Genomic DNA, 56077 nt, shown 5'->3' on the forward strand with positions numbered 1-56077 from the left:
CCGCGCGGATCTCCGGGCGGGTCACCGCGCAGGACCAGGACGTCCCGCACGCCGGCGTCCGCGTACTGGCCGACGATGCGCCGCAGTTCGGCGACCGAGTGCCCGACGGCCGTCAGATGCGCGACCGGCCGCAGCGTGGTCTCGGCGGCGATCCGCCCCGTGACCTCGACGGTCCGTCGGCGGGACGAGCCGCCGGCGCCGTAGGTGACGGAGACGAACGCCGGCGACAGCGCCTCGACGCGGCGGATCGCCTCCCACAGGGTGCGGGCGCCCGCTTCTGTCTTCGGAGGGAAGAACTCGAAGGAGAAGCTGGGCCGTTCGCGGTCGGCCGGGGCACCCGGGAGACGCGGGCCCGCTGTCCCGCTCCTCTCCAGGGTGCCCACCGCGGGCCGCGTCGCGCCGGTCATCGCGCGGGGAGGGCGTGGCGCCGGAGTTCGGCGGCCCGGTCGGTGCGTTCCCAGGTGAAGTCCGGGTGCGTACGGCCGAAGTGCCCGTACGTCGCCGTCCTCGAGTAGATCGGGCGCAGCAGGTCGAGGTCACGGACGAGGGCCGCCGGGCGGAGGTCGAAGACCTCGGTGATGGCGTGTTCGATGAGTTCGGTGTCGACGGTGTGGGTGCCGAAGGTCTCCACGAACAGACCGACCGGCCGGGCCTTGCCGATGGCGTAGGCGACCTGGACCTCGCAACGACGCGCCAGACCGGCCGCGACGACGTTCTTCGCCACCCAGCGCATCGCGTACGCCGCCGAACGGTCCACCTTGGAGGGGTCCTTGCCGGAGAAGGCGCCGCCGCCGTGGCGGGCCATGCCCCCGTACGTGTCGATGATGATCTTCCGCCCGGTCAGCCCCGCGTCCCCCATGGGACCGCCGATCTCGAAACGGCCGGTCGGGTTCACCAGCAGCCGGTAGCCCTCGGTGTCCAGCTTGACGCCGTCGTCGGCGAGGCCGGCGAGGACGTGTTCCACGACGTGCTCCCGCAGGTCGGGGGCGAGCAGGGTGTCCAGGTCGATGTCGCGCGCGTGCTGTGAGGAGACGACGACGGTGTCGAGGCGGACCGGCCGGTCCCCGTCGTACTCGACGGTGACCTGGGTCTTGCCGTCCGGACGGAGGAAGGGCATCGTCCCGTCCTTCCTGACGTCGGCCAGCCGCCGCGACAGCCGGTGCGCGAGATGGATCGGCAGCGGCATCGACTCGGGGGTCTCGTCGGTCGCGTAGCCGAACATCAGGCCCTGGTCGCCGGCGCCCTGCGCGTCGAGCAGGCCGTCGTCGTCCGCGCCTCCGGCGCTTCCGACGCGTTTCTCGTACGCGGTGTCCACGCCCCGGGCGATGTCCGGCGACTGCGAACCGATCGACACCGACACCCCGCACGAGGCCCCGTCGAAGCCCTTCGCCGACGAGTCGTAGCCGATCTGGAGGATCTTCTCGCGCACGATCGCGGCGATCGGGGCGTACGCCCGGGTGGTCACCTCACCCGCCACATGGACGTGACCCGTGGTGATCAGTGTCTCCACGGCGACGCGCGACAGGGGGTCCTCGCGCAGCAGCGCGTCCAGGACGGCGTCGCTGATCTGGTCGGCGATCTTGTCGGGGTGGCCTTCGGTGACCGACTCCGACGTGAACAGACGGCGGGACATGGGCTCTCCTTCGGCAGCTGGGTGCGGGAGTCGCGCAGGGGGTCGGGCGGAGCTTCAGACGGGCTGGTTCTCCTCGCTCGGGTCGCGGGGCGGCCTGTCGTACGGCGCACTCGACCGCGACAGCGACAGGCCGCTGGTCTCCGGCGCCCAGGCAACCGACACCAGCGCACCCACCAGGGACAGGGCGCAGCCGCAGAGCACCACGGCGCTCACTCCCCACTTCTCCAGCCCGAGGGGGACGAGGAAGGTGCCGACCGCGCCGCCGATGCGGCTGGTGGCGGCGGCGAAACCGATGCCGGTGGCCCGGATCTCGGTGGGGAAGACCTCGCTGGGGTAGACCGCCTGGAGCGTGCTGGACGCCGCGTGGAAGAGCGCGAAGACGGCGAAGCAGCCGGCGATCGCCCACTGCGGGCCGTGCGGCCACAGGCCCAGCGCCAGCAGGGCCGCGGCGGTCACGAGGAACGGGTGGACGAGCAGCGGCCTGCGGCCGACGCGGTCCATCAGCAGGACGCCGCTCACGCAGCCGAGCAGCAGGAAGAGGTTGAGCGCGACCTCGCCGGTGCCGTCGTCCCCCGCGCCGAGAGAGGCCAGCACCTGTGGGGCGAAGGTGGAGATGGCGAAGAACGGGGTGATCTGGCAGAGCCAGAAGAGGCTGGTGAACGCGGTCATCCGCCGGTACGGGCGGGCGAACAGCGCCGCGAGGCCGGTGAGCGCGGCCGAGGTCCGGTCGGCCCCGGCCGGGGCCGCCTGCGGCTGATCGGCCGGCGTCCGGTGCGCCCCTTTCCCGTCGTGGTCCGTCCCGCTGTGGTCCGTCCCATGACGGCCCGTGCCGTCGTGGCCTCTGCTGTCGTGGCGCGTGCCGTCGTGCGGCGTTCCGAGCCATCGCCGGCTGATCGCGTCGGCCTCGGCGTACCGGCCCCTGCTCGCCAGCCAGTGCGGTGACTCGGGGGTCCCCAGCCGTGCGACCAGCACGACGAGCGAAGGTACGGCGCTGCTGGCGAGGATCCAGCGCCAGACGGTCGGATCGGTGCTCCAGGACGCGAGGGTCATGCCGACGGCCGCCGCGAGCGTGTAGCCGACGTACCAGAACGCGATGAGCGAGGCCAGCAGCCGGCCCCGCCGCTCGGGTGGGGCGAACTCCGCGACGAGCGCCCCGGCGATGGCGTAGTCGGCGCCCACGGCGACACCCATGAGCAGCCGGACGGCGAAAAGCTGGAGGGCGTCGTCGACGGCGAGTTGGAGCACCGAGCCCACGAGGAAGACCAGCAGGTCGAAGAGGTACATCTTCTGGCGTCCGAACCTGTCGGTGAGCCGGCCGAAGACGATCCCCCCGAAGAAGATGCCGACCAGGGTGGCGGCGCCGATGAGCCCGGTCTGCAACGAGGTGAGCGCGAGGTCGGCACGGGCGAGCGGCAGGGCGGTGCCCACGACACCGAGGATCCACCCGTCGCACACCTCGCCGCCCCCGGCACAGACCGCGACGCGGGTCTGGAAGCGGTGGACGCGGCGTTCCTCGGGGGTGGTCCGGGCGGTGGAGGCACGGGGACGGGCGGCCGGCATCGCTGACTCTTCTCTCGTGGGTGCGTCGGCTCTCTCGTGGGCGGACCGGCTCCTTCGCGGACGCGCGGCGGCTGTGGTGTCAGTGGCCGGCGACGAGATCCAGGGAGAGCCGCAGGTTCTGCGGGGGCCGCACGTCCAGCTCCGCGTTCTCGGTGAGCACGGCGGTCTGCAGCTCGCGCAGTTTGTGCGACGGCCCGATGCCCAACTCGTCGGCGAGATGGCGGCTCAGCAGGTGGAAGACCTCCAGGGCGTGCGCGGTGCGCCCGCACCGGTAGAGGGCGATCATGTACTGGGCGTGCAGGTTCTCGTGCAGCGGATACCGGGAGACGAGCAGCCCCAGTTCGGACAGCACCTGGTGGTGCAGACCGAGCCGCAACTCGGCGTCCAGGCACTGTTCGAGGACCGTCATCCTGACGCCTTCGAGGCGGGCGACCTGTGCCTGGAGGTGCGGGCCGGCCTGGACGTCGGCGAGGGTGCGGCCGCGCCACAGCCCGAGCGCCGAGCGCAGGCAGGTCGCGAGGAGCACGTCGTCGTCGAAGGCCTGGGCGCGGCGGGCCCGCGCCAGATGACTGTCCAGCGCGTGCAGGTCCAGGCAGCCCTGCGGCACGCGCAGCAGATAGCCCTGGTAGCACGTGGCGAGGACGCGCTTGGCGGCCTGCGCGGAACCCACCGACGGCCACGCCGCGAGGGCCCGGCGCAGTTGGAAGACCCGGGTGTGCACGCTCTGCACCGCGCTGCGCGGTGAGTCGTCCCCCCACAGTTCCTGGACGCAGGTGTCGAGCGAGACCTGGTCGCCCGCGTGCAGGAGCAGCAGCGCGAGCAGCTGGCGCGTCTTGGGCGCGGACGGCAACCGGTCCCCGGTGTCGTACGGACCCCCGCCCGACGCGACGCGGGCCGGGGTGCGCACCGTCGAATCGGTCACGGAAAGCGGGCCGAGAACTCCGAACTCCATAGGAATTCCTCTCGTGTCGAAGTCTCCGGTGCTCCCGAACGTAACTCGGACACCACAACGGCTCCACTTTCCGGCTCGAATCACCCAGGACTCTGTCAACCGCGCCCGTTTTCACCCTCTTTGGTCGCCCTGATCTCCGTGATATCCGACGAGGAGTGAATCGTGAGGCGGCCGTGGTGCCCTGGGATTCGTCCGCATCTCGACGAAAGGCCCTGGCCGTGGAAAAGAGTCTGGTCGTCTTCGACTGCGACGGCGTGCTGGTGGACAGCGAGAAGCTCAGCGCACAGGCCGTACTGGAGATGGCGGCGGAGGAGGGCGTCGTGCTCACGCCGGCCGCCGCGCTCGCCTTCATCCGGGGCCGCAAGGTCGCCACCTGGGTCTCCGAACTCGAAGCGCGGCTCGGCAGACCGCTGGCGCCCGATTTCGTGCCCGAGTTCCGTCGGCGGTCGGCCGCCCTGTTCACCGCCGCCCTACGGCCGGTTCCCCATGTGCCGCGGATGCTCGACGAGCTGACTCTGCCGTTCTGCACGGCCTCCAGCGCACCCCGCGACAAGATCGAGCACACGCTCGGACTGACCGGCCTGCTGCCACGGTTCAGGGGCCGCGTCTACAGCGCGTACGAGGTCGGCGTGTGGAAGCCGGACCCCGGCCTGTTCCTGCACGCCGCGCGCGATCTGGGTGTCCCGGCCGACCGGTGCGTCGTCGTCGAGGACAGTCTCGTCGGCGTACGGGCCGCGGTCGCCGCCGGCATGACCGTGTTCGGCTACGCGCCGCCCGAGAACGGCACGGCCGCCGCTCTCGCCGCGGCCGGCGCGATCACCTTCGAGTCGATGGCCGCGCTTCCCGCTCTGCTCACGACGAGGCCCGCGGGGCGGCCCGTGAGCGGTTCGATATCGGCTCGCTAGAACGGCCTGCTTCCGTATGTGTGCCGTCTTTCCCCGGATTCGGGGATCAGACCGGAAGGTACTCCTCACATGCCCATCGTTCTCGAAGAACTGCAGCGCGTCAGCCCGGCCGCCGAAATCTGGTGGGACTCCTCACCCCTCGATTTCCCCCGGTGGCGCAGGCATTTCCTCAACGACGCGCCCGACCAGGAATCGCACCACCGCTGGAGCCGGCAACTCGACCGGTTTCTCTGTCCGGAGAAACCCGACGCCTCGCTGGTCCGCGGAATAACGACCAACCCGTCACTGGTGGCGAAGAGCATTCTCGCCTCGCCCGACACATGGCGGGCGGAGATCCGGGAAACCATCCGGAGCCAGAGTGTCCCCGACGTGGAGAGCACCTTCCGTCTCGTGTACGAGGAGGCGCTGCGCCGAGCGGCGGCGCGGATGCTGCCCATGTGGGAGGCGAGCGGGGGCCGGTTCGGCTGGGTGTCCGGCCAGCTCGATCCCCGGCTGATGTTCAACGCCGACCTCATGCTCGAACAGGCCCTGCGGATCGCCCGGATAGCCCCGAACCTGATGGTGAAGGTGCCCGGTTCCGCGGCCGGGTACGAGGTGATCCGGCAGCTCGTGGCCCGTGGCACGTCCGTCAACAACACGCTCTCGTACACCGTTCCGCAGTTCCTCGCCTGCGCCGAGGCCGTCGAGTCCGGGCTCGCCGAGGCCCGCCGCCGGGGCGTCGCGACCGATCGGTGGCGTGCCGTCTTCACACACATGACCGGGCGGTTCGGCGCCAACACCGATCTGCGCTGCGAGGCCGCCATCCGCGGCATGGACCTCACCCCGAGCGAGATCCGCTGGGCCGAGGTCGCCATCCTCAAGCGCGTCCACCGCCGTATCGCCGAACACGGCCACCCGGTGAAGCTGCTGCTGTCCAGCCTGGAGGTCGAGAATCCGGCAGCGGGGTCCGGGGCGCTGAGCATGCATCTGGAGGAGAGCGCGGGCGGAGCGATCGCCTACACCTGCAAGCCCCGCTTCGTGGCCGATGTGATGCGCCGCGACCACGAGCTGCCGTCCTTCGCCGCCGACGCCATCGAGCGCGAGGTCCCGGCCCGGGTGCTGGAGAAGCTGATGTGGCTCCCCTCCTTCCACCGGGCCTACGACCCCCAGGGCATGGGCGTGGACGAGTTCGCGCACTACGGCTCCTTCATCGAGACCTACGCCGAAGTCCTCGGCAACACACGGAAGTTGCTCGACTTCATCGCCCACCAGCTGCAGACGATGTCCGACTCCGCGCGGCCGCTGCTGCTGTCCGGAAGCACCCGCTGACCACGGCCCGAGGAGAGTGAGGCCCCCATGCACCCGTCCGTCGCGCTGTGGAGTCATCCCAGGTCGATGTCGACGGCGCTCGAACGGTCCTTCATCGAGCGTGGCGACTTCAAGGTCTTCCACGAGGAGTTCGCCTACGTCTTCTTCATGCACGAGGAACGCGCCGCGATCCCCCACAAGAACCCCCAGCCGGGCCACCCGCTCACCTACCCCGACATCAAAAGGGCGATGGAGGAGGCACGGCGACACCAGCCCGTGTTCCACAAGGACTTCCCCTACCACTGCCTGGACCATCTGCTGGCCGACCCCGCGTACCTGCGGGGCCAGATCAACACCTTCCTGATCCGGGACCCGGAGGAAGCGGTCCTCTCGCACGCCACCGTCCACCCCGACGTCACCCGGGACGTACTCGGCTACGAGGAACTCGCCCGGCTCTTCGACCACGTCAGCGAACTGACGGGCACCCCTCCGCTCGTCCTCAACGCCTCGGACCTGGCCGCCCGGCCGACGGAGACCATCGCCGCCTACTGCGAGGCGATCGGCGTGCCCTTCCTGCCCGAGGCCCTCAACTGGTCGGCGGGGGAGCGACCGGAGTGGACGACCTGGAGCGGATGGCACACCGACGTCTCGGCGAGCAGCGGAATCCGGGCCCCGCGGCGCGACTACCGGTTCGGCTACGCCGACATGCCGCACCTGCGGGAGTTCGTGCGCCACTGCGAGCCCTTCTACCGACACCTGGACCAGTTCCGGCTCCGGCCGGCGAAGGAGGTGGCGCTGTGAGCGCCGGCACCGTGATCGTCACCGGCGGAGCCGGTGGGGTGGGCCGGGCCCTGGTGGGCCGCCTGCTCGACGAGGGCAGGACGGTCGTCACCTGCGACATCGACGAGTCCGGACTGAAGTCCCTCGCCGACGAACACCACGGCCGACCACTGGACACACACGTCCGTGACATCGCCTCGCACGAGGACTGCGACGCCTTCATGGACGCGGTCGTCGCGGCACACCCGGACGTCGACGGACTCGTCAACAACGCCGGTCTCTACCTCGGACGACCGGTGCAGGAGTACGACGACGAGACGATCGACCGGGTCATCGGCGTCAACATCAAGGGCCCGGTGTGGCTCTCGCGCCGCTTCGCCGCCCACCTCCTGCCTGCCGAGAGGCGTGGCGCGATCGTGAACCTGGCCTCCGTCGCCGGAGAGGTGGGCAGCTCCGACGCGCTGTACGGAACGGTCAAGGCGGGCGTCATCGGGCTCACCAAGTCCAACGCCATGAACTTCGCCCCGTACATCAGGGTCAACGTGGTCTCGCCCGGGCTGATCGTCCGTACGGCCATCGCGGACCGTATCCCCGACCACCGGTACGCCGAGTACAAGCGGCAGGAGCTGCTCGACGGCGACATCCACCCCGAGTACGTCGCCGATGTCTGCGCCTACCTGCTGAGCGACCGGTCGCGGACCCTGACCGGCGCCCTGCTGCGCGCCGACAACGGCTCCTACCCGCGCTGAGGCGAGAAAGGCGAAGACGGTGAGCCGACACTCCCGCACCCGGGGCGCCACCCGCGGCCCCGCGCAGAAACCCCTCATCATGCTCGTCGGCATGGGGGACCTCTCGGCCAAGGTCCTCGGCATGCTGCTCGCCGACCCGGCGACCGACCGGGTCGTGCTGGCGGGGCGAGACACCGAGACCATCCGCAGGAGGGGCAACCTCGCCCTGTTCACCGCGACGAACCTGGGCCGGCACGGCAGCGTCGACACCGTGCACATGGACCTGAGGAACGTCGACGCCACGGCCGAGACGCTCGCCCGGGTGCGCCCGGACATCGTGTTCATGGGCGGCTCCCTCCAGTCGTGGCGGGTCATCACCCAACTGCCCAGGCAGACCTTCGAGGAGCTGGACGAAGCCCAGTTCGGGCCCTGGCTGCCCATGCATCTGACGCTCAACCACCTGCTGATGCGGGCGGTGCGGGAGTCCGCCGTCGAGACGAGGGTGGTGAACGCCGCCTTCCCGGACGCCGTGGGACCCGTGCTCGACAAGATCGGCCTGGCTCCCACCATCGGCGTGGGGAACGTGGCCAACATCGTGCCCGCCCTCACGCACGGGGCCGCCCATCTCCTGGACGCCCACCCGGCCGACGTGGAGGTACGGCTGGTGGCTCAGCACTACTTCAGCCACTACGTCCCCCGGTTCGGCGACGCGGGCAGGGGCGCCTACCACCTGGAGGTGCGCGTCGACGGCGACACCCCCGCCGGGATCGACCACCACGCGCTGTTCGCCCAGCTCGACCACCGGCTCAAGCGGCTGGGCGGCATCGACGGCCAACTCCTCACCGCGTCCTCCGCCGTACGGGTCCTGCACGGCATGGCGACGGACAGCGGCGCCCTCGCGCACGCCCCTGCACCCGGCGGGCTCCCCGGCGGCTACCCGGTGCGCGTGCACCGGGACGGCGGGACGCTCGATCTGCCCGACGGGCTCACCCGGGAGGAGGCCGTCCGGCTCAACGAGGACTGCCAACGGGCGGACGGCATCGACCGCATCGACGACGACGCGACCGTGCACTTCGCCGAGGCGGAGATGTCCGTCATGAAGCGGCTGCTCGGCTACGACTGTCCCAGCATGAAACTCGGCGACTGCGCCGACTGGGCCGACGAACTGGGCCGCAAGTACGCCGCCTTCGCCGACGGGTTCCGCTGAACCCGCCGCCGGGACGGCGATCGATCCCCTCACACCGACGGACGACCGGGGAGACACGCATGACCACAGACACCGCCCCTTCGGCGGACGACTTCGCGGGCCAGTACGTCCGCACCCTCGTCGACCACTGGGACGACCTGATCGACTGGGACCGCCGCGGGGAGTCCGAACAGGGCTTCTTCGCCGACCTCCTCGCGGAGGCCGGGGCCCGTCGCGTCCTGGACGTCGCGACCGGCACCGGGTACCACGCCGTCACATTCGCGCGGGCCGGCTTCGACGTCACCGCGGTCGACGGCAGCGCGGAGATGATCGAGCGCACCCGGGTCAACGCCGCCCGCCACGGACAGTCCTTCCCCGTCGTCCGTTCGGACTGGCGACGACTGCGGGAGAACATCGACGGCCGCTACGACGCGATCGTGTGTCTCGGGAGCTCCTTCCCCCATCTCTTCCGGGAGTCCGAGCGCCGCGCGGTCCTCGCCGAGTTCCACGAGGCGTTGAACCCCGGCGGGGTGCTCGTCGTCGACCACCGCAACTTCGACGCCATCCGCCGCCACCGGTACCGCAGCAGCGGCGACTACTACTACTGCGGAACGGGTGCCTCGGTCTCTGTCGCGCACGTCGACGACCGACTGTGCCGCTTCCGGTACGAGTTCCCCGGCGGCGACACCCACCATCTGGAGGTGTACCCGATCCTGTCCGCCGAGCTGTCGGACCTGCTCGTCGACTCCGGGTTCGCGGCGGTCGAGGAATTCGGCGACTTCGACCGGAACTACGACGCCGACGCCACCGATTTCATCATCCACGTCGCCAGGAAGCCCTGACACGACCGGCCCGCACCCATGGTCGGACAGGACAGGTAGAGAAAGGCAGCGGTTGTGGCAACCGAGACAGCGCCACCCACACCACGCTCACGACTCGTCGCGGCGTTCGTCATCACGGCGCTCCTGACCAGTTTCGTGGCGGCCACCTACGGATTCGGGTTCTATCTCTTCGCGCAGATCGTCACGGACATGCGCAAGGACCTCGGGTTCGGCTACACCGTGGTCGGCACGGTCACGGCGTCCGGCCAGCTCGGATTCCTGCTGTTCGCGCTGCTCGGCACCTGGCTCTCCACCCGCGTGGGCGGCGGCCAGGTCACCATCGGCTCGGCCGCCCTGTGCGGCCTGTGCCTGGTGCTCATCCCGCTCACGGACAGCATCGTCGTCATCGGCGTCCTGCTGACGATCATGGGCGGTACGGCGGCCTCCGTCTATGTGCCGCTGGTCGAGATCGTCGGCAGGACCATCGACTACGAACACCGCGGCAAGGTGCTGGGCCTGATCTCCAGCGGCACCAGCTACGGCGTCTTCGTCAACAGTCTCCTGGTCCCCTCCTTCGTCGGCGGGGGGAACTGGCGCGGCCTCTGGTACTGCGTCGGGCTCGGCACCCTGACCTCCACCGCGATCGCGGCCTACGCCTTCCACCGGCTGGGGCTGTTCCGGGCCGAACGGGCCGCCGAGCGGGCCGGGGACGGACAGGACCCCGGCACCGGGACCACGGACCGCGACGACAGCGCGCGGGCCGGCTGGCGCATGGTGCTCGTCCGGTGGGTCGTCATCGTCTGGGTGATGAAGTTCCTCAACGGGTTCGCCTGCATGCCGTTCCAGAACTATCTCTCGCCCTACCTGCGCGAGGGACTCGGCTTCGACATCGGGTTCGCGGCACAGGTGTGGGGAGTCATCGGCGTCATCGGCATGTTCGCGGGATTCGCCGTCGGCTGGCTCTCCGACCGGATCGGCGTACGCACCTCACTGGTCCTGTGCTACGGCATGTTCTTCGTCTCGGCGGTCCTGCTCGTGGTGGCGCCGATCGGCTACCTCCCCATGGTCTCCGGAATCCTCTTCGCCCTCGCGTTCTATCCCATCTACGGGCTGGTCCCCGCCTATGTGTCGAAGACCGCCTCGGGAGCCGCCGCGACCGTCATCTTCGGTGTCACGAACGTGACGCAGGGGCTCGGCGGGATCGTCGGGAACTACACGGCGGGCTTCCTCAAGTCATGGACCGGGGACTTCACCTGGTACTACGCCGTGATCGCCGTGACCACCCTGGTCCTGGGCGCGCTGACCCTCCAGCTCCCCCGCGAGGGATCACCCGAGAGCGCCATCGGCCGCACGGGTCCGCCGCCCACCAGCGACAAGGATCTCTCCCATGCCTAGCGGTACGACGAAGACCGACGCCCCGACCACCCCGGAGGTCTACTGCACCTGCCGGCCGGGAGCGACGATCTGGCTGACCGGTCTGCCGAGCGCCGGCAAGACGACGATCGCCCGCGAACTGGCACGGCTGCTGCGCGCCGACAGCCGCCGGGTGGAAGTGCTGGACGGTGACGAGATCCGCCGCTTCCTCTCCGCCGGCCTCGGCTTCTCCCGCGCGGACCGCGACACCAACGTGCAGCGCATCGGCCTGGTCGCCGAGGTCCTCGCCCGCAACGGGGTGGTGGCGCTGGTGCCGGTGATCGCGCCGTACGCCGAAAGCCGCGACGCCGTCCGGCGGCGTCACCGGGCCGGCGGAACACCGTACGTCGAGGTGCATGTGGCGACGCCGGTCGAGGTGTGCTCCGTACGCGATGTGAAGGGACTGTACGCCCGGCAGGCCGCAGGGGAGATCTCCGGGCTCACCGGCGTCGACGACCCGTACGAGGAACCGGAGTCGCCCGATCTCCGGATCGCGTCGCAGCACCAGTCCGTGGGGGAGTCCGCGAAGGCGCTGTACGCGCTGCTCACCGAGAGGGGCCTGGCATGACGACCGTCACCCGAGTCTTCGACACGACCGACAGTCCGTACACGCTGTCGCACCTGGACGCGCTGGAGTCCGAGGCCGTCCACATCTTCCGCGAGGTGGCGGGCGAGTTCGAGCGGCCGGTGATCCTCTTCTCCGGCGGCAAGGACTCCATCGTCATGCTGCACCTGGCGCTGAAGGCCTTCGCGCCCGCCGCGGTCCCCTTCTCCCTGCTGCACGTGGACACCGGACACAACTTCCCCGAGGTACTGGAGTACCGCGACCGCACGGTGGCCCGCCACGGACTGCGGCTGCATGTGGCCTCCGTCCAGGACTACATCGACCGGGGTGTGCTGCGCGAGCGTCCCGACGGGACCCGCAACCCCCTCCAGACAGTGCCGTTGACGGAGACGATCCAGCGCGAGCGCTTCGACGCCGTCTTCGGCGGCGGCCGACGCGACGAGGAGAAGGCCCGCGCCAAGGAGCGGGTGTTCTCGCTGCGGGACGAGTTCTCCCAGTGGGACCCGCGCCGCCAGCGCCCCGAGCTGTGGAACCTCTACAACGGCCGCCACACACCGGGTGAGCACGTGCGGGTCTTCCCGCTCTCCAACTGGACCGAGCTGGACGTGTGGCAGTACATCGCCCGCGAGGGCATCGAGCTGCCGGAGATCTACTTCGCGCACGAGCGCGAGGTGTTCCGGCGGGCCGGGATGTGGCTGACCGCCGGCGAGTGGGGCGGCCCCAAGGACGGCGAGAGCGTCGAGAAGCGCCTCGTCCGCTACCGGACCGTCGGTGACATGTCCTGCACGGGCGCCGTCGACTCCGACGCGACCACGCTGGACGCCGTGATCACCGAGATCGCCGCCTCCCGGCTCACCGAACGGGGCGCGACCCGCGCCGACGACAAAGTGTCCGAGGCCGCCATGGAAGACCGCAAACGGGAGGGGTACTTCTAGCCATGACGACCATCGACACCCTGCGCTTCGCGACGGCCGGTTCGGTCGACGACGGCAAGTCCACCCTCGTGGGACGGCTGTTGCACGACTCCAAGTCGATCCTCTCGGACCAACTGGCGGCCGTCACACGGGCCTCCGCCACGGACGCCCCCGATCTCGCGCTGCTGACCGACGGTCTGCGTGCCGAGCGGGAACAGGGCATCACCATCGACGTGGCCTACCGCTACTTCGCCACGCCCCGCCGCCGCTTCATCCTCGCCGACACCCCCGGCCATGTGCAGTACACCCGCAACATGGTCACCGGCGCCTCCACCGCCGACCTCGCCGTCGTCCTCGTCGACGCCCGCAACGGGGTGGTCGAGCAGACCCGCCGCCACGCCGCGATCGCCGCCCTGCTGCGGGTCCCGCACATCGTGCTCGCCGTCAACAAGATGGACCTCGTCGACCACCGGGAGCCCGTCTTCGCCGCGATCGCCGAGGAGTTCACGGCCTACGCCGCGGCCCTCGGTGCCGACGAGGTGACGGCCGTCCCGATCTCCGCGCTGGCCGGCGACAACGTGGTGGACCCGTCCGCGAACATGGACTGGTACGGCGGTCCCACCATCCTCGAACACCTCGCCTCCGTTCCCGTGGAGCAGGACACGGCACGCGGACCCGCCCGTCTTCCCGTGCAGTACGTGATCCGCCCGCGGACCGACGAGCATCCCGACTACCGCGGCTACGCGGGGCAGCTCGTCCGCGGCACGCTGCGCGTCGGCGACCGCGTGACCGTCCTGCCCGCCGGCCACACCTCGACCGTGAGGGCCATCGACGAACTGGGAGGGCCGACCGACGTCGCCTGGGCACCCCAGTCGGTGACCGTTCTGCTGGAGGACGACATCGACATCGCGCGCGGTGACCTCGTCGTGGCGAGCGACCGGGCGCCCGCTCTCACCCAGGACGTCGAGGCCACGGTCTGCCATGTCGCCGACCAGCCGCTCACCGTCGGCCGACGGGTCCTGCTCAAGCACACCACCCGCACGGTCAGGGCGATCGTCGAGGACATCCCGTCGCGGCTGACCCTCGACACCCTCGCGCAGCACCCGGCCCCCGGCGGCCTGGTCGCCAACGACATCGGCCGCGTCAGGATCCGCACCGCCGAACCGGTCGCCCTCGACTCCTACGCCGACTCCCGCCGCACCGGCTCCTTCCTCCTCATCGACCCTTCCGACGGCACGACCTTCGCGGCAGGCATGGCGGACGCGCGCTGACTCGACCGGCTCGCCGGCCGGCCGCGGCGGCCGCAGCGGTCGGACGGCGGTCAGGTGGCGTGGACCTCGACGGTGCGGCCGTCCGGATCGGTGAGCAGATGGCGTCCCGGGGAGAGCGGTGGGACGGCCCTCGTGCCGTCCACCGCCAGGCCCAGACGGAGCGCGTCGGTCCGCCGGTCCGGGCGGGCCGGATAGAGCTCGAGAACCGTGCCGCCGCCCAGGACGGCGGCATGGTGCTCCGGCCCCTCTCCATGGCGCTCCCGCGTGAAGTCCAGACCGAGGTCCTGGTAGAAGCGCCGGCATTCATCGGGGCGGGGCGAGTACACCACCAGCAGGGTCACGCGGGGCGTGTCCGAGTCGCTCATGAGTTCCTCGCGATCTCGCGGTCCCGGCGGGCGATGTCGTACAAGATGCGTCCCGCCGACAGGTAGAACAGGGCGATCAGCGCTCCGCCGCGCACCTCCGGGTAATGGTGGCTGCCCGGCGCCGACGCGGTCCAGCCCGGCCCCTGCCGGCCGCTCGGGCCCACCAGGGTGGCGCCGGGATCCACGGGGACCACCAGGTTCAGCTCGCCGTACGGGTGGGCGTGGTACTGGCCCTGGTAGCGCTCGACGCTGTTCATGTCAGCCGAGCCAGGTCCCGGTAGAGCTCGCTGTCGGGCCCGTACGTCGTGTTGAGCCAGGCTTCGAGCTCCTTCCCGGGGGTGCGGTTCCTGACCTCGTCCAGGAAGGGGATGCTGCGCTCGATCAACGCGCGCTCGTTGTCCTCGGCCACGGCCTGCACGTCCTCTCGGGTCATCGGCACGACCTGTCCCGGGCGACCTTGCCGCAGAAATTGATTACAGTCAATGACTGTAATGTAATCCCACTCGGCAGGGTCGTCGTGGGTCGCTCGCCGCCACGTCCCGGTGGCGGGTGATCAGTGCGTGGGGTCGGCGTCGGCGTCCGGATCCACGGCGATAGCCGGCCAGACCGTGGCGGCCACCTGCTCGGCGAAGCCCGCGGGTACCTCGCGGCCGGTGCGGAGGTAGTCGGCGAAGTAGCTGCCGAAGCACAGGCTCACGGCCATGTCGAGGTCCGCCGTCCGCCGCACGGCGCCGCGTCGCTGGAGGTCGACGAGGGTGAGCAGCAGTTCCTCGCAGCGGGGCCGCACACCGTGCTCCCGCAGCTGCTCCAGCAGGCCGGGGGCCTGTTCGACCTCGGCCATGAAGTTGCCGTGCAGGGCCATGGCCCGCTCGTTGTGGTGGCGCGGGTCGAGGCGCCGGACCGCTTCGACGAACGCCTCGCGCGGCTCCAACCGCTCCAGGTCCAGCGGCGGGTACGCCTCGCGCTGCGTCCTGAGGCCGTAGCGGATGGCGTCGACGACGAGGTCGTACTTGTTCGCCCAGCGCCGGTACAGGGTGGGGCGGGTGACTCCGGCCTCCGCGACGATGTCGCCGATCGTCATCGAGGAGTAGCCGTCGGTGGCCAGCCGTCTGCGCGTCGCCCGGATGATCGCCTCCTCGATCGCCGGATCCCTGGGACGCCCCGCGGCGGCCGGCGGCACCTCCGCGTCCGCGCGGCTTCCGCGCCCGCGCCCGTGCCTGCCCCCGCGCTCGCCCGACCGGGTGGGGTCCGTACTGGTCATCGCGTGTCCTTCCCGAAACGGGCTCCTGAGGCAGGTGTCCCATCCTGCCTTCCTTCGTCTCGCCGATGTCCATCGCGGCCGTGATGGAGAGCCCCTACAGCCGGCGGTGCCGCGGAAAATCCAGGTGCCGGAACCGGAGCCGCGTCCCTAATCTCGTCCCCATGCGCCACGAATCCGCCCTGCTCAACGTCATCGATGTGGAAGCCACCTGCTGGGACGGACAGCCGCCGCCCGGCTCCGTGAGCGAGATCATCGAGATCGGGCTCACCGTCGTCGACCTGTCGACACGGTGCCGTGTCTCGCGGCACCGTGTCCTGGTCCGCCCCGCGCGGTCGACGGTGAGCGACTTCTGCACGGAACTGACCGGCCTGACACAGGCCGAGGTGGACCGGGGCGTCACCTTCGCCGAGGCGTGCCGGATCCTCGTCGAGGAGTACGGGGCAGGGGAGCGCCCCTGGGCGAGCTGGGGCGAGTACGACCGTCTGCAGTTCGCCCGGCAGAGTCGGGCCGACGGGGTGGCCTACCCCTTCGGCTATCCGACGGAGCGCACCCACACCAACGCCAAGGCCGTGTTCACCGCGGCGTACGGGTTGCGCAAGAAGCCCGGCATGAGTCACGCCCTGCGGATCGCCGGGCTGCCGCTCGAAGGACGCCACCACCGCGGTGAGGACGACGCGTGGAACATCGCGGCACTCGTCCTCGATCTGGTGGACCGCGCGGCATGGCCGGGCACGGCCCCGGCCGTCGTGCAGGGGGCGATCGCGCCGCTCGGAGCGAGCGCGCAGGCCGACTGAGGCCGGGTCAGCGGGTGAGTCGCCGGGCGGCCCACTCGCGTTCGGCGACGGCGAGGCCGCGCTCCAGCGTGTCGACGAGCCCTGCCCGGCTCACCGACACCACCGTCGGCTCGTGCCGTGCCTCGGCGCCCCGGGTGACACCGCCTTCCTCACGTAGGCGACAGGCCAGATGCACCTGGTCCCCGTCGGGGAACGCGAAGGCCGTCACGCCGTCGGTGCACTCTCCCCACTCCAGGAACGCGTACCGGGCGAGCGCCGCACCGGCCGCGGACGGGAACGCGGACCCGGCGGGGGCCTCGTCGTACATCCAGCTCTCCGCCACGCGGAAGGACTCGGACGCGGTGGTGAAGCCCTCCGGCGGCGGGGCCGGTGCGCGGAAGCGGGCCGGCTCGTCCTTGAGCTTCTTGACCAGCAGCGGCGGGTAGAACGCGTTGTCCCACGTGTTCACATGCAGCCCGCCGACGAAGACATCGACGCACAACAGTCCCGGGTCCCGTTCGACATGGAACTCCAGCCCGAACCCGGCCCGCGACCCGCACAGCATGGCAACCTGTCCCATCCTCGGACGACACCCGTCACGGTCCCACCCTACGGAGGGGTGATCCGCGGTCCGCAGGCCCGGCCGTCGCGCATCACGGGGCCACGGCGCCGTCGGGGTGGCCGAGCGCGGTCCGGGCCGGCTCCGTCGTGACACGGGATGCGCGTGGCCGGGGTCGAAGGACGGGTGAGTGGAGCCGCGAGAGGAACAGGCCGAGCACCGCGCCGTAGATGAGATGGCCGAGCAGGCTGAGGACGAAGCTCGTCGGGGTCAGCGTGAAGAGCTGGTCCGCGCCGCCGGGGATGACGACGACGGTGGCGCAGAGGCCGGTCCAGATGAAGATGCCGTAGCCGACGGACAGCAGTGTCGGCCGAGCGGTGATCAGCGTGGGACGGACGGCCGCGACCAGCTTGCAGAACACGAAGTAGGCCATGCCGATCCCGCCGCCGTCGCCGAGATAGCGCCACAGGTAGCCCATGAGTAGATGCGGACGCTCGGTGCCGAGGATCCACCCTCCGAGGGACGGAATGAAATCAGGCCAGATGCCCGCCAGGACCATCGGGACGCGCACCGCGTCATAGGCGGTGACCGCGACCAGACCGGCGATCAGGCCCTTCAGCGCCCACTCCGACTCCGCCGAGCCGTGGGCCAGGAGCATCAGCGTCAGCAGTGACAGCGGGGTGACCAGGAAAAGCGCTGCTTCGGTCATGGACAGCAGTCCCATGACCGACAGGGGGATGGACAGGACCGGCATGGCGCCGGCGAGGATCAGAATCAGGCAGCGCAACAGCGCAACACGCGTCATGGCGGCTCTTCCTTCGGAGAAGACCCCGGTCGTCGTGTCCGGGGGAGGCGTCGCTGGGGTCGATCAGCGTCGTGAGTGCTGCCGCATGGGCGAGGGGCGCGGAGGGGACGTCCGCGCCCTCACGCGCGTGGGGGGAGTACGGAGCATGTCGATGAGAGGCGTCCGGCCGGGGACGGGTCCGGTGCCAGGGGATGCTCGATGCCGGGGGCGGCCCGTCGCGCTGGAGGGACCGCCCGCGTGCCTGCGGGAGTTGAGGGGAGGACCCGCGGGGGGCCCCGGCGGTCGGCGGACCGCGGGGGCCGGGGGACGTCAGCCGTCAGCCGTCGGCCGGCGTCAGCGGCCGGTGAAGCGCGGCTCGCGCTTCTCCAGGAAGGCGCTCATGCCCTCCTTCTGGTCCCGCGTGGCGAACAGGCCGTGGAACACCCGCCGTTCGAAGAGCACACCGTCGTCGAGACCGGTGTTCAGCGCGCGGTCGACGCACTCGCGAGCCGCTGTGACCGCCGCGCGGCCGTAGGAGGCGACGGTCGCGGCCACCCGCTGGGCCTCCTCGGCGACCTGGTCGTCGGCCACCACACGGGAGACGAGCCCGGACCGTTCGGCCTCGTGGGCGTCCATCGTGCGGCCGGTGAGGATCAGGTCCATCGCCTTGGCCCGCCCGACCAGGCGGGTCAGACGCTGGGTGCCGCCGATGCCGGGGATCACCCCGAGCTTGATCTCGGGCTGGCCGAAGACGGCCGACTCACCGGCGACGACGAGGTCGCACATCATCGCCAGCTCGCACCCGCCGCCCAGCGCGTATCCGCTCACCGCGGCGATCTTCGGAGTACGGAAGGCGGCGAACTCCTCCCAGCCGGCGAAGTAGTCCTCAGCCGCCATGTCGGCGGCCGATCTGCCCGCCATCTCCTTGATGTCGGCGCCGGCCGCGAACACGTCCTCCCCGCCGGTCACCACGAAGGCGCCGACCTCGGGGTCCGTGTCGAGCGGACGCAGGGCGTCGAGCAGTTCGGTCAGCAACTCGCCGCTGAGCGCGTTGCGGACGTGCGGACGGTGGAGGCGTACCGTGACCACCCGGCCCAGACGCTCCGTCTTCAGAGTGTTCATCGCGTGTCTTTCGCCTTTCGCGTGTCGCTCAGGAGTCCCAGATCGCGCCGTACGCGGGGACACCCCGCCGCTCCAGGCCCTGGACCACCTGCCAGGTGAGCTTCTTGTTGGAGATGCAGATGACCGCCTCCGCACCGAAGTCCCGGTACGCGGTGTACGCGAGGCGCACCATGTCCGGCTTGCCGTACACGGAGGTGTCCCAGACAAGGGCGTCCGGCTGCACGGCGAGGATCTCGTCGACGAGGGCGTCGCCGTAGGTGGTCCGTGGGGCACGGGTCGCCCAGACCAGACGCGAGGGGACCTCGGCGGCCAGCAGATGCGGCAGACAGGGGCCGATCCCGCTGCCCGTGGCGACATAGACCACCTTCTTGAACAGCACCTCGATGTTGGCGACGCCGGCGGTCGTGATGCCCTTCACCCAGACGTGCTCGGGAGCGTCGTCGATGAATGAGGCGGTCCAGTCACCGGCCCGCGAGATGGTCAGCCGGAAGCCGGGATCGTCCGGGGCGGGTACGTTCGCGAAGGAGTGCCACTCCTTGAGCGGACTGCGGCTGAGCGCGGTCGACGATCCGGCGAAAGGTTTCTCCCCATAGTCGAAGCGGGCCAACGCCACATGCGACGAGGGTCGTTCCACGTGCACCCGCACCTTGCGCAGACGCGTCCAGGGCAGGGCGACACTGAACGTGACGACGGCCAGGACTCCGAACTCCGGCACCCCCGCGCCGCTCAGCGCGGTGTGCGTCCAGAAGAGGGCCAGCGCGGCCCACCCGCCGAAGCGGTGGATCTTCTCGAAGTGGTCGTGGAAGCGGGACCGGAAGGGCGGCAGCGCGGTAGCGACGATGCCGGCGAGCAGAGCGGCCAGCGCCCAGCTCACCAGGGTGAGCCCGGGATCACCGCCCCGTGCCGTGACCGCCACGGTGAGCCCCCCGAACCACAGCGTCCCGGCCAGGGCCCCGCCCACGTGCAGACCGCCGAAGTGATACACCTTCCCGAGCGTCCAGCGCACCTTGAGCGGCCATGAGGTCGGTGCCCAAGTGGCCACCCGGAAGAGGAAGTTGACGACGTACTGCTGACGGACGACGACCGCGAGCGCGAGGTTGGCGAGGCAGGCGTGGCCCAGCGACCTGATGTCCAGCGGCCCGCCGAGGACCAGGTACGCCGCGTTGACCAGCAGTACGAGGGCGGCGAGGCGGTTGTAGTGCATGAGACGGGGGTGTTTGAGGGCCCGTCGGAACCGCGAGGTGAGCGGGGGGAGCGGGTGCGGCGTCGTGGTGTCCACCGCCGGTGGCGTGGTGGCGAGGGGCGAGGTGGTCATCACGCGGCCTCCGCACCGAAGGCCGCCGTGCCGCCCAGGGGCGTCGCCGTCCGTTCCGCCAGCCGGCGCTCCGCGAGCAGCAGGAGAGCGGCCTTGTCGATCTTTCCGCGGGAGGTCTCCGGAAGGGTCGCCAGGGCCAGGACGTGGGAGGGCACGCAGTAGTACGGCAGGGCGTCGGCGACCGCGCCGCGCGCCGCCTCCACGTCGACATCGGCCGGGCAGACGAACGACACCAGGGTCCGCGCGTCCCACTTCAACGTGACCGCACGGCTGCAACCGGGCGTACGTTCCAGCACCGAGGAGACGGAGTCGAGTTCGACCCGGAAGCCGCGCACCTTGACCTGGTCGTCGGTGCGGCCGAGGTGTTCCAGTTCGCCGTCGGGCGTCCAGCGGCCGAGGTCGCGGGTGCGGAACATACGGCGCCCGTCACCGAGGAACGGGTCGGGGGCGTAGCGCTCGGCGGTCAGTTCGTCGTTGCCGAGGTAGCCGGCCGACACACAGTCGCCGCCCGCCCACATCTCGCCGACCTCGCCGATGGGTACCGGCCGCAGGTGCTCGTCGAGGACGTACACGGTGTTGTTGGGCGTGGGGCTGCCGATGGTGAGGAGCAGGCCATCGGGGTCGTGGCGGCGCATCGTGTTCACGATCGTGGTCTCGGTGGGGCCGCAGGAGTTGTAGAAGGTGGCCCGTCTCGCCCACAGGTCCGCCAGCGGGCGGGGGCACGGCTCACCCGCGACGGCCACCGTCCGGACGTCGGGGCACCGCGCCGGGTCGATCCCGGACAGCACGGTCGGGGTCGCGATGATGACATGCGCGGTACGGGCGGCCTCGGCGATGTCCTTGCCCCGTACGACGAGGGTTCCGCCGTGGGCCAGACAGCCGAGTATCTCCCAGGCGGCCATGTCGAAGCCGATGTTGAGGAGCTGGGCCACCCGGTCACCGGGGCGGACGCCCAGGTCGCCGGGGGCGGTGAGCAGGATGTTCGCGACGTTGCGGTGGGTGACCTTCACGCCGTTGGGCTTGCCGGTGGTGCCCGAGGTGAAGAGCACGTAGCAGCCGTCGTCGGGCCCGACGGGGAGGGAGGGGGGCTCCTCGTCGGGGCCGGCGGCGACGCCGGGGGGCCTCTCGTCGGGCAGGGGGCCGTCCAGGGTGAGCAGACGACGTCCGCTCGGCACGGGGACGCGGTCGGCGTGTTCCTCCTGGGTGAGGATGACCCGGATGTCCGCGGTGTCGACGACGTGCTCCAGCTGGGCCCGGGGCACCAGTCCGATGTCCTGCGGGACATAGGCGGCGCCCGCCTTGAGCACGCCGAGCAGGCCGACGACCATCGGGATGGACCGGCGGACGAAGAGGCCCACGTGGTCGCCGGGGCGTACGCCCTCACGGACGAGGCGGGCGGCGAGCGCGTCGGCCCGGCGGTCGAGCTCGCCGTAGGTGATCACGGAGCCTTCGTGCTCGACGGCGACCGCGTCGGCGTCGGCTTCGGCCCATCTCGCGAAGGCGTGGTGCACGAAGGGATCCGGGACCGGAACCGTGGGGCCGTGACCGAACTTCCGGAAGAGATCTCTGTCGTGCGGAGTCAGGTGTTGGAGAGCCATGAGTCTGAGGTCACCTGCCTGTTTCAGGGGACCGTGACGCGTCGGGGAGCACATCATGGTAAATGCGGCTTTGCCGGGCTTTACGGGTCCGAAGCCCGGCCACGAGCACTTTAAGTCTCAAGTAGCGGGATCCACAGGATTCCTGTCGAATGGCATGGATCACATCGCGCAGGCGTGGTGCGGACGTCACTTAATCGTGTAAGTTTCGAGATTTCCCTCCGGGGCCCGCGAGGGGCGTCGGAGGTCGGCGGGACGGGGCGCCCGAGCGGGGGGAGCGGCGCGTGAGGGAGGGGGTGCTGCGGGGTCAAGTCGGCTCGTCTGATGGATTGTTGATGGTTCGTCAGCAGACCCGCCTTGGTGTCACGTTCCTGCATGCGCGAGGCCGCGCCACTCGCTTCCCGTCGACTTCCTCCGCCGGCTTCGCGGCCATCTCCGCACCGCGGTCACCCGGTTGCCGGCGGCCGGGGCAGCGGCATCGTGCTCCGCGAACGGTGACGGAAGCAGCGCTCAACGCCTACGGCTGGACAGGCCCCTGGAAGGACCGCAGAGGCTTCGACACCCTCGTCCGGTTCAGCAGCGGCCTCGCCCACGCGACGACGGCCTGGGCTCTCGCCGACCCGGAGCACAGGACGCCGGTCAACGCCCTCGGCCGGCTGGTCGACTCCGGCCGGCCCCGTCGCCTGCCCGTCGAGGCACTCGACTTCGCCGAGGAACCGGAGATCCGGCTGCCGCTCGACGGGCCGTACGAGGACCGCGTCCACGTCGGCCGGGGCGGCACCCCGGTCAGGCGGCTCCGGTTTCCCGTCACGGTCGAGGAGACCCCGTTGTGCTGGGAGCGGCCGTTCGAGGCGGCGGGCCGCTCCGCGCCGACGTGGTGCACCGTGCGCTGACCGCGGCCCGCTCGTCCGCCGGCCGGGCGGGTGCGTCGCGGAGCGCCTGCCGTCCTGGCCGCGCCCACGGGCCAGGTCGGCCTACCGCGTCACGTGGGGGAAGAGGCGTTCGACGGCGGCGACCACGGCGGCGCGGCGGGCGGCGAGGGACGGGTCCGCCGCCCGTTCCGCCGCTACGGCGCCGATCTCGGTCTGTGCCGCCCATGTGGTGGCGATCTGGTTGACCAGGGCGAGGACGTCGACCGGGTCCCACGCCGGATCGAGCCGACCCGCCCGCTGTGCCTCGCGCAACTGGTCGATCTTGCCGGCGACGGTGTCCCGAACCGTGTCGGCGATGGACGAAGCGGCGGTGCCGGTGAGTTCGAGGCGCCCCCAGGTGATCAGCCGGTGGTGGTCCGGGCGGGTGATCGTGAAGTGGTCGTAGAGGCGGCCCGCGTAGCCCGGCAGATCGTCCGGGTCCATGGGGGTGGCCTGCGCGACCCGGGCCAGTTCCAGCAGGGAGACGTGGGCGTAGAGCGCCTCCTTGCCGCGGAAGTGCGCGTAGACGCGTTCCTTGCTGGTCCTGGCCTGCTTGGCGATGCGGTCCACCCGGGCCCCGGCGATCCCGTGACGGGCGAACTCCTCCGTGGCGGCGGCGACGATCCGCTCGCGGGTGGAGTCGGCGCCTTCCGGAGCGGGGGGCGCGGAGGTCGGGTCGGTCGTCGGGCGAGACATAGGGCCAGGATAAGTGACCGAACTGATTGGTTTGGAATTGCGGAGAGTCGGCGCTAGAGTCAAACCGAACGGTTCGGTTTGGTAGTGGGCCGGGCTCGCCCTCATGTCTGGAGAGAACTCATGCACCAACGCGATCTGGGATCCCAGGGCCTGCGCGTCTCCGCGCTCGGCCTCGGCACCATGGGGATGACCCTCGCCTACGGCTCCTCGAACGACGAGGAGAGCACCGCCACCCTCCGCCGTGCCCATGAACTCGGGGTCGACTTCTTCGACACCGCCGAGCTGTACGGCCTGGGCACCGGCAGCAACGAGATCCTGCTCGGCGAGGCCGTGAAGGACTTCCGCGACGAGGTGGTCCTGGCCACCAAGTTCGGGTTCGACATGACCGCGCAGCAGATCGGGGCCGGGTTCGACAGCCGACCGGAGAACATCCGCAAGGTCGCCGAGAACAGCCTGCGCCACCTGCGGACCGACCGCATCGACCTCTTCTACCAGCACGCCGCCGACCCCGACGTGCCGGCCGAGGAGGTCGCGGGCGTCGTCGGTGAACTGATCGCCGAGGGCAAGGTGAAGTACTTCGGCCTGAGCAACGTCGGCCCCCAGTACATCCGCCGCGCCCACGCCGTCACCCCGGTCACGGCCCTGCAGTCCGAGTACTCGCTCTTCGAGCGGGAGGTGGAGGAGAAGATCCTGCCGGTCGTGCGGGAGCTGGGCATCGGGTTCGTCCCGTACTCTCCGCTCGGCCGCGGCTTCCTGACCGGCGTGGTCAAGCCCGCCGCCGAGTACCCGGCGGACGACATGCGCAGCTGGGACGAGCGGTGGCAGGGCGACAACTACACGTACAACCTCGACGCCACCGAGCAGCTGAAGAAGCTCGCCGCCGCCAAGGGCATCACCGCCGCGCAGCTCGCGCTGGCCTGGCTGCTCGCCCAGGGCGACGACGTGGTCCCGATCCCCGGCACCCGCAACGCCGCCCGCCTGGCGGAGAACACCGCCGCGGTCGACGTCGTCCTCACCGACGCCGACCTCGTGCAGATCAGGCAGATCCTTCCTCAGGGTTCGGCGGGAAGCCGGTACCCGGCCGCGATGCTGGCCACGATGTCGACCGACTGACTCACGGCCGTCGACGGCAGGGGCGGGGCGGGTGCCCGAGGGGCGTTCGGGCGGCGATGTCTCGAACGCCCCCGTCGCATGCACGCGCCTGGAGCCGTCGATGCAGGCCCCGGCCGGATCCGCCTCGTAGAGTTCCGCGGGCCGTCTGAGAGCGCTCTCTGCCAGGATGTGGTGGCATGTACATTTACCCGGCTGGGCGAGGTGCCGAAGCCCGGCCGTGAGCTGCCCCCGCCGGATGGAGAAGCACCTATGGACCAGGATGTGCGTCGGCGGCGTCAGGCGCTGTTCCTGCTCTTCCTGCTGTGCGGGATCGCGATGTCCTCCTGGGTGACACGCACGCCCGCGATCCGGGATCGGCTGGACCTCTCGACCGCCCACATGGGGCTGGTGCTGTTCGGGCTGTCGCTCGGTTCGATGGTGGGTATCTCCTGCTCGGGGCGGCTGGTGTCCAGGTTCGGGACCCGGTCCGTCATCGTCTGGGGGACCTGGCTCCTCATCTCGGGGATGGCCATGATCTGCTGGGGGAGTGCCTCCGCGTCGGCGGCGACGGTGACCGCGGGCCTGTGCGTCTTCGGCATCGGGATGGGTGTCGGTGACGTGGCGGTGAACGTCGACGGCACGGATGTCGAGCGGGTCGGCGGCAGGACCACGCTGCCCGCACTGCACGGCTGCTTCAGCCTGGGCACGGTGCTGGGCGCCGGGGCGGGCATGGCGGCGACGGCGGCCGGTGTACCGGTGCACTGGCATCTCGCCGCGGTCGTCCTGCTCGCCACCGGCCTTCTCCTCCACGCGATGCGCGCCCTCCCGGAGGGCATCGGCCGTGCCACGTCGGAGGAGGCGCACGCACCGGGCGACGGCGGACGTCGCCCGGCGGTCTGGAAGGACGGGCGACTGCTCCTCATCGGCGGGATCGTGCTGGCGATGGCGCTGGCCGAGGGATCGGCCAACGACTGGCTGCCGCTGTTGATGGTCGACGGCCACGGCATGGACGCGACGGCGGGGTCCCTCGTGTACGCCGGTTTCGCCGCCGCGATGACCCTCGGCCGCTTCGCCGGCTCCTTCTTCCTCGACCGCTTCGGCCGCACCGCAGTCGTACGCGCCAGCGCCCTCTCCGGCGCGCTCGGCCTGCTCGTCGTCATCGTCTCCGACAACGCTGTCCTGGCCGGAGCCGCGGTGCTGCTGTGGGGGCTGGGCGCGTCGCTCGGCTTTCCTCTCGCGCTCTCGGCCGCCGGCGAGTCCGGCCCGGACCAGACGGCACGGGTCAGTCTCGTGGCGGTGATCGGCTACGTCGCCTTCCTCGTCGGACCACCCGGACTCGGCCTGCTCGGCGGCCAGTTCGGCCTGCGCCCCGCCATGCTCGTCGTCCTCGCCTGTGTCGTGTGCGCCGCGTTCCTGGCCCCGGCGGTGGAGACCGGGGCCCGCGCCGGGGGCCCCGCCGCGAGGGGTGCCACCGACGTCGACGTGGCCACCACCGCTGACGAGGCGGGCTCGGCGTAGACCGCCCCCGACATCAGCGGCGACGACCGGTGCGGCTCGGCTGCTGCTTGATCAAGGGCTTGCGTCGGCTCGTCGCCGGGCGGTGGTGAAGGCCAGGACCGGGTCGCGGCCGTCGTGTCCCCAGGGGAAGGGGGTGACGAGGCCGGCGATGGCGCGGAAGGCCGGGACGGCGCGGGCCGGCTCTCCGGCGGCGTAGAGGGCGTAGGCCAGCAGGTTGAGGTCGGCGACGGCCGCCGCGTACGGCAGGTGGCCCGCCTCGGGCCAGGCGGCCTGTGCCGGTTCCAGGATCTGGGTGGCTTCGTACCCGCTCCACAGACGGTCGGCCATGAGTGCCTGGACACCGCCTTTGGACCGGGCGGTGTGGTAGCGGTCGATCAACGGCAGCAGCGGGAGGCCGGCTGTCGGTGCAGTGGGCGGTGCCGTGGCCCTGACCTGGTCGACGAAGTCCATGGACTGGGCGAGGGATCCGCATTCCCGGGGTGTAGAGACAGCCGTACATCTGCAGGTGGGCTTCGCGGTGCCAGGATCTCTCGCGACGATCTCCCGCCATACGGGGAAGACCTCCGTGCGTGGCCTGCCCCACCGGCGGAGCAGCCCGAGGCGCACCACCCACGGGTTGGGGTCGTAGGGATCCAGGCGGGCCGCCGCCGTGCAGGCCCGGGCGGCCTGTTCGAACTCGTCGTGGTGCAAGGGCGCGTGGGTGCCGCGCGCCATGACTCCCCAGGCGAACAGGGTGTGCGCGTCGGGGCGGTCGGGACGCAGTTCGGCCCAGGAGCGCTGGATGCCGGGGCGCGTCACGGCGGCCAGGGCGGCAAGTCGATGGGCCACGTGCGCACAGCGGCGGTCGGGGCGGTCCCGTGTTCCGGCCTGCGGCCGGAAGCCGGGACCGCCGCTGTGCGCACGTCAGGCGGCGTCGACGTCGGTGGTGGCCAGCTTGCCGTAGACATCGGGCCGGGTGCGGCGGATGCGTGCGGCGAGAGCCACGCCGGACAGGAACACCGCCGGTGTGAGCGCGACCAGCGACCAGTTGACGGTCGGGCCGGCGCCGGTGAACAAGTCCAGACGCTTGCAGACCAGCACGGTGACGGCGGTGAGGAGGACGCCGGCCGCGGCGGGCGCGAGAAGGGTACGAAGCGGTCCCTCGCCGTGCTCGGCGGAGTTGCGGCGGAAGAACGCGACCACCGCGAAGGCCGCCACTGCCTGCAGCACGAGGATGCCGACCACACCGGGAGTGTTCACCCACAGGAAGAACTTGGTGTAGGGGTCGACGCCGATCACGGCGAAGACGGCGACGACCACGGCCGCCAGGATGCTCTGGGCGACACCGGCCACCCACGGCGAGCCGTGCCTGGGGTGCACCCGGCCCAGGGCCGCGGGGGCGACACTCTCGACGGACAGGGCGTAGACGTAGCGGGTGATGGCGTTGTGGAAGGCGAGCAGGGCGGCGAGCACGCTGGTGACGATCAGGACGCGCTGGACGTCGGTCGCCCAGCCGCCGACGTACTGGGTCATGGCGGTGAAGAACATCTCCGCCGGGTTCTTCGCGGCGGCGCCGACGGCCTGGTCGCTGCCGAACGCCTGCACGATGATCCAGCTGATGAAGGCGTAGAAGAGGCCGAGGAAGCCGATCGCGAGGTAGGTGGCGCGGGGCACGGTGCGGTCGGGGTGACGGGCCTCCTCGCGGTAGATGGCGGTGGCCTCGAAGCCGATGAACGCGGCGACAGCGAGACCGAGCGGTCCGCTCATCCCGGAGACGAAGACGTTCGAGGGGACGAAGGAGTCGAAGGTCAGCCCGCTCGCGCCGCCCTTGACCAGGACCGCGCCGGCGAGCAGCACCAGGATGGCGGTCTCCGCGATCAGCAGGGCGGCCAGGACCTTGGCACCGAGGTTGATGGAGCGGAAGCCCAGGAACCAGACGACGGCGATCCCGGCGAAGGCGTACACCGGCCACGGCAGGTCGACGCCGAGTAGGTCGTTCGCGGTGGTGGCGGCGAAGAAGCCGAAGGCGCCGAACATGCCGATCTGCAGGGAGTTGTACGAGAACACCGCGAGGAACGCCGCCCCCAGCCCCGCCGGACGTCCGAGACCTCGGGCGATGTACGAGTAGAAGGCGCCGGCGTTGCGGATGTACGGCGTCATCGCGGTGAAGCCGACCGCGAAGAGGACCAGCACCACGCCGACGGCGAGATAGGCGACCGGGGCGCCGATGCCGCCGAAGAGGATGGCGAGGGGCGCCACGCCGGCCATCACGGTGAGCGGGGCGGCCGCGGCGACGACGAAGAAGACGATGTCGGCGACGCCGAGGCTGCCGCGCTGGAGGTGGCCCGGATCGGCGCCGACGGCCGGTGGGGACTGCTGGGGAGCGGTGGGGACGAGGGGCTCGGTCATGGAAGTCTCCGCGTGGTGTGTGTCGAGGAGGGGTGGAACGTCCAGGAGACGCAGACCGGTCGTGACGCGACGTAGGTCTATCGTCGCCCGGCACGCGTGCTGCGGGGGGTGGTGGCGTCGTGGGTGCGCCGGCCGGCGAGCCAGGTGCCCAGGACGGGGAGATGCGCGAGGTCAGCGGGGGCGGTCCCGGCCGGGTCGGCGGCGAGATGCACCAGGTCGGCGCGCATTCCGGGACGCAGCGCGCCCCATTCCTTCTCCTCGAACGCCTGGTGGGCGCATCCCGCGGAGTAGGCGGCGAGAGCGGTGTCGATGTCTATCCGCTCCTCGGGGAGCCAGCCGCCCTCGGGAACTCCCTCGGGCGTCTGGCGGGTGACCGCGGTGGCGATGCCCCGCAGTGGTTCATGGGCGGTGACCGGCCAGTCGCTGCCGAACGAGAGCCGGGCGCCGGAGGCGAGCAGGGCGGCGATCTGGTACTGCCGCGCGCCGCGTTCCGGGCCGATCCGCGGCAGGGTCAGCTCGGTCATCAGGGGGTCGGGCTGGGCCCACAGCGGCTGGAGGTTGGCGACCACGCCGAGGGCGGCGAACCGGGCCAGGTCGCCGGGGGCGATCAGCTGGGCGTGGGCGATGACCGGACGGCGGTCGCGAGCGCCGTTGGCGCGGGCGGCCGCCTCGATCGCGTCCAGAGCCATCCGGACCCCGCCGTCGCCGATGGCGTGCAGGTGCGCGCGGAAGCCGAGCGCGTCGACGGCGGTGACGGCCTCGGCCAGCTCCTCGTGGGACCAATTGGCGATGCCGTGCGAGTGCGGGCAGTCGGTGTAGGGCTCGAGGAGGGCGGCGGTGCCCGCCTCGATGACGCCGTCGGCGAAGAACTTCACGCTCCGTGCGGTCAGCAGCCCGGGAGCGGAACTCTCCACCTTGTCCCGGTCCGTGGTGAACCGGAGGACGCGCTCGCGCCAGCTGTCGGGTTCCAGGACGAAGGCGAGGTCGGCGCGCAGGGGAAGCCCTGGTCCGGTGGTCGCGGCGGTGACCCAGACGTCGGCCTGGTGCGGTTCGACCCAGGCGTCCTGCACCCAGGTCACGCCGGCCGCGGCGAACCGGGTGGCGGCTTCGCGCAGGGCCGCCACCTGTGCCTCGTGGGACGCCGTGGGAATGAGGGCGAGCACCGGGCCGAGGGCGCCGAACTCGCGCAGGGTGCCCAGCGGTTCGGCGGATCCGCCGCGGCGCAGGATCTCCCCGCCCGCCGGATCGGGGGTGCCGGCTGTGTAACCGGCCCGGCGCAGGGCCTCGCTGTTCACCCAGGCGGTGTGGTGGTCCATGGTGCGCAGGACGACGGGACGGTCGGGTACGGCGGCGTCCAGCCACCGGGCGTCGAATCTGCCGTCGGGGGCGAGCCACGGGTCGAAGCCGTCACCGGTGATCCACTCCGTCTCCGGGTGTTCGGCGGCCCAGCCTCGTACGGTCTCGACGATCTCCTCGACGCTTCCGCGCTCCCGGACCGGCACGCCCGCCAGACCCAGCCCTCCCATCACCGGGTGCGCATGTCCGTCGCCGAACGCGGGCAGCAGGGCCCCGCCGGCCAGGTCGACGACGGTGGTACGCGGTCCCCGGGCGTCCAGCGCCTGTGCGCCGAGGGCGGTGATCCGGCCGCCTGTGACGGCAAGGGCGCCGTGGACGGAGCCGTCCGGGGCCCCGGTCCGGACGGTCCCTCCGGTGAAGACGATGTCGGCGTGCATGGCGTGTGGCGGTGCCTTTCCTTCGGCCGACCACCTAACTGAAAGGTGTTCGGTTTCCGGTAATGTAGGCGCCGTCCGGGCGACTGGGAAGAGTTTTACTGAATGCCATTCGGTAACGTCTGGGTTACGGCAAACGAAGACAATTTCTCCGAGGAGCCACCGTGGGACGGCCGCGCACACCCCTGCTGGACCGCCGGCGCATCGGTGCCGCGGCACTGCGCCTGGCCGACGAGAAGGGCGCCTTCTCCATCCCGGCCCTGGCCAAAGCGCTGGGTGTCGCCCCGTCCGCGCTCTACCACCACGTCGCCGGCCGCGACGAGATCATCTCGCTGATGCGCGAGGAGCTCGCCCTGGCGACCGGAGACGACCAGGACTGGTCGCAGCCCTGGGAGAAGGTCCTGGAGGGCTGGGCCCGCTCCTATCTGGACGCCTTCGCCGCCCACCCGGGGGCGGTTCCCCTGCTCGCCACCGCCCCGCTGGCCGAACCCTTCATGCACGTGATGTACGAGAAGGTCGCGAAGCTGCTCCTGGACGCGGGCTTCGCCGCGCATCAGGTCATGCCGCTGATCACCGCACTGGAGAGCTTCGTGCTCGGCTCCGCCCTCGATCTGGTGGCGCCGCCCGTGATGGTCTCCGACGTCGCCCGCGACGCGACTCCGCACCTCAGCGCCGTACTCGACCAGACCCCCGCCGACCGCAGCCGCGCCACCCTGGCCTTCGACCTCGGCCTGCGCGCCCTGCTCATCGGCTTCCGCGACCTGCTGGATCACTGAGTCGTGCGCGTCGCCGGGCCTCGACGGGCACTACGCTGAGCGGCTCGACGCGAAGATCCTGACAACGAAGAACCGCACCTGCGGGCGAACGGCAGCAACGAGCTGAACTACCTGGTCACCGACCAGCACGGCACCGGGCCCCTCGCCATCGATGCCACGAACCATGACTACTCACGGCGCTGCACCACCCCGGTCGGCGCACCGAGGGGCAGCGTCGCCGGAGCCGCCTGGGGAATGGCAGGCCGAGGCTCAACACCGCGTCGACTGCCTCCGCACAATCACCGAGCCGGGCCCCTGGCCTCCTTCGCCGCGGATCCCGGATCACTCTGGTAGCCGGCTTCACGGCTGAGGGCGGCGACGAACGGCCACCGGAACGGTTCGACGACGTGGTACTCGTCGACACCGGACCCGCCGGTCCGGAGGCGTTCGTCGTGGCACTGCGCGCGTCGGACGCGGAGCGCCTGCTGGGGTGTGCCGGTTCCGCGACGGTGTACACCATGCTGCCCGCCGCCGAGAGCACGAGTCGTGCCCCCGGCACGCGGCCGGAATAGTCCATGGTGACGCGTGGTCATCGCACCAGCGGCAATGGTGCCGAGGCAGCGGATTGAGACCGTCATCGGACCGTCGGCACCTGTTGTGGCCCCCGTGCCGTCCTTCGGCACGGGAGCATGAGAGACCAGCCGGTGATCAGGTCGGGGGTTCCACGGCGAAGGCTCCGACGGGGCACTCGGTTCGAGTGCCCCGTCCGAGTCGAGGACCCGGCGTGGATCAGGTCGGCTCCGGCAAGGAGCGCGCGGTCCCCTCTGTGCTCGAGCGTCCCACCGGCGCTGCATCGCCAGGAGCGCGGGGAACCAGTCCGATCAGTGCTGCACCGATGAGGCCGGGTACCGCGAGGGCGTAGAAGTTCCACTGGTACGCCAGTCCCGCCCCGATGATGAGTCCGAGCAGTGGTGGTGCGAGCATCGAGCCGAGGCGGCCGAAGCCCAGCGCCCACCCCAGCGCCGTGGCGCCCATCCGTACCGGGTAGTGCTTGGAGACGTAGGCGAGGACGAACGTCTGCGTTCCCATCGCGCCGACACCCCCCAGCGCGACGGCCGCGTACAGCAGCGCCGTGGGCAGTCGCAGGCTGAGGAGGATCAACGCCGCGCCGGCCAGGAGGGACGTCGTGACGATGACCGGCTTCGAGCCGAGTCGGTCGGCGGCCGTGGAGATGAGGAGCTGGCCGACGACAGCTCCGAGGTTGAACATGAGCAGGAAGCCAAGTGCCGACCCGGAGGAGTAGCCGGCCCGGCGCATGATCTCCGGGAGCCAGGTGTTGTACCCGTAGATCATGAACAGGCACAGGCACGACATGGCCAGGAAGCAGAGCGTCGCCACGATGTAGTCGCGCGAGAACAGGGCCTTCACGGGCGACGTGCTGTCCGGGTCGGTCGCGGCCGGCGACTGGGTCGGCGCGGTTGCTTCCTGCGGTGCGTCCTCGAGCCTGATGTTCCAGCGGCGAGCTGTCCTGTCCGCCTCGGCGTATCGGCCCTTCGCCTGGAGGAAGGCGATCGACTCGGGCAGGAACTTCAGGGCCACGGGCACGATGAGGATCAGCGGGAGGAGCCCGAGCAGGAACATCGCCTGCCAGCCGAACCGGGGGATCACCGACATGCCCACCAGAGCGGCGATGATGCCGCCCACGGGAAAGCCGCTGAAGATGATCGCGAATACCAGGTTGCGCGTTTTCGGGTGCGAGTACTCTCCGCTGAGGGCACTGGCGGTCGGCAGTACGCCACCGAGCCCGAGGCCTGCGAGGAACCGGAAGAGCCCGAACAGTTCCGGGGATGTCGCGGTCGCGCACAGGCCTGTCATCACCGAGAACCAGGTCAGACAGGCGATCAGCATCCTGCGTCGGCCCAGTACATCGGTGAGCGTGCCGACCGTCGTGGCCCCGATGAGCATGCCGATCAGAGCGACCGAACCGATCAGCCCGGCACCGGCGGGGGTCAGGCCCCACCCGCCTTCGTGCAGCAGGGACGGGATGACAGCGCCGTAGATCACGACGTCGTATCCGTCGGCGGTGATGGCGAGCCCGCAGATCGCGAGGACCAGCAGGGTCACCGGAGGCCAGACGGCCTGGCCGCGACTTCCTCCGTGACTGTCTTCGAGCATGGCAATCCTTCCACGTGGCGTGCGGGTATGGGTTGTTTCGCCCGTCGGAGACGGCGTGCGTACCCCCTCGGGGGCAGCCTCGGGCCGATCGGAGCGATGTCAGGGCTTGTGCGCGGAGGCTGAAGGCATGCGCAGCCCATCAGCGAGGTTGCTGGAGATGGCCGGACTGTATCGACTGCGGCTCGACTCGTATCGCTAAGTGTGCACACTGATGGGCGGCTGTAAAGGTTCCTTGCGCAGAAAGAGGGGGAGAGTAGAGGCTGTGCGTGTGTATGCCCATGTCTACTGCGGCGCGTCGCGAATCAATGTGTATGCACAATTGATGTGTGTGGAGGTCCTACGGAATAGCGTCGGAACCGCGGTGTCGGCCGGCGGTGCCCGGCCGATGGCGGACGCGTGCGGAGGCGGCCGTCTTCCGGTCGACCGCTCTCGCCTAGGAGATCCGTGCGACGACGAAGGCGTCCGGGACGGTCGAGGACCGCCAGTCACACGTGCCGGCGTGTGGCCTCCAGGACGCGCAGAAACAGTCCGCGCGGGTTCGACGTGCCCAGCTCCCGTGCGGCTGCTGCGCCACGGTGGCCGTAGCGGTTCCTCTCGTCGTGGTGGCGGGCCTTCGGCCGCTGACACACGAGTCCGGGCATGCGCACGAACGCCCCCCCCGCGAGTCGGCGGCGGTCATGGCGCCGCGCACCACACCCGGCGGTCACGATCCGCAGAGGGCGCGAGAGGGCTGGTTGGATCGGCCTCAGGGCGCCTACCGGGCGTGAGTCCGGTGCAGGCGCCCCTCGCCGTGCGGCCCAGCGCTGTTACGCGTCCCAGTCTTCCGGGCGTACGGTGAGCGCCACCCGCCCGAGGCTGTTGTCGTCCTCCATGTAACGGTGGGCGTCGGCTGCGCGAGCGATGGGGAACGTGCGGTCGACCACGGCCCGGAAGCCGTTCTCCACCTGCTTCCACAGTTCCGCCACCGCCGCCGGGTTGCCCGTGCGGACCCCGATGATGCGGTGGCAGTCGGAGTACACGCGCCGCAGATCGATTCCCACCTTGCCGCCGAGGAAGGCGCCCGAGGTGACCACCGCGCCGCCGCGGGCCAGCGAGTCGACGGTGGCGTCCCAGACGTCCGGGTCGCCGAGGTTGTCGACGGCGATGTCGACCCCGCGACCCCCGGTGGCCTCGCGTACGCGCTTTACGAAGTCCGGCGCGTTGGTGTCGAGCACGAGGTCGGCTCCCGCGGCGGCCATGGCCGTGCGCTTGTCGGCGGAACGGGAGGTCGAGATGATCTTCGCGCCCAGATGCTGGGCGTAGGCGGCCGTGGTGGAGCCGAGTGCGGAGGACGCGCCCTGGACGAGCACCCAGTGTCCGGGGCGGAGCCCTGCCTGGGTCATCTGGTTGGCGGCGACGGCTCCGAGGAGTGCGAGGGAGGCGGCCATTGCGGCCGGGATGCCGTCCGGAACCCTGTGGACGTTGCGGGCCGGCACCGCGCAGTACTGCGCGTATGCGCCGGGGCGGTGGTTGCCTATGAGGGTCAGACCGTCGCAGACTTCCTCGCGGCCCTCGGCGCAGTAGGAACACCTGCCGCAGGCGACCGGAGGTATCACCGCCACGCGGTCGCCCACGCGCACCGAGTCCACGCCCTCGCCCAGAGCGGCGACGGTGCCGGCGTGGTCGGCGCCCAGGATGTGGGGCGGATCGATCCTGACGTACGGATGGTTGCCGGCACGGGCCGTCAGGTCGAGCAGTCGTCCGATACCGACCGCGGCGACCTGGACGAGGACCTCTCCGGGGCCGGGGTTCGGGGTCTCCACCGTGGCCTGCTCCAGGACCTCGGGCGGTCCGAACCGGCGGAACAGCATGGCTCGCATCGTCGCGGAGACCGGCAGTGCCTGCGACCAGCCGAGCTCGGAGAGTGGCACCGTGTCGCTCATGACGCCACCACCCTGTTCTCCAGGCGACCGATCCGCTCGATCTCGATGACTATGTCGTCCCCGGGAGCCAGGAACTCCCCGCGTGGTACACCGCAGCCGGCCGGCGTACCGGTGAGGATGACGTCCCCGGGTTCCAGCCGGGTGATACGGCTGGCCGCCGCTATCACCTCGGGGATCTTCACCATCATCTGGGCGGTGGAGGAGTCCTGCTTGAGCACCCCGTTGACGCTGAGCTGGATCCGCAGATCCTGCGGGTCGGCGATCTGCCAGGCCGGCACCAGCCCGGGGCCGAGCGGGCAGAAGCCGTCCTGCCCCTTGTGGCCGACCCAGTCGAACGTGAACGGCTCGGCGACCGGCTTGTCGGACCTGAGCCGGTCCCGGGCGGAGATGTCGTTGGCCACCAGGTAGCCGGCCGCGTGCTCCATGGCCCGCTCGGGCGTGAGGTCACGGCCGCCGCGGCCGACGACCACGCCGAGTTCGGCCTCCCAGTCCACGCGTGCACCCGGGTAGCCGGGCAGCGGCACCGGGTCCCCGGGGCCTGTCACAGTGGTCGTCGGAGGCTTGAGGAAGAAAAACGGCTCGCCCAGCTCGTCGGGGCGTTCGCAGCCCATCTCCGCGATGTGGTCCCAGTAGTTGGCGCCCGCGCAGAGCACCTTGCCGGGATACGTCAGCGGCGGAGCGAGCCTTGCATCCGCGACGGTGTCGGACGTTGTCGGCGTCCAGTCACGGATCAGCGGGGCGAGCGTCTCCCATCGGGCCAGCACCTCCATCAGCGTGAGGCCCTCGGTCACGGGCGGGCCCTGGACCACCACCCCGTCGGTGTACGCACCGACCGTGACTTTCTCCGAGTCGTCGACCCGGTACTGCACCAGTGACCATTCAGACGGTGTCATGTTCCCTCCGGCATGCGGCTCTCTCAAGAAGCTCCTGAACCATAGTGGATACACATTGAGAGAGGAAGGGTGGACTTTCGGATGCATGGTCACCCGTGGCGAGTGCGGGTTCGATGCCAGTTGGGGCGAGGGGTGTGGGCTTGGGAGTTCAATATCCCTGGTCCGGGCCTCGGGGTGGAAAATCTTTCGCTGGATACCTGGACGCCCAGCCGGCTCAGGTGTACACACTTATTGGAGTGCCTGTGCGGGATGCGGGTCACCAGAACAATGAGGAGTGCACATGTTGCGTGTCAAAGGTCTCTTGCACTACGGACTCCAGGTGCCGTCGCTCGACACGGGCGCGGACTTCTACGGCGCGTTCGGACTGGAGGCGGCGGAGCGGGGCAACGCGGTGGTGGTCCGCTGCGACGGCCGGGAGCAGGACCAGACGGTGCTGACGGAGGGGCCGGTCAAGCGGCTGCACCACGTGGCTTTCGCCGTGGAGCCGGGTTCGCTGCGCGAGTGGCAGCGCCACCTGGAGGGCCTGGGCCTGAGGCTCCTGGACGCGCCGGCCGAGGTGCCCGGCGGCCTGTGGTTCCGCGACCATGAGGGGAACCTGGTCAACCTCCGGGACGAGGGGATCGCCCGCTGGCGCGAATTCGGAACCACGGACGTCCGGGACGCCAACGTCGGCGACAGGATCCGTCGGATCGACCAGGCCCGTTGGGTGACCTCGGGTGAGAAGCCCCGTCCGCAGCGGCTCGGACACATGCTGATCTTCAGCTCCGACGTGAGCGCGTCCGAGGCCTTCTACACCCGCGCGCTCGGGCTGCGTCTGTCGGACCGCATCATCAACGGCGGGCCCGTCTTCATGAACTCGGGGCCCGGTGACCACCATGTCTTCGGGTTCGTCCCGGGAACACACCCCGGCCTGCACCACTCCAGCTGGATGGTCGCCGACATCGACCAGATCGCCATGGGCGCGCGGAACATGGCCTCCGTGGGCTATGCGAAGGGCTGGGGTCTGGGCAGGCACACCCTCGGCTCGAACCTCTTCCACTACATCCAGGACCCCTGGGGCAGCTGGATCGAGTACTCCGGGGACATGGACCGCATCACCGAGGACTGGCAGCCGAACGACTGGGACTGCCCGGCCGCGGTCTGGAGCCCCGAGATGCCGGCCGACTTCATCACCAACCAGGAAGAGAAGCCCGCCTGACCTCGGTCGCGTGACCGCCTGGAACCATCCACCCGCCGAGTACGGAGAGTTCTTCATGCTTCCCGCGCCGAGTACGCCGCACCCGCCCGCCCACCCCTCCCGGCAGCTCACCGTGGGCGTCTTCCCCGGAGCCGGCGTCGTGCATCTTCACCACGCCGTCGATTCCGGGTACTTCCGGCAGGCCGGGCTGGAGGTGAACCTCGTGCAGGTGGTCTCCTCCGACCGGCAGCTGACGGGCTGGAACGACGGCGACTACGACCTCATGCACACCTCACCCGACCACCTGCTGCGCGGATTGCTGACGAGGGACCCGGTGGCCGTCCGGGCCGAGGGCATCGGCGAACTCGCCGTCCACCGGCGTCGCGGGGTCCCCCTCGCGACAGGCCGGTGGGCCGTCGACAACGCGCACAGCGCCTTCGCGTTCGTGCTGCGCGCCGTGCTCACCGACATCGCCGCCTCGCCGGTGACCGACGACCGACTCGTCCCCGTGGGCGGTACCGCACAGAGGTTCAAGGCCCTGCTGTCGGACGCCGTGGACGGCACCACACTCCATCCCCCGTTCGACGTCCTCGCCGCCGAGCAGGGCTTTCCCCGCGTCGGCGGCCACCTTCAGGTCGTACCCGACCTCATCACCAACGTGGTGGTGGCCCCACGCGAGACCGCGAAGGCATGGCACACCCGTGCCTACGTCGAGGTCTGCCGCAGGAGCACCGAGGAACTGCTTGCCTCCGGCGCACCAGGTGTCGAGGCGGCCCTGCTGCGGCACGGCATGCTCGCCGCAGCAGCCCGGGCGGCTGTGCCCGGCCTCCTAGGGCCCGCCGGCCTCTCGACCTCACCCGAGGTGACAGTGCGCGGCATGGAAGCGGTGGCCGACCTGCGCCGTCGCTTCACCCCTGGCTGGCGACCCGCCTGCGCGCTCACCTCCCTGATCGGGCCCGGTCAAGAACGCTGACGCAGATCGTGTGGCCGACGGCCCCCTCCAGGTGGATACAGTCGTGTGTTTTCTGAGGCCGACCGGGGACGGGCACGGCGTTTCCACAGTGGAGTTGGGAGGGAGCCCGGTGTCGGCTGCATACACCTGGGTAGTATCTCCGGCGTGAGTAGGAGCAGAAGCGAGTCCCGCCAGGAGCAGCGGCCGGTTGACGACGGGGGCGAGGTGCGGGCCGAGTCCCTGCCGCCGGGCGAGAGCCCCGCGGCCCCCGCGGGCGGCCGCCGACTCGCTCTCGACGTCCACGGCCGCCTGCGCGCCATGATCCTGAGCGGGGAACTGCCACCGGGGTCGGCCCTGCTCCAGGCCGAGATGGCCCGGAAGCTGGGCGTCAGCCGTACCCCCATGCGCGAGGCGTTCCGGCTGCTGCAGGAAGAGGGGCTCATCGACGCGCGGCCCGACCAGCGCGCGCGGGTGCGGTCGGTGGACCCCGAGGACCTGGACGCCGTCTACGGGGCCCGGATCATGCTCGAGACGCTCGCTGTCAGCATGACCGCCAAGTCGTTCACGGCTGTCGACGCGGAGCGCATGAGCGACGCCCTGCAGCGGATGAAGACGTTGACGGTCGACGACCATCCGGACGAGTGGCACGCGGCTCACCACGAGTTCCACAGCATCGCCACCCAGGCGGTGGGACCCCAGCTGCAGCGCATGATCGCCTCGCTCGGAGAACACAGCGAGCGCTACATCCGCCTGGCTCAGCTGGGCGCGCCCGCCTCGTGGGGCAAGGCGTACGCGGAGCACGAGGCGCTTCTCGAGGCGTTGCGCCTGAGCGACCCGGCCGAAGCCGCCCGCGTGGTCGCCCGCCATCTGGCACGCACCGCCCTGAGTGTGCTGGCGGACATCGCCCCCGAGTACGAACCCGCGGCCACTCGCACAGCCCTGGGGCTGGCGGGCAACGGTCAGTCCTGACGCTCCCTCACTCCTCGACGGTCACAGTTCCCCGCTGATGTCCCGCGCCACCGACCGCAGCGGTTGGGCCAGTTCCGTCAGTCGGCTCCTTGGACAGCGGGCGGACGGTGCCGCCACCGCGACGGCGGCCACGGCCGCACCCGTACGGTCGCGGACGCACACACCGACCGCGTTCACACCCCGCTCGCTCTCCTGGAGGTTGAGGGCCCAGCCGGTGCGGCGGATCGTCGTCAGCTCGGCCACCAGGCGCTCGACGCCCTCCGGTGTCCTGGCCCCTTGCTCGGGCAGTCCGTTGGGGTAGAGCGCCCGGAGTCGCTCCGGCGGCAGCTCGGCGAGCAGTGCCTTGCCGCCCGAGGTCACATGGGCGGGCAGGAGCGCGCCCGTGCGGTAGCCGACGCGCAGCGCCTGCGGACCTTCGACTCCGTCCAGGAACCGGGCTCCGTTGCCCTCCAGCACGATCAGGTGGGTGGTCTCGCGGACCGTGTCCGACAGACGCTGCAGGTGGGGGCGGGCAAGGGTGATCAGGTCGGGAGGCGGGGCGGCCCGGCTGCCGCTGATCGCCCGCAGGGCGGGCCCCGGTCGGTAGGCCTTGTGACGGTCCTGTTCCGCGAACCCCTCGAACACGAGCATCGCCAGGATCCGGTGGGCCGTCGACCGCGCGACGCCGAGCCGGTCGGCGACGTCCATGACGCGCAGCTCACCGTGCTCGTGGAGGAGTCGGACGGCACGCAGGGCGTTGCCCGCTGCGCTCACCGGATACGAGGGGGATGAGCCCTGTGAATTCTGCACAGCGGAATCCTATCCGCAAGTCATTCCAACCAGGGGAATGCGTGGGTACTGTCGACGTAATCCATAACTGTGCACACTTTGGACGGGCGCCTTCGTGCGTGCCCTGGAGGTTGCGGTGACCGACACAGCAGACGAGCTGATCCAGCGTAAGGATCTCGATGATCTGTATGCAGATTTCGAGGACGCGGGACTGATACCCCTGTGGAACCAGCGCGACGACCTCATGCCGGCCTCGCCACAGCCGGCCGCGGTCCCGCACCTGTGGCCGTGGGCACGGCTGTTGCCGATCGCGGAGCGCTCCGGGCAACTGGTGCCCGTGGGACGGGGCGGTGAGCGCCGGGCGATGGCGCTGTCCAATCCGGGACTGCCCGGGCTGCCGTACGCGACCCCCACCCTGTGGGCCGCGATCCAGTACCTGGGACCGCGCGAGGTCGCCCCCTCGCACCGGCACAGTCAGGGGGCCTTCCGGTTCGTCGTGGACGGCGAGGGTGTGTGGACGAACGTCGACGGGGACGCGGTGGCGATGCGTCGCGGCGACCTGCTGCTGACCCCGAGCTGGGCCTTCCACGAGCACCAGAACGTCACTGACCGGCCGATGGCCTGGATCGACGGCCTGGACATCCCCCTGGTCTCCCAACTGGACGCCGGATTCTTCGAGTTCGGCCCCGACGACCTGTCCACCCGGGCCACGCCCGAGCGTTCGCGCGGTGAGCGTCTGTGGGCCCACCCGGGCCTGCGTCCCATCAGCCAACCCGACCGGCGCAACTCCCCGTTGGCCGCCTACCGCTGGGAACACACCGACGCCGCGCTCACCGCGCAGCTGGAGCTCGAGTCCGAAGGAGCCGTCGGTGTGATCGAGCCGGGGCACGCCGGTGTCCGTTTCTCCAACCCCACCACCGGCGGGGACGCCCTGGTCACGATCCGCACCGAGATGCGCCGACTGCGGGCGGGGACGCGGACCGCTCCGGTGCGCACGGTCGGCTCGGCGGTCTGGCAGGTCTTCCACGGCGAGGCGACCGCCCGCATCGGCGACCGGGTCTTCGACGTCGCCAAGGGCGACCTGTTCGCCGTCCCGTCCTGGTGCGAGGTCACTCTCACCGCCCACACCCAGGTGGACCTCTTCCGCTTCAGCGACGAGCCCGTCTACGAGGCCCTGGGCCTCGCCCGCACCTACCGAGGAGAACAGAAGTGAAGCTGGCCACCATCAGGATCGACGGCACCACCCGCGCCGTCCGCGTCGACGGGGACACCGCGGTGGACCTGGGCGAGAGCGACCTGGTCGACTTCCTGCGCCGCCCCGACTGGTCCACGGCGGCCGCGAACGCCGACGGCGATCGCTACGAAGGCCCCCTGGACTACGCCCCGGTGGTCGTGAAGCCGGAGAAGGTCGTCTGCGTCGGCCTCAACTACCGCAACCACATCCTGGAGATGGGCCGGGAACTGCCCCGGTACCCCACGCTGTTCTCCAAGTACGCACGGGCGCTGGTCGGCGCCCACGACGAGGTGATCCTGCCCGCCACGGCCACGCAGATGGACTGGGAGGCCGAACTCGCCGTCGTGATCGGGACCGAGGTCCGGCACGCGGACCCGGAGCAGGCGCGCGCCGCGATCGCCGGATACACGGTGCTCAACGACGTCACTGCCCGGGACTGGCAGTTCCGCACCCCCCAGTGGCATCAGGGCAAGACCTTCGAGGACACGACACCCGTCGGGCCGTGGCTGGTCACCGCCGACGATCCCGCCGTGGCCGCCGGGGGACTGGGCCTGGCCTGCGAGGTCGACGGCGACACGGTTCAGAAGGCCGACACGGGTGACCTCGTCTTCGACCCCGCCACCCTGGTCGCCTACGTGTCCGAGATCGTCACCCTCGCCCCCGGCGACGTGATCGCGACGGGCACCCCGGGCGGTGTCGGGCACGCCCGCAAGCCGGCCCGTTACCTGCAGGACGGTTCCGTGCTCGTCACCCGGATCGAGGGAATCGGTGAGTGCCGCAACACCTGCCGCAGGGAAGTGCGGTGAGCGGCCGGCCGGACGCGATGCTGGAGTGGCTGGCGAAGGGTACGGCCGCTTTCGAGGCCGCCGTGCACCTGATGACCGACGCGAGCCTCGTCCGCCCTTCGTACCTGCCGGGCTGGAGCCGGGCGCACATCGTCGCGCACCTGGCCCGCAACGCGGACGCGCTGCTCAATCTCCTGAACTGGGCTCGGACGGGTGTCGAGACGCCGATGTACGCCGGCCCCGACCAGCGTGCCGGCGAGATCGAGGAGGGGGCCCGTCGCCCGGCCGCCGCACTGCGCGCGGACCTGCTCCAGGCCGTCGGCCGATTGGCCTGGGAACTCGACGCGTTGCCCGACACGTGCTGGGAGGCGACGGTCCGGACCGCGAGGGGACGCGAGGTGCCGGTCCGGGAGATCCCGTGGATGCGGGTGCGAGAGGTCTGGGTCCACGCCGTCGACCTGGGCACCGGAACGGGCTTCGACGCCGTCCCCCGTGAGGTGTGCGCGGCACTCCTGGACGATGTCGCCGCCGGCTTCCGGACCCGCACGGACATTCCTCCTGTCGGGCTACGGGGCGAGGACGGCGGTCGTACCTGGCTCCTGGGCGTGCCCGGCACAGCGGAGACGGTCTCGGTGACCGCCGACCTCCCCAGCCTCGCCGCCTACGCCACCGGCCGGCCCGTACCAGGCCCTCTGCACGCCGACGGCGGATCCGTACCGGCACTGCCCGCGTGGCTCTGAACCCGAACCACGAGGCCGCCGGCGCCCCGTGCGTCAGTACTCACGGGCCAGGAACGCGACGATCCGCTGCCCCTCCGGCCGCACGCACTGGTAGGGGGGCGACTCGGTGAGCTGGGTGCGCGGCGGCCCGTCGCTCGCGTGGGTGGAGAGCGGCGGCAAGGCCGACCGGCCCGACGTCGGTCAGCACGGTCTTGGCCCGGCCCCCGTTGGGCGGGAGCCGCCCCTGCCGGCGGCATCGTGCTTCTCGTAGCCGAGGTGATCGCTGAGGCCGAGGAAGTACTCCCTGGTGCTCACCAGCCTGCGCTGGCTGAGGCCACGTACGCCCCGATTATGTGGGAGCCGTGGGAGTCCGTCACGCCTCGTTACTACGCTCCTTCATTCCGGGGTCTCATCGGTCTGCCGGTCGAAACTCCCCAGATTCTCCCCAGGACTGATCGTGGCCGATTCTGCGGCGGTGCGCCGGATGCGTGGGTTGCCGTCGTCGCGGGCCTCGCCCGTCACGGGTGAGGCGGGGGCGGGGCTTCTGGGCTGGGATGGGGGTGGCGGCCGGTCCGTGACGGGCGCTGCTCGGGTGGCGCCCGTCGGCGTCGCGGGCCTACTCGGCGAGGTGGATGCCGTGAAGCGATGGCGGGCTCTGATCGTGCTCGGGACGGCGCAGTTCCTGATGGTGCTGGACACGTCCGTCATGAACGTCTCGATCAGTCAACTGGTCGAGGACTTCGACACCGAGGTCACCGCCATCCAGGCCGTCATCACGCTGTACGCGCTGGTCATGGCCGCCTTCATGATCATCGGAGGCAGGTTCGGCGACATCCTCGGCCGCCGTCGGCTCTTCTTCCTCGGCCTGGTGGTCTACGGCACCGGCTCGGCCCTGACCGCCGCCGCGCCCACCCTCTGGGTCCTCGCCCTCGGCTGGTCGGTCATCGAGGGCCTCGGCGCCGCGATGGTGCTCCCGGCCATGGCCGCCCTCGTCGCCGAGTCCTACCGGGGCCGGGACCGGGCCGTCGCCTACGGCGTCATCGGCGGGCTGGCCGGGGCCGGCATCGCCGTCGGCCCGCTGCTCGGCGGCTGGGTGACGACCTATCTCACCTGGCGGCTCGTCTTCGCCGGCGAGGTCGTGGTCGTCCTGGCCGTGCTGTGCTTCCGCCGCGTGATCACCGAAGCGCCCCGCACCGGGCCCCGGCCCCGGATGGACGGCGTCGGCGCCGTACTGTCGGCGGCGGGCCTGGGCCTGGGCGTGCTCGGTGTGCTGCAGAGCAGCACCTGGGGCTGGGTGCAGCCCCGCAACCCGCCCTTCACCGTCATGGGCTTCGCACCGACCCTCTTCGTCGTCGGCGCCGGAGTGATCGTCCTGGCCGCCTTCGCGCGCTGGGAGCACCGGCGCACGGCCCACGGCACCGACCCCTTGGTCCACCTGCCCCTCCTGCACGTCCCCGCGCTGCGGTCGGGACTGCTGGCCCTGCTCAGCCAGAACCTGATCCTGCTCGGGCTGTTCTTCACCATCCCGCTCTACCTCCAGGTCGTGCAGGGCTTCAACGCCTTCCAGACCGGACTGCGGCTGCTCCCCGTGTCCATCACCATGCTGGTCGCCTCCCTGGTCGCCTCCCGGCTGGGCCGACGGGCCGGACCGCGCCGCGTCGTCCGGCTGGCCCTGGTGACCCTGGCCGGGGCCATCGTGTGGCTGTTGTCCACCATCGACCCCGTCATCGACGACACCCAGTTCGCGCTGGCCATGGCCCTGCTCGGCATCGGCATGGGGCTCCTCGCCTCGCAGCTGGGCAACGTGGTGCAGTCCAGCGTGGGCGAGGAGGAGCGCAGCGAGGTCGGCGGTCTGCAGTTCACAGCCCAGAACCTGGGCTCCGCCCTCGGCACCGCGCTCATCGGATCGCTGCTCATCGGCGCCCTGGCGCAGGCCTTCACCACCCAGGTCGAGGACGACCCCGCGCTCTCGCAGGAGGCCAAGCGGCAGACGAGTGTCGCGCTCCAGGCCGGGATCAGCTTCGTCCCCACCGATCAGGTGCGTACGGCGGCCGAGCGCGCCGGGCTCCCGCCGTCCGAGGTCGACGCCCTCGCCGACTCCTACGCCTCGGCCCAGCTGGACGGCCTGAAGGCGGCGATCCTCGCCACCGGCGGCATCACCCTCGCCGCGTTCCTGGTCACACCACGGCTGCCGGGCGGGCGGACGGACGGCCCGGCGCCCGCCACCGCCGACCGCCCGAAGCCGCCGGGCAAGGGGCGATCCGTGCCACGCGGGACCGGCACCCCGGCCGCCCCGCGCCGCTCGGAACGCTGAGGTGGCGGCGGCCGCCCGGCGGGGTGAGAGGAGGCGTTGAGGATGTCCACGACAGGGGAAACCGCGACCCGGGGCGGGCGCCGTGCGCAGCGTCGGGCCCGTGCCGACTACACCGGCGGCGTCTACGGATCGATGCTCGCCTCCTCCGTGATCATCGGCGCCGGGACCCTGGGGGCCCACCCCCGCGTGGAACTCGCCCTTCTGCTGCTGCTCACCGGCCTGGTGTTCTGGATCGCGCATGTGCACGCCCAGCTCTTCGGGACCCGGCTGGCGCAGCGGTCCCTGGACCGCCGGATCGTGAGCGAGGTCTGCCGCGAGGAGTGGCCGATCGTCGACGCCGCCCTCCCGCCGACCGCCGCCGTCGCGGTCAGCCCGCTCCTCGGCCTCGATGTGCAGGGTGCCCTCTGGCTGGCGCTCGCGGTCGCCGTGGCGGGACAGGTGGGGTGGTCGGTGGCGGCGGCCCGCCGGGCCCACGCCCCGTGGCGTCTGGTCGTCATCACGGCCTCGGTGAACCTGCTGCTCGGCCTCCTGATCATCGGGTTCAAGCTCTATCTGACGCATTGAACCCGGTGCCCCGCCGTTTCCCTCGACTCACCTCCCCGGGGTGAGGCCAGGTCGGCGTCCCAGGACGGACGATCGCAGAGAAGGAGCGCAGTCCACCCGTACCCGGCCATGGGGGCACACCGCTCATGCGCTACGAGATTCGCGTCGACGGAAAGCTGTCGAAGGCGCTGACCGGTGCCTTCCCCGAACTGGACCATGTGGTGATGTCCGGCCACACCGTCCTGTTCGGGCACGTCGTCGACGAGGCGCATCTGTACGGGCTGCTGGCCCGTTGCCAGTCCCTGGGGCTGCGCGTCCTGGAGATGCGTCAACTGCCGGAGTGAGCGGCAGCGGCTGCCCGGGGTGAGCCGGGAGCCGCTGCCGCTGGGAGCTTCGGGAGGGGGATTCAGAGCGTTTCGGCGTGGACCCGGCCCGTGTGCGCGGCCACGCCCAGCGCCTCGAAGTCGCGGTCGTTCCGGTCGGCGTAGGACTGCGCGAACTCGGTGAGCGCACGGTCGAAGCGATCGCTGCCGCCCAGGTACGCCGCGATGGCGACGGGGTCGCCGGAGCGGGCGTGGGCCCGCGCCAGGCTGGCGCCGCACACCCGGGCGAAGAGCCGCAGCAGACCCGGATCCATCGTCTCCGGGCGCGCGATGCCCTTCCAGTCACGCAACTGCCGTACGTAGAAGTCGCGTTCGCGCCCGTCCAGACCGACGACATGGGTCCAGCCCAGGAAGATGTCGCTGGTCGTCTGCATCAGTCGCTGCCCCGACACCACCCGGCGGCCCTGGTTGTCGTAGCTGTCGCCGCCGAGCTGGGCGGAGAGGACCGACTCCTGCGCCTCCTTGGCCTGGAGCAGCAGCGGGTCGGTGTCGTCGCGGCCGAGCAGCAGCACGATCCAGCAGCGCGTGCCGACGCTGCCGACGCCCACGACCTTCCGGGCCATGTCGACGACGTGGTAGCGGCGCAGCAGATGCCGGCGTTCGGACGACAGGGTCCGTACGTACTGCTCCAGCACGTTGTGCAGCTCCTTCTCCTGGCCCTCGCCTGAGGAGTCCGCCAGCAGGTCCCGGAGCGGGGTGATCAGCGGGGGGTCGGGTGCGATCAGCCGACCCTCGGCCGTGACGCGGGTCAGTTTCTCGAAGGCCTGCATATGGGTGCGCGTACGGGCCTTCGCTGCCGCCTCGGCCGTACGGCGCCTGCTCTCCTTGTCCATCGACGAGGCCATCAGCTCCCGCAGTCGGTCGGCGTCGTCCTGGGCGTACCAGATGTCCAGGGTGCGCATGCCGGCGAACTCACGCATGCGGCGCCGGTACGTCTTCACGCACGTCCGCACCGCCCTGTTCTGCTCCTCGGCCGGGAAGCCGTTGGCGCGGGCCGCGATCACGAAGCTGGCCGCCAGCCGTTTCACATCCCATTCGAACGGCCCGGCCAGGGTCTCGTCGAAGTCGTTGATATCGAAGACGAGATGGCGTTCGGGCGAGGCCAGCAGCCGGAAGTTGAGCAGATGGGCGTCACCGCAGAGCTGCACCGTCAGACCGGTGTTGGGGAGCGGGCCGAGATCCGACGCCATGATGGCGGCCGCGCCCCGGTAGAAGCGGAACGGGGATTCGAGCATGCGGCCGTAGCGGATGGGCACCAACTCCGGCAGCCGGGTGACCGACTGACGCTCGATCACCTCGATCGGGTCGGTCCGGTCGGCGTCCGCGTCCGACTCGAACCAGCCGTGGCAGGACCGGGAGGCACGCTTGCGCGCCTCCCGTCCGTGCGCGGCTCTCTCGGCCACGGTCGGTGTCGCCGTGGATGCGCTCGCACTGGTCATGACACATACCTCCTGAACCGCCGACCGGCGTACCGTCCACCCTCCTCGGCCGGGCGGTGCGCGGGGATCACCCGCCGGGGGTGATCCCACGGGCGGGGCGGGGCGGGACGCTGGCCGGGTGAGGTCACCGCGCGCCGCCGTGCGCCAACGGTGCGGAAAGCGGGCCGCGAGGACGCGACGACGCTTGGAGGAACCATGACCGAGTCCCCTGGCCCGGCACCGCGTACCGGGGCGGACGACCACAGGACCGGTGGGGCCGAGCGGGGGCCCGGGCCGGGGGACCGTGCGCCCGGCCGGGAGACCGCAGGCGTGCTGGGTGATCCGGCGGAGGCGCTGGGCAGGGTCGGGCGCTCCTGGAAGTGGATCCTCGGGTCTGCGCTGGCCACGCTCGTGCCGGGCGTCATCGTGCTGGTCTGGCCGGACGGGACGCTGCATGTTCTCGCGGTCCTGCTCGGGCTGTACCTGCTCGCGATCGGGGCGTTCCGCTTCGTCGACGTCTTCGCCCGGGAGGAACCCGGCGAGCGGTTGTCCGGGCTGCTCCTCGCGCTGCTGTACGTCCTGGCCGGCGTCCTGTGCCTGCGGAACCCCCTGCAGACCATCACGGCGCTCTCGCTGATCCTGGGGATCGTCTGGCTGGCGACGGGCATCCTCACACTCCACACCGCCCTCGCCGCCAAGAACCTGCCCCATCGGGGCTTCGTCCTCGGCGTGGCGGTGCTCGGCATCGTCGCGGGGATCGTGGTGCTGGCCCTGCCGACCGAGTCGGCCACGGCACTGACCCGCCTGCTCGGCCTGTGGCTCGTCCTGCTGGGCCTCGCCGAGGCGACGGTCGCCCTCGCCTGGCGGGCCGCCCTACGCCGGGCGGGCCTCACGGGCTCCCGGGCCCGGACCACGGACGCCGTCTGAGTCTCCCCACCACCCGAGGAGGAGCCATGTTCCCGGGCAACGACTCCGTACCACCGAACTCCGACCCGACCGACAGCACGGACCCGAAGGACGAGACCGGCCCGGGCGGCGGCACCGGAGCCGGTGAGGGTGTCGCGTCCGGTGGGCACGTGCTCAGCGCGGAGGAGCGGGACGAGTACGAGCGGTTGCGGCGGCATGCCGGGGTGCGGCACCGGCGGCTGCGCAAGGCGGGGGCCGCCGTACTGCTCGTGGTGACCCTGCTGCTCGCGCCCCTGGCCGTCGTCGCGGCCTGGGTGGAGGACACCGTCGCCGACACCGACCGGTACGTCGAGACGGTCGCTCCGCTGGCGTCCGACCCGGCGGTCCAGAACCTAGTGATCGAGCGGCTGACCGACGAGGTCGTCAAGAACGTGGACGTCAAGGCGGTGACGGACGCCCTCACCAAGGTGCTCGCCGACAACGGCGCGCCGCCGCAGGTCGTGGCGGGCGCCGGCGCGCTGGACGGCCCGCTGCGCTCCGTGGTCAGGACCGTCGTGGACCGCAACGTCACCCGCGTCATCACCAGCGAGTTCTTCCAGCAGGTCTGGGAGGGCTCGAACCGGCGGGCACACGCGGCCGTGGTGCACATGCTCACCGGCGAACGGGAGGGCGCGCTGCGTGCCACCGGAGACACCATCCAGCTCGACGTGGGCGCCGTCGTCGACCAGGTCAAGGAACGCCTCGTGGACGCCGGCTTCGACAAGGCCTCCGCGATCCCCGACAGTGACCGCACGATCACGCTGTTCCACACCGACGAACTGGGCAAGGCCCAGGACGCCATGCGGCTGCTGAACATCCTCGGCACCTGGCTGCCCGTCATCACGATCGCCTTCGCCGCCCTGGCGGTGTGGACCGCGCCCGGCCACCGCGTGATGCTGCTGATCACCTCCCTCGGCATCAGCGTGATGATGGCGGTGCTGCTCGTCGCGCTGGCCGTCGTCCGCCGCGTCTATCTGGACGCCGTCCCTGCCGCGACCCTGCCGCCGGACGCCGCCTCGGCCGTCTTCGACACCTTCCTGCGGTTCCTGCGCGACAGCACGCGCACCCTGCTCGTGCTCTTCCTGGCCACCGCCCTCGCCGCCTATCTCTACGGCCCCGGGCGGGCCGCCCGTTGGGTGCGGGGCACGGCCGGGCGCGGCACCACGGCCGCCGGACGGGCGCTGCGGCACGCCGGTCTGAGCACCGGGCGGGCCGGACGCCTCCTGGCGGAACACCCCCGGTGGACCAACGGCGTCGTCCTGGGCGGGGGCGCGCTCGCGCTCCTGCTCTGGAACCGCCCCACGGTCGGCGCGGTCGTCCTCGTGGCCGTCCTGGTCGTGGCCGTACTGGCGCTCGTGGCGGTCGTCGCCGCGGCGGCGGACCCCGCTCCGGACGAGGCTCCGGCCGACGCCGCTCTCACCCGCCCGGGGTGAGGCCGCGCGGCTGTGGTCGTGGGCACGCTGAGAACGGCGCCGACCGTGGTGCCGCGGGCGAGCCGAGGACGGCAGAACACCTGCCGGGCGAGCGCCCGGAACGGAGGAGAGACATGAGTGGTCCGACGTACCTCGCGTACGACTACCCGCTGCTGAGCATCTTCTGGTCCATGCTCCTGCTGTTCCTGTGGATCATGTGGTTCGTGCTGCTCTTCCGGGTCGTCGTCGACATCTTCCGCGACGACGACATGAGCGGCTGGGCCAAGGCGGGCTGGCTGGTCCTCACGATCCTGCTGCCGTTCCTGGGCGTCTTCGTCTACGTGGTCGCCCGGGGCAAGAACATGGGCCGCCGCGAGGTGGCGCAGGCACGTGCGCAGCAGGCGGCCTTCGACGACTACATCCGGCAGACGGCCAAGGGCGGCGAAGGACGCTCCACCAGCGTCGACGAGCTCGCCAGGCTGTCCGAGATCCGTTCACGCGGCGACATCACGGACGACGAGTTCCGCCGCGCGAAGGAACTGGTCCTGAGCGGCCACGGAGCCTCGGCGGGCACGGGCGTCGGCCCGACCGCCGCAGGGCACCGATGACGGACCCGACACCCATCGCACGACACCGAATCGAGGCAACGGTATGACCGCCACACACACCGGACGTATGCACTCGGCCAAGCGGTCACGGCCCTTCGCCGAGGGACTGACGGCCTTCGCCGCCGTCATGCTCATGATCGCGGGCGTTCTCGACATCTGCCGGGGCGTCATGGCCATCGCGGAGGACGACGTCTTCGTCGCCACCCGCGACTACGTCTTCCAGTTCGATCTCACCGGCTGGGGCTGGGTCCACCTCGCCCTCGGCGCCGTGGCCGTGCTGGTCAGCCTGGGCCTCTTCCAGGAGTCCCTGTGGGCCCGCGTCGCGGGCGTGGCCATCGCGGGCCTGATCATCATCGCCAACTTCCTGTCCCTGCCGTACTACCCCGTCTGGTCCATCGTGATGATCGCCTTCTCGGCCTTCATCATCTGGGCCCTGTGCGTGGTCAGGCGCGACTAGGAAGGACGCGATCGTCGGTCCGGTCCTCGGGGCGGAGGCCGCTCGACGGATGCCGTGCGTGTCATGGCGGCCTCCGCGGGCGGCCGCACCGCGTCGGAAGGCGGCCCGGACCGGTCCGTAACCGCGGCCGTGGGCACGGTCGTTGCGGTGGTGTTCCGCGGCGACTCGGACGTGACGGCGGTCGTCCTTCTGTACGCTGCGACGCCTCTGTGTCGTTCGTGCGTGCGGGGAACGGTGAGTCGCGTGCGGCACCGATCCGTATATCTGCATGCATGTAGAGTCCTGCGGGTTCGGTGATCACGACCGCCGGACGTACAGGGGGCAGTCGACCGGCCGAGTGCGGCCGAGGCGGGGGAGGCCGGTGAGTGGTACGGGTAGGCGGCGCGCGGGCGCCGGAGGCGGGGGGACACGCCTGACGCGGCGGGGCCGGACGGTGAGCTGGCTCGCCGGCGGCGCGGCACTGCTCGTCCTCGGCGTCGGAGGCGTCGGTGCCTGGATCTACAAGGACCTGGACGGCAACATCACGGGCGCCGACGTCGACAGCAAGCTCGGCGGGGACCGCCCGGTCAATCTGAGCCCGGGTTCGAAGAACATCATGGTGGTCGGCTCGGACAGCCGTGACGGGGCCAACGCCAAGTACGGCAAGGACCTGACCACCATGCAGTCCGACACGCTCATGGTGCTGCACCTGCCCGCGAACCGTGAGTGGGCCACCGTGGTGTCGTTCCCGCGTGACTCCTGGGTCGAGATAGCGGCGTGCGAGAAGGGCGACGGCAGCACGTCGGGCCCACACCTGGCGAAGATCAACGAGGCGTTCGCGATCGGCGGTTCGGGCGGCGAGGTCGCCGGCGCGGCCGCCTGCTCGATCAGGACGGTCGAGGCCAACACGGGTCTGCGCATCGACAACTTCATGTCCGTCGACTTCCAGGGCTTCAAGGGAATGGTCGACGCCCTGGACGGCATAGAGGTCTGCCCCGAGCAGGCCATCAAGGACGACAACGCCCTCCTCGACATGGAGGCCGGCTGCCAGACCGTCGACGGCGAGACGGCACTGGGCTATGTGCGCACCCGCTACGCCGTCGGCGACGGGTCCGACATCGGGCGCATCGGCCGGCAGCAGGAGTTCATGGAGACGCTGGCGGCCAAGGCCAAGTCCCGCCTGACCAGCCCCACTTCGCTCTACGACTTCATGCAGTCCGCCACCAAGTCGCTGACCACGGACGAGGACCTCGACGGCATCGATCCGCTCTACGACCTCGCCTCCCAGCTCAAGGGCATCCCGAGCGACCGGCTGACCTTCCTGACCGTGCCCAACTACCCCCGCGAGGCGGACGTCCCCGCCGACCGGGCCAACATCGTCTGGCAGTACCCGCAGGCCGCCGACCTGTTCACCTCCCTGGCCAACGACAAGGAGGTCGACAAGAAGAAGCTCCAGGCGCGGGCCAAGGACGAGCTGATCTACGCCTCCGACGTGCGCGTCCAGGTCCTCAACGGCACCGGGGTCTCCGGGCGGGCCGCCGCTGTCGCCGAGGAGCTGCGCAAGGCGGGCTTCACCGTCGTCGGCACGGGCAACGCGCCGGAGAACACGGACACCACCACGGTGGCCCACCCTGCCGACCTCGCCCGGCAGGCGAAGGTCCTCGCCTCTCGGCTGCCCGACGTCAAGGCCGCGCGGTCCGCGGACGCGGCGGCGGGAGTGGTGACCCTGGTGGTGGGCTCGGACCTCGACCTGGAGAAACTGCGGTAGCGGGACCCGACTCGCCGCGGGCCGACGGTGGCCGGACCGCGGCGAGGGTGCGACGGGGGATCAGCTGCCGGTCAGCGAGACCGCCACGTCCGTGATGTTCAGGGGGAACTTGGACTTGGCGGCGTCGTTCACGAGCGTGGCCTGCCCGGTGAAGACGTTGAGGGTGTAGAGGGACGGCGTGCTCGCGCCATAGGCGGTGAGGGAGGCGAAGGCGGTGTTGTCCACCGTCTTGCCGCCGCTCAGGGTGCTGTAGATGTCCATCCCGGCATTGATCTGGGCGTCCAGGCCGAGGTTGCCGGTCGGGGAGAGTGTGCCGTTGTTGGCCGGCGCCTGGATGACGACCTGGTCGCTGGTCGTGTTGATGTCGAACAGCGTGGTCGCCGTGGTCCCGTCGAGGTCGTTGTTGGTGTAGGCGGCGGCGGAGACGCCCTTGGTCGTGCCCTCGGCCGGCGGGGTGGTGAGGTTCAGGTCCTGGATGGTCGTGTTGTCGTTCAGGTTGTGCCGCAGGTTCTGACCGTTGTCGCTGATCACGCGCAGCCGGTCGGCCGCCGGGTTGAAGTCGACGCCGAAGTTCGTGCCGTTCAGCGCGTACTGGAGCTGGGACACCTTGGTGACCACGACGTCCTGGGTGCCCGTCGGGATCTTGATCGTGTAGATGCCCCCCTTGTCGCCCACGCCGTACAGCGTGCCGTTCTGCACCCGGAAGTCGATGCCGATCAGGGCCGTGTCGCCGCTGAGGCCCGTGACGGCCCTGACCCAGTTGAGCACGTCCGCCCGGTCGGTCCAGAACGCGGCCATCAGGGTGCCGTCACCGGTGATCCCATAGGCGCGCAGGCTGGGGGCGGCGGCGGGGGCGGCCGAACCGGTACCCGGTGCGGCGAGCATGAGCGCGCTCGACGTGACCACGACCGCCAGCGCCGCCATGATTCTCTTTCGCGTTCCTGCTTTCATCTGAGTTTCCCTCCCGTTTGGGTGTGCGCCGACGTCCGACGCTCGGCTGAGAATTTCCGTACGCCGACCCGTACTGCTTGTCGAAACCCCTCCGGAACCGCTCCGGAACTCCTCCGGAATCGGTCCGGAATGATGGCGACGTTCTTCCCCCACGGCCGGGTACGCGGCTCTCATTAAGGCCGCTTTACGACTCCTACACAAGCGGAAGAGGTGACGGGAACGACCCGATCCGGGAATTTTGCGCACGGTGACAAAAACCCGGTCGGCCCCCTTGCCGCCGATTTATGCGGAGTGATGAACGCCGTCCGGATCTCGACTGTCGGCTCGTTCGTCCCGAATGACATGCTCGCCTCCATGGGGAGCCTCTTCGCCGAACTGGCCCGCCAGGCGTCGACCAACGCCCGCCGGGAGGTAGAGACGTACACACGCGAGATCGAGGAGTTCCGGTTCCTGGACAAGGACCCCCGGGCGCGGGCCGAGACATTGGGCCACGCGGTCTGGCTCCGGCACCGTACGGTCGAACTGTCGCCGCACAACAGCGAGTTGAGCGACGACGATCTCGAGTACATCGCGTCCATGGGGGAGCTGCGGGCCGGCGCGGGCATGTCGCTCGACGCGCGGCAGCAGGTGCTGCGGGTGCACACCGCGCTCATGCTGCGCGAGATCAACGAGGCGACCGAGGCCCAGCGCGGCTGCGGGGTGGACGAACTCATGCGGATGATGACCTGGTTCGCCCCGCAGGGCGAGCGCGGCATCGTCGCCTACCGCCAGGGATTCGTCCGCGTGCTGCGCCGTCGAATGCCGTACGTCGAACAGGTCGCCCTGCTGGCCCGGTCATTGCTGAACGGGGATCCGATAGCGGCGGAACTCGCCGAGGCCGTCGACATGGAACTGTCGGACCGGTATGCGGTGACGGTGTTCCGGCTGCCGGATCCGCCCCCTGTCGACCGCGTCCTGGAAAACGAGATCGAGACACTCGTGAAGAGTCACCGGACCCCGATGTCATGGGGTTCACGGGGCGATGACGGGAGCGGTGAGCTGATCGCTCTCGTCCCCGTGCATTCTGCTGCCGCGCGTGCGGAGAACGGGCCGCCGCACACCGCTGTCGACCTCCTGCCCGACCTCACCCCGGAGCATGTGGCGGACCTCGTGCGGGACGTGGCCCGGGCCCTCGGCCGGCCCTGCGCCGTCGGCACCGCCACCGCGCCGCTGCCCGGACTGTCCGAGGCGCTCGACGAGGCCCGGCGGATCAGTGACACCGCCCCGCTGCGACGGGCCTCGGCCCGGCTGCGGCCGCACACCCTGGCGGACCTCTTCGTGGAACTCGCCGTCGCGGACGTGCCGTTCGTCGACGCCTGGCTGCGCGGGCTGTCCGACCGACTGGCGGCCGGCCCGGACCTGCTGGTCACGCTCGACATGTACTACCGCCACGACATGCAGCGCGGTGCCACCGCGACCGCCCTCAACGTCCATACACGCACCCTCGACTACCGTCTGCGCCGGGCCCGGGAGCTCACCGGCATCGACCCGGGTTCGACCCGGGGGGTGCGCGCGCTCAGCGCGGCCGTCGCCCGGCGGCTGTCGGGAGCCTGGCGCTGACCCGAGCGGCGCCGACCCGAGGCCGGGGCCGCGCGGGTGCCCGACCTGGCGGTCGCCGTTTCCGCGTCGGAGCGGATACGGCAGGCTGGGCCCGTGAGCAACAGTGACTCCCTCTTCATCAAGATCTGCGGTCTGAAGACCGAGCAGGACGTCGACACCGCCGTCGAGGCGGGCGCCGACGCCATCGGCTTCGTCTTCTCGGCCAGCCCGCGCCGTATCGACGCCGCGACCGCCGCACGGCTGAGCCGCCGCGTGCCCGAGCACGTCCTGACGGTGGGCGTCTTCCGCGAGGAGCCCCTGGACGACGTGCGGTCCCTGGCCGCCGAGTCGGGGATCCGGGCGATCCAGCTGCACGGCCCCGACGACCGCGCCTACTACGACGAGCTGGCGACCGGGGACCGGACGCTGATCCGTGCCGCCGCGTTCGGCGACTCCGTACCGCGCTGCGGCGAGTTCGGGGAGGACATGCTCCTCGTCGACGCCCCCGTCCCCGGTTCGGGCATCGCCTGGGACTGGGCGAGCAGGCCGCTCGCGGCCGCCGGGGAGAAGTGGCTCCTCGCCGGCGGTCTCACCCCGGAGAACGTGGGTGCCGCCGTCGCCGCCGCCGACCCCTGGGGTGTCGACGTCTCCAGCGGGGTGGAGCAGCAGCGAGGCGTCAAGGACCACGCTCTGATCAGGGAGTTCATCAGGGCGGCCCGCTCGGCGAGGTGACGGACGACGGCGGTGGTGCCGCGCGCACGGCTGTGGGTGACGAGGCCGGAGCTGTGAGTGGTGCCGCCCGGCGTTCCCCCGGAAGTGACCCTGGGGTAGGGTCCGAGCGTTCCGGCTACCGGCTGAAGGTGGTCCGGTACGGGGAGTGTCGGAGGGGCGGCATGGTGAGGGAAACCCAGTCGGGTGAGGGTGTGTCCGTGGAGCTGGACGGTGCGGGGCTGGAGGAGTTGTCTCCCGAACCGTTGCTGACCCGGGACTACGAGACACGGCCGTCGTTGGTGTACGAGCGGCTGCGGCAGCGGCACGGCGCGGTGGCGCCGGTCGATCTGCTGGGCGTTCCCGCCTGGCTGGTGCTGGGCTACCGCGAGGCGCTCCAGGTGCTCCAGGACGACGCCGGCTGGCCCAAGGGGCTGGAGAACTGGCGGGCCAGGACCGAGGGGCGGGTCCCCGCCGACTGGCCCCTCGGCCCTTCCCTGGAGGTCAACCACGTCCTCATCCAGGGCGGCCCCGGCTACC

Annotated in this window: 57 protein-coding genes (2 of these 57 cut by a window edge); 33 read left to right on the plus strand and 24 right to left on the minus strand. The window is 70.9% G+C overall.

All coding sequences use genetic code 11. The features are described 5' to 3' along the window. The 4 genes from metF to HW837_RS36550 all read right to left on the minus strand — a co-directional run. A protein-coding gene (gene metF / locus HW837_RS36535) for a methylenetetrahydrofolate reductase [NAD(P)H] (RefSeq protein WP_078853720.1) crosses the window boundary here: on the minus strand, window positions 1-407 show its start. Its footprint begins 646 nt before the window's first position; only the first 407 of its 1053 coding nucleotides appear in the window; its start codon is at window positions 405-407; the stop codon falls past the left edge of the window. Further along, the gene (gene metK / locus HW837_RS36540) at window positions 404-1633 is read right to left on the minus strand and encodes a methionine adenosyltransferase (protein WP_045560425.1); all 1230 of its coding nucleotides are present in this window, start codon (window positions 1631-1633) and stop codon (window positions 404-406) included. Before metK ends, metF begins: the two co-directional genes overlap by 4 nt. A 54-nt stretch (window positions 1634-1687) precedes the next feature. Next, the gene (locus HW837_RS36545; protein ID WP_193381203.1) at window positions 1688-3193 is read right to left on the minus strand and encodes an MFS transporter; all 1506 of its coding nucleotides are present in this window, start codon (window positions 3191-3193) and stop codon (window positions 1688-1690) included. Window positions 3194-3272: 79 nt separating this feature from the next. Continuing rightward, complete coding sequence (locus HW837_RS36550; RefSeq protein ID WP_052683038.1) at window positions 3273-4145, minus strand: AfsR/SARP family transcriptional regulator; 873 nt, start codon at window positions 4143-4145, stop codon at window positions 3273-3275. 218 nt (window positions 4146-4363) lie between these two features. Between HW837_RS36550 and HW837_RS36555 the strand changes: the two genes are divergently transcribed. The 10 genes from HW837_RS36555 (at window position 4364) to HW837_RS36600 (ending at window position 14015) form a co-directional block, all read left to right on the plus strand. After that, complete coding sequence (locus tag HW837_RS36555; protein WP_159040936.1) at window positions 4364-5050, plus strand: HAD-IA family hydrolase; 687 nt, start codon at window positions 4364-4366, stop codon at window positions 5048-5050. A gap of 69 nt (window positions 5051-5119) precedes the next feature. Next, window positions 5120-6358, plus strand: coding sequence for a transaldolase family protein (locus HW837_RS36560; protein WP_045560427.1), 1239 nt, complete (start codon window positions 5120-5122; stop codon window positions 6356-6358). 27 nt (window positions 6359-6385) lie between these two features. Next, window positions 6386-7138, plus strand: a complete 753-nt coding sequence (locus tag HW837_RS36565; protein ID WP_045560428.1) for a sulfotransferase-like domain-containing protein — start codon at window positions 6386-6388, stop codon at window positions 7136-7138. Continuing rightward, window positions 7135-7866, plus strand: coding sequence for an SDR family NAD(P)-dependent oxidoreductase (locus tag HW837_RS36570; protein ID WP_045560429.1), 732 nt, complete (start codon window positions 7135-7137; stop codon window positions 7864-7866). The genes HW837_RS36565 and HW837_RS36570 overlap by 4 nt, the downstream gene beginning before the upstream one ends. Before the next feature lie 19 nt (window positions 7867-7885). Continuing rightward, window positions 7886-9052 carry a hypothetical protein gene (locus HW837_RS36575; RefSeq protein ID WP_052683040.1) on the plus strand — a complete coding sequence of 389 codons (1167 nt, stop codon included), beginning with the start codon at window positions 7886-7888 and terminating at the stop codon, window positions 9050-9052. A gap of 59 nt (window positions 9053-9111) precedes the next feature. Further along, window positions 9112-9873, plus strand: a complete 762-nt coding sequence (locus tag HW837_RS36580; protein WP_093789912.1) for a class I SAM-dependent methyltransferase — start codon at window positions 9112-9114, stop codon at window positions 9871-9873. Between the two features lie 54 nt (window positions 9874-9927). After that, window positions 9928-11247 carry an MFS transporter gene (locus tag HW837_RS36585; protein ID WP_093789911.1) on the plus strand — a complete coding sequence of 440 codons (1320 nt, stop codon included), beginning with the start codon at window positions 9928-9930 and terminating at the stop codon, window positions 11245-11247. Then, entirely contained in the window at window positions 11240-11833 is a 594-nt protein-coding gene (gene cysC / locus HW837_RS36590) for an adenylyl-sulfate kinase (protein ID WP_078853722.1), read from the plus strand. The genes HW837_RS36585 and cysC overlap by 8 nt, the downstream gene beginning before the upstream one ends. Further along, window positions 11830-12765 (plus strand): sulfate adenylyltransferase subunit CysD, encoded by a 936-nt coding sequence (gene cysD, locus HW837_RS36595; RefSeq protein WP_193381204.1) that lies wholly within the window; start codon window positions 11830-11832, stop codon window positions 12763-12765. The genes cysC and cysD overlap by 4 nt, the downstream gene beginning before the upstream one ends. 2 nt (window positions 12766-12767) lie before the next feature. Continuing rightward, a complete protein-coding gene (locus HW837_RS36600) occupies window positions 12768-14015 on the plus strand; it encodes a sulfate adenylyltransferase subunit 1 (protein WP_193381205.1) in 1248 nt (415 codons plus the stop codon). A gap of 50 nt (window positions 14016-14065) precedes the next feature. Here HW837_RS36600 and HW837_RS36605 read toward each other — a convergent pair whose 3' ends face one another. The 4 genes from HW837_RS36605 to HW837_RS36615 all read right to left on the minus strand — a co-directional run bounded on the left by HW837_RS36605 (window position 14066) and on the right by HW837_RS36615 (window position 15641). Then, window positions 14066-14380, minus strand: coding sequence for a VOC family protein (locus HW837_RS36605; RefSeq protein WP_045560434.1), 315 nt, complete (start codon window positions 14378-14380; stop codon window positions 14066-14068). After that, window positions 14377-14637 (minus strand): 4-hydroxylaminobenzoate lyase, encoded by a 261-nt coding sequence (locus HW837_RS50495; protein ID WP_196789828.1) that lies wholly within the window; start codon window positions 14635-14637, stop codon window positions 14377-14379. Before HW837_RS50495 ends, HW837_RS36605 begins: the two co-directional genes overlap by 4 nt. Further along, window positions 14634-14813: a 4-hydroxylaminobenzoate lyase gene (locus HW837_RS50500; RefSeq protein ID WP_196789827.1), complete on the minus strand. Its 180-nt coding sequence runs from the start codon at window positions 14811-14813 to the stop codon at window positions 14634-14636. Before HW837_RS50500 ends, HW837_RS50495 begins: the two co-directional genes overlap by 4 nt. A gap of 120 nt (window positions 14814-14933) precedes the next feature. Further along, window positions 14934-15641, minus strand: a complete 708-nt coding sequence (locus tag HW837_RS36615) for a TetR/AcrR family transcriptional regulator (protein WP_193382659.1) — start codon at window positions 15639-15641, stop codon at window positions 14934-14936. Window positions 15642-15802: 161 nt separating this feature from the next. On the opposite strand from HW837_RS36615, the gene HW837_RS36620 reads away from it, so the two are divergent. Further along, window positions 15803-16435: a 3'-5' exonuclease gene (locus tag HW837_RS36620; RefSeq protein ID WP_193381207.1), complete on the plus strand. Its 633-nt coding sequence runs from the start codon at window positions 15803-15805 to the stop codon at window positions 16433-16435. A gap of 7 nt (window positions 16436-16442) precedes the next feature. Here HW837_RS36620 and HW837_RS36625 read toward each other — a convergent pair whose 3' ends face one another. The 5 genes from HW837_RS36625 to HW837_RS36645 form a co-directional block, all read right to left on the minus strand. Continuing rightward, a complete protein-coding gene (locus HW837_RS36625) occupies window positions 16443-16994 on the minus strand; it encodes a hypothetical protein (protein WP_199837394.1) in 552 nt (183 codons plus the stop codon). A gap of 73 nt (window positions 16995-17067) precedes the next feature. Beyond that, window positions 17068-17778 (minus strand): hypothetical protein, encoded by a 711-nt coding sequence (locus tag HW837_RS36630; protein ID WP_052683042.1) that lies wholly within the window; start codon window positions 17776-17778, stop codon window positions 17068-17070. A gap of 333 nt (window positions 17779-18111) precedes the next feature. Continuing rightward, complete coding sequence (locus tag HW837_RS36635; RefSeq protein WP_045560437.1) at window positions 18112-18879, minus strand: enoyl-CoA hydratase-related protein; 768 nt, start codon at window positions 18877-18879, stop codon at window positions 18112-18114. Between the two features lie 28 nt (window positions 18880-18907). After that, entirely contained in the window at window positions 18908-20194 is a 1287-nt protein-coding gene (locus HW837_RS36640) for a ferredoxin reductase domain-containing protein (protein WP_193381208.1), read from the minus strand. Next, complete coding sequence (locus HW837_RS36645; RefSeq protein WP_045560438.1) at window positions 20194-21792, minus strand: amino acid adenylation domain-containing protein; 1599 nt, start codon at window positions 21790-21792, stop codon at window positions 20194-20196. The genes HW837_RS36640 and HW837_RS36645 overlap by 1 nt, the downstream gene beginning before the upstream one ends. A 491-nt stretch (window positions 21793-22283) precedes the next feature. On the opposite strand from HW837_RS36645, the gene HW837_RS36650 reads away from it, so the two are divergent. Further along, a complete protein-coding gene (locus HW837_RS36650; protein WP_193381209.1) occupies window positions 22284-22682 on the plus strand; it encodes a hypothetical protein in 399 nt (132 codons plus the stop codon). An 81-nt stretch (window positions 22683-22763) separates the two neighbouring features. Here HW837_RS36650 and HW837_RS36655 read toward each other — a convergent pair whose 3' ends face one another. After that, window positions 22764-23396: a TetR/AcrR family transcriptional regulator gene (locus tag HW837_RS36655; protein ID WP_045560440.1), complete on the minus strand. Its 633-nt coding sequence runs from the start codon at window positions 23394-23396 to the stop codon at window positions 22764-22766. Between the two features lie 120 nt (window positions 23397-23516). Here HW837_RS36655 and HW837_RS36660 point away from each other — a divergent pair, with 120 nt between their 5' ends. Both HW837_RS36660 and HW837_RS36665 read left to right on the plus strand, forming a co-directional pair. Next, the gene (locus HW837_RS36660; RefSeq protein ID WP_093792879.1) at window positions 23517-24509 is read left to right on the plus strand and encodes an aldo/keto reductase; all 993 of its coding nucleotides are present in this window, start codon (window positions 23517-23519) and stop codon (window positions 24507-24509) included. Between the two features lie 249 nt (window positions 24510-24758). Next, the gene (locus HW837_RS36665) at window positions 24759-26006 is read left to right on the plus strand and encodes an MFS transporter (RefSeq protein WP_193381210.1); all 1248 of its coding nucleotides are present in this window, start codon (window positions 24759-24761) and stop codon (window positions 26004-26006) included. Between the two features lie 51 nt (window positions 26007-26057). Here the strand turns inward: HW837_RS36665 and HW837_RS36670 are convergent, their stop codons facing one another. From HW837_RS36670 to HW837_RS36680, 3 genes are all read right to left on the minus strand, one after another. Further along, entirely contained in the window at window positions 26058-26834 is a 777-nt protein-coding gene (locus HW837_RS36670; RefSeq protein ID WP_193381211.1) for a hypothetical protein, read from the minus strand. A 75-nt stretch (window positions 26835-26909) separates the two neighbouring features. After that, on the minus strand, window positions 26910-28394 hold the full coding sequence (locus HW837_RS36675; protein ID WP_193381212.1) for an APC family permease: 1485 nt from the start codon (window positions 28392-28394) through the stop codon (window positions 26910-26912). 77 nt (window positions 28395-28471) lie between these two features. Further along, a complete protein-coding gene (locus HW837_RS36680) occupies window positions 28472-30127 on the minus strand; it encodes an amidohydrolase (protein WP_045560444.1) in 1656 nt (551 codons plus the stop codon). Between the two features lie 161 nt (window positions 30128-30288). On the opposite strand from HW837_RS36680, the gene HW837_RS36685 reads away from it, so the two are divergent. Together HW837_RS36685 and HW837_RS36690 are read left to right on the plus strand one after the other, a co-directional pair. Beyond that, window positions 30289-30900 carry a TetR/AcrR family transcriptional regulator gene (locus tag HW837_RS36685; RefSeq protein WP_045560445.1) on the plus strand — a complete coding sequence of 204 codons (612 nt, stop codon included), beginning with the start codon at window positions 30289-30291 and terminating at the stop codon, window positions 30898-30900. Window positions 30901-31286: 386 nt separating this feature from the next. Beyond that, the gene (locus HW837_RS36690) at window positions 31287-31451 is read left to right on the plus strand and encodes a hypothetical protein (protein ID WP_177262112.1); all 165 of its coding nucleotides are present in this window, start codon (window positions 31287-31289) and stop codon (window positions 31449-31451) included. Between the two features lie 217 nt (window positions 31452-31668). On the opposite strand, the gene HW837_RS36695 is transcribed toward HW837_RS36690, so the two are convergent. From HW837_RS36695 to HW837_RS36705, 3 genes are all read right to left on the minus strand, one after another. Then, window positions 31669-33054, minus strand: coding sequence for an MFS transporter (locus HW837_RS36695; RefSeq protein ID WP_045560446.1), 1386 nt, complete (start codon window positions 33052-33054; stop codon window positions 31669-31671). A gap of 806 nt (window positions 33055-33860) precedes the next feature. Then, on the minus strand, window positions 33861-34976 hold the full coding sequence (locus HW837_RS36700) for an alcohol dehydrogenase catalytic domain-containing protein (RefSeq protein WP_193381213.1): 1116 nt from the start codon (window positions 34974-34976) through the stop codon (window positions 33861-33863). Continuing rightward, a complete protein-coding gene (locus HW837_RS36705; protein ID WP_045560449.1) occupies window positions 34973-35869 on the minus strand; it encodes a fumarylacetoacetate hydrolase family protein in 897 nt (298 codons plus the stop codon). Before HW837_RS36705 ends, HW837_RS36700 begins: the two co-directional genes overlap by 4 nt. Before the next feature lie 280 nt (window positions 35870-36149). Between HW837_RS36705 and HW837_RS36710 the strand changes: the two genes are divergently transcribed. The 3 genes from HW837_RS36710 (at window position 36150) to HW837_RS36720 (ending at window position 38967) form a co-directional block, all read left to right on the plus strand. After that, window positions 36150-37067 (plus strand): VOC family protein, encoded by a 918-nt coding sequence (locus tag HW837_RS36710; RefSeq protein ID WP_045560450.1) that lies wholly within the window; start codon window positions 36150-36152, stop codon window positions 37065-37067. 10 nt (window positions 37068-37077) lie between these two features. After that, complete coding sequence (locus HW837_RS36715) at window positions 37078-38019, plus strand: ABC transporter substrate-binding protein (protein ID WP_045560451.1); 942 nt, start codon at window positions 37078-37080, stop codon at window positions 38017-38019. Window positions 38020-38163: 144 nt separating this feature from the next. Then, window positions 38164-38967 carry a GntR family transcriptional regulator gene (locus tag HW837_RS36720; RefSeq protein ID WP_052683046.1) on the plus strand — a complete coding sequence of 268 codons (804 nt, stop codon included), beginning with the start codon at window positions 38164-38166 and terminating at the stop codon, window positions 38965-38967. A 21-nt stretch (window positions 38968-38988) separates the two neighbouring features. On the opposite strand, the gene HW837_RS36725 is transcribed toward HW837_RS36720, so the two are convergent. Continuing rightward, window positions 38989-39756: an IclR family transcriptional regulator gene (locus HW837_RS36725; protein ID WP_045560452.1), complete on the minus strand. Its 768-nt coding sequence runs from the start codon at window positions 39754-39756 to the stop codon at window positions 38989-38991. Window positions 39757-39871: 115 nt separating this feature from the next. On the opposite strand from HW837_RS36725, the gene HW837_RS36730 reads away from it, so the two are divergent. The 3 genes from HW837_RS36730 to HW837_RS36740 are packed head-to-tail and all read left to right on the plus strand — an operon-like array spanning window position 39872 to window position 42494. Then, window positions 39872-40948 (plus strand): cupin domain-containing protein, encoded by a 1077-nt coding sequence (locus HW837_RS36730; RefSeq protein WP_045560453.1) that lies wholly within the window; start codon window positions 39872-39874, stop codon window positions 40946-40948. Further along, a complete protein-coding gene (locus HW837_RS36735; protein ID WP_045560454.1) occupies window positions 40945-41775 on the plus strand; it encodes a fumarylacetoacetate hydrolase family protein in 831 nt (276 codons plus the stop codon). The genes HW837_RS36730 and HW837_RS36735 overlap by 4 nt, the downstream gene beginning before the upstream one ends. Continuing rightward, complete coding sequence (locus HW837_RS36740; protein WP_193381214.1) at window positions 41772-42494, plus strand: maleylpyruvate isomerase family mycothiol-dependent enzyme; 723 nt, start codon at window positions 41772-41774, stop codon at window positions 42492-42494. The genes HW837_RS36735 and HW837_RS36740 overlap by 4 nt, the downstream gene beginning before the upstream one ends. A gap of 33 nt (window positions 42495-42527) precedes the next feature. Here HW837_RS36740 and HW837_RS49740 read toward each other — a convergent pair whose 3' ends face one another. Then, window positions 42528-42653: a hypothetical protein gene (locus tag HW837_RS49740; RefSeq protein WP_269153767.1), complete on the minus strand. Its 126-nt coding sequence runs from the start codon at window positions 42651-42653 to the stop codon at window positions 42528-42530. A 457-nt stretch (window positions 42654-43110) separates the two neighbouring features. Between HW837_RS49740 and HW837_RS36745 the strand changes: the two genes are divergently transcribed. The 3 genes from HW837_RS36745 to HW837_RS36755 all read left to right on the plus strand — a co-directional run bounded on the left by HW837_RS36745 (window position 43111) and on the right by HW837_RS36755 (window position 45674). Next, window positions 43111-44787, plus strand: coding sequence for an MFS transporter (locus HW837_RS36745; RefSeq protein WP_045560551.1), 1677 nt, complete (start codon window positions 43111-43113; stop codon window positions 44785-44787). A gap of 42 nt (window positions 44788-44829) precedes the next feature. After that, window positions 44830-45351: a hypothetical protein gene (locus HW837_RS36750; protein ID WP_193381215.1), complete on the plus strand. Its 522-nt coding sequence runs from the start codon at window positions 44830-44832 to the stop codon at window positions 45349-45351. Window positions 45352-45476: 125 nt separating this feature from the next. Then, entirely contained in the window at window positions 45477-45674 is a 198-nt protein-coding gene (locus HW837_RS36755; RefSeq protein ID WP_045560456.1) for a hypothetical protein, read from the plus strand. Between the two features lie 62 nt (window positions 45675-45736). On the opposite strand, the gene HW837_RS36760 is transcribed toward HW837_RS36755, so the two are convergent. Further along, on the minus strand, window positions 45737-47152 hold the full coding sequence (locus HW837_RS36760) for a DUF2252 domain-containing protein (protein WP_045560457.1): 1416 nt from the start codon (window positions 47150-47152) through the stop codon (window positions 45737-45739). Between the two features lie 195 nt (window positions 47153-47347). Between HW837_RS36760 and HW837_RS36765 the strand changes: the two genes are divergently transcribed. The 5 genes from HW837_RS36765 to HW837_RS36785 all read left to right on the plus strand — a co-directional run bounded on the left by HW837_RS36765 (window position 47348) and on the right by HW837_RS36785 (window position 52300). Further along, a complete protein-coding gene (locus tag HW837_RS36765) occupies window positions 47348-48058 on the plus strand; it encodes an HdeD family acid-resistance protein (protein ID WP_045560458.1) in 711 nt (236 codons plus the stop codon). Window positions 48059-48084: 26 nt separating this feature from the next. After that, on the plus strand, window positions 48085-49509 hold the full coding sequence (locus HW837_RS36770) for a hypothetical protein (RefSeq protein WP_237270531.1): 1425 nt from the start codon (window positions 48085-48087) through the stop codon (window positions 49507-49509). A 113-nt stretch (window positions 49510-49622) separates the two neighbouring features. Then, a complete protein-coding gene (locus HW837_RS36775) occupies window positions 49623-50096 on the plus strand; it encodes an SHOCT domain-containing protein (protein ID WP_045560459.1) in 474 nt (157 codons plus the stop codon). 43 nt (window positions 50097-50139) lie between these two features. Beyond that, window positions 50140-50553, plus strand: coding sequence for a DUF7144 family membrane protein (locus HW837_RS36780; RefSeq protein WP_045560460.1), 414 nt, complete (start codon window positions 50140-50142; stop codon window positions 50551-50553). 361 nt (window positions 50554-50914) lie between these two features. Then, the gene (locus HW837_RS36785) at window positions 50915-52300 is read left to right on the plus strand and encodes an LCP family protein (protein ID WP_435002961.1); all 1386 of its coding nucleotides are present in this window, start codon (window positions 50915-50917) and stop codon (window positions 52298-52300) included. A gap of 60 nt (window positions 52301-52360) precedes the next feature. Here HW837_RS36785 and HW837_RS36790 read toward each other — a convergent pair whose 3' ends face one another. Further along, window positions 52361-53224 (minus strand): DUF4394 domain-containing protein, encoded by an 864-nt coding sequence (locus HW837_RS36790; RefSeq protein ID WP_045560462.1) that lies wholly within the window; start codon window positions 53222-53224, stop codon window positions 52361-52363. Between the two features lie 381 nt (window positions 53225-53605). Here HW837_RS36790 and HW837_RS36795 point away from each other — a divergent pair, with 381 nt between their 5' ends. The 3 genes from HW837_RS36795 to HW837_RS36805 form a co-directional block, all read left to right on the plus strand. Continuing rightward, a complete protein-coding gene (locus tag HW837_RS36795; protein ID WP_193381217.1) occupies window positions 53606-54850 on the plus strand; it encodes a PucR family transcriptional regulator in 1245 nt (414 codons plus the stop codon). Between the two features lie 93 nt (window positions 54851-54943). After that, a complete protein-coding gene (locus HW837_RS36800; RefSeq protein ID WP_045560464.1) occupies window positions 54944-55561 on the plus strand; it encodes a phosphoribosylanthranilate isomerase in 618 nt (205 codons plus the stop codon). A 161-nt stretch (window positions 55562-55722) separates the two neighbouring features. After that, window positions 55723-56077 carry the 5' end (the start) of a cytochrome P450 gene (locus HW837_RS36805; RefSeq protein WP_093792022.1) on the plus strand. 1061 nt of this gene lie beyond the right edge of the window, so only the first 355 of its 1416 coding nucleotides appear in the window; it begins with the start codon at window positions 55723-55725; its stop codon lies beyond the right edge, outside the window.

This window comes from Streptomyces caniscabiei, from assembly GCF_014930365.1.
Classification (GTDB): Bacteria; Actinomycetota; Actinomycetes; order Streptomycetales; family Streptomycetaceae; genus Streptomyces; species Streptomyces caniscabiei.

Coding starts and splice junctions, on each gene's coding strand:
- metK (WP_045560425.1), bottom strand. CDS start 1,633: ATGTCCCGCCGTCTGTTCACGTCGGAGTCGGTCACCGAAGGCCACCCC.
- HW837_RS36545 (WP_193381203.1), bottom strand. CDS start 3,193: ATGCCGGCCGCCCGTCCCCGTGCCTCCACCGCCCGGACCACCCCCGAG.
- HW837_RS36550 (WP_052683038.1), bottom strand. CDS start 4,145: ATGGAGTTCGGAGTTCTCGGCCCGCTTTCCGTGACCGATTCGACGGTG.
- HW837_RS36560 (WP_045560427.1), top strand. CDS start 5,120: ATGCCCATCGTTCTCGAAGAACTGCAGCGCGTCAGCCCGGCCGCCGAA.
- HW837_RS36565 (WP_045560428.1), top strand. CDS start 6,386: ATGCACCCGTCCGTCGCGCTGTGGAGTCATCCCAGGTCGATGTCGACG.
- HW837_RS36580 (WP_093789912.1), top strand. CDS start 9,112: ATGACCACAGACACCGCCCCTTCGGCGGACGACTTCGCGGGCCAGTAC.
- cysC (WP_078853722.1), top strand. CDS start 11,240: ATGCCTAGCGGTACGACGAAGACCGACGCCCCGACCACCCCGGAGGTC.
- cysD (WP_193381204.1), top strand. CDS start 11,830: ATGACGACCGTCACCCGAGTCTTCGACACGACCGACAGTCCGTACACG.
- HW837_RS36600 (WP_193381205.1), top strand. CDS start 12,768: ATGACGACCATCGACACCCTGCGCTTCGCGACGGCCGGTTCGGTCGAC.
- HW837_RS36605 (WP_045560434.1), bottom strand. CDS start 14,380: ATGAGCGACTCGGACACGCCCCGCGTGACCCTGCTGGTGGTGTACTCG.
- HW837_RS50495 (WP_196789828.1), bottom strand. CDS start 14,637: ATGAACAGCGTCGAGCGCTACCAGGGCCAGTACCACGCCCACCCGTAC.
- HW837_RS50500 (WP_196789827.1), bottom strand. CDS start 14,813: ATGACCCGAGAGGACGTGCAGGCCGTGGCCGAGGACAACGAGCGCGCG.
- HW837_RS36615 (WP_193382659.1), bottom strand. CDS start 15,641: ATGACCAGTACGGACCCCACCCGGTCGGGCGAGCGCGGGGGCAGGCAC.
- HW837_RS36620 (WP_193381207.1), top strand. CDS start 15,803: ATGCGCCACGAATCCGCCCTGCTCAACGTCATCGATGTGGAAGCCACC.
- HW837_RS36625 (WP_199837394.1), bottom strand. CDS start 16,994: ATGGGACAGGTTGCCATGCTGTGCGGGTCGCGGGCCGGGTTCGGGCTG.
- HW837_RS36630 (WP_052683042.1), bottom strand. CDS start 17,778: ATGACGCGTGTTGCGCTGTTGCGCTGCCTGATTCTGATCCTCGCCGGC.
- HW837_RS36635 (WP_045560437.1), bottom strand. CDS start 18,879: ATGAACACTCTGAAGACGGAGCGTCTGGGCCGGGTGGTCACGGTACGC.
- HW837_RS36640 (WP_193381208.1), bottom strand. CDS start 20,194: ATGACCACCTCGCCCCTCGCCACCACGCCACCGGCGGTGGACACCACG.
- HW837_RS36645 (WP_045560438.1), bottom strand. CDS start 21,792: ATGGCTCTCCAACACCTGACTCCGCACGACAGAGATCTCTTCCGGAAG.
- HW837_RS36655 (WP_045560440.1), bottom strand. CDS start 23,396: ATGTCTCGCCCGACGACCGACCCGACCTCCGCGCCCCCCGCTCCGGAA.
- HW837_RS36660 (WP_093792879.1), top strand. CDS start 23,517: ATGCACCAACGCGATCTGGGATCCCAGGGCCTGCGCGTCTCCGCGCTC.
- HW837_RS36665 (WP_193381210.1), top strand. CDS start 24,759: ATGGACCAGGATGTGCGTCGGCGGCGTCAGGCGCTGTTCCTGCTCTTC.
- HW837_RS36675 (WP_193381212.1), bottom strand. CDS start 28,394: ATGACCGAGCCCCTCGTCCCCACCGCTCCCCAGCAGTCCCCACCGGCC.
- HW837_RS36680 (WP_045560444.1), bottom strand. CDS start 30,127: ATGCACGCCGACATCGTCTTCACCGGAGGGACCGTCCGGACCGGGGCC.
- HW837_RS36695 (WP_045560446.1), bottom strand. CDS start 33,054: ATGCTCGAAGACAGTCACGGAGGAAGTCGCGGCCAGGCCGTCTGGCCT.
- HW837_RS36700 (WP_193381213.1), bottom strand. CDS start 34,976: ATGAGCGACACGGTGCCACTCTCCGAGCTCGGCTGGTCGCAGGCACTG.
- HW837_RS36705 (WP_045560449.1), bottom strand. CDS start 35,869: ATGACACCGTCTGAATGGTCACTGGTGCAGTACCGGGTCGACGACTCG.
- HW837_RS36710 (WP_045560450.1), top strand. CDS start 36,150: ATGTTGCGTGTCAAAGGTCTCTTGCACTACGGACTCCAGGTGCCGTCG.
- HW837_RS36750 (WP_193381215.1), top strand. CDS start 44,830: ATGTCCACGACAGGGGAAACCGCGACCCGGGGCGGGCGCCGTGCGCAG.
- HW837_RS36755 (WP_045560456.1), top strand. CDS start 45,477: ATGCGCTACGAGATTCGCGTCGACGGAAAGCTGTCGAAGGCGCTGACC.
- HW837_RS36760 (WP_045560457.1), bottom strand. CDS start 47,152: ATGACCAGTGCGAGCGCATCCACGGCGACACCGACCGTGGCCGAGAGA.
- HW837_RS36765 (WP_045560458.1), top strand. CDS start 47,348: ATGACCGAGTCCCCTGGCCCGGCACCGCGTACCGGGGCGGACGACCAC.
- HW837_RS36770 (WP_237270531.1), top strand. CDS start 48,085: ATGTTCCCGGGCAACGACTCCGTACCACCGAACTCCGACCCGACCGAC.
- HW837_RS36775 (WP_045560459.1), top strand. CDS start 49,623: ATGAGTGGTCCGACGTACCTCGCGTACGACTACCCGCTGCTGAGCATC.
- HW837_RS36780 (WP_045560460.1), top strand. CDS start 50,140: ATGACCGCCACACACACCGGACGTATGCACTCGGCCAAGCGGTCACGG.
- HW837_RS36790 (WP_045560462.1), bottom strand. CDS start 53,224: ATGGCGGCGCTGGCGGTCGTGGTCACGTCGAGCGCGCTCATGCTCGCC.
- HW837_RS36795 (WP_193381217.1), top strand. CDS start 53,606: ATGGGGAGCCTCTTCGCCGAACTGGCCCGCCAGGCGTCGACCAACGCC.